This is a genomic window from Marinobacter sp. BSs20148, from assembly GCF_000283275.1.
GTDB lineage: Bacteria > Pseudomonadota > Gammaproteobacteria > Pseudomonadales > Oleiphilaceae > Marinobacter > Marinobacter psychrophilus.
In genome coordinates, this window is record NC_018268.1 from 3,909,474 (window position 1) to 3,967,144 (window position 57,671).

General features: G+C 50.5%; 56 protein-coding genes and 1 pseudogene (2 of these 57 cut by a window edge). 14 read left to right on the plus strand and 43 right to left on the minus strand.

Going from position 1 to position 57,671, the window contains the following annotated elements; genetic code table 11:
• Both MRBBS_RS17865 and ltaE read left to right on the plus strand, forming a co-directional pair.
• Positions 1–826, plus strand: partial view of a zinc-dependent peptidase gene (locus tag MRBBS_RS17865; RefSeq protein WP_014873014.1) — the 3' portion only. It extends 8 nt beyond the left edge of the window; 826 of the gene's 834 nt are visible here — the last part of the coding sequence; its start codon lies off the left edge, out of view; its stop codon occupies positions 824–826.
• A 74-nt stretch (positions 827–900) separates the two neighbouring features.
• Positions 901–1,911, plus strand: coding sequence for a low-specificity L-threonine aldolase (ltaE, locus tag MRBBS_RS17870; RefSeq protein WP_014873015.1), 1,011 nt, complete (start codon positions 901–903; stop codon positions 1,909–1,911).
• On the opposite strand, the gene MRBBS_RS17875 is transcribed toward ltaE, so the two are convergent.
• From MRBBS_RS17875 to MRBBS_RS17880, 3 genes are all read right to left on the minus strand, one after another.
• Positions 1,886–2,293, minus strand: coding sequence for a hypothetical protein (locus MRBBS_RS17875; protein WP_014873016.1), 408 nt, complete (start codon positions 2,291–2,293; stop codon positions 1,886–1,888). The genes ltaE and MRBBS_RS17875 overlap by 26 nt on opposite strands.
• Positions 2,294–2,486: 193 nt before the next feature.
• A complete protein-coding gene (locus tag MRBBS_RS19265; protein ID WP_014873017.1) occupies positions 2,487–2,678 on the minus strand; it encodes a hypothetical protein in 192 nt (63 codons plus the stop codon).
• 70 nt (positions 2,679–2,748) lie between these two features.
• Positions 2,749–3,069, minus strand: coding sequence for a HigA family addiction module antitoxin (locus MRBBS_RS17880; protein ID WP_014873018.1), 321 nt, complete (start codon positions 3,067–3,069; stop codon positions 2,749–2,751).
• Between the two features lie 272 nt (positions 3,070–3,341).
• Between MRBBS_RS17880 and rlmF the strand changes: the two genes are divergently transcribed.
• The gene (gene rlmF / locus MRBBS_RS17885; protein ID WP_014873019.1) at positions 3,342–4,295 is read left to right on the plus strand and encodes a 23S rRNA (adenine(1618)-N(6))-methyltransferase RlmF; all 954 of its coding nucleotides are present in this window, start codon (positions 3,342–3,344) and stop codon (positions 4,293–4,295) included.
• A gap of 25 nt (positions 4,296–4,320) precedes the next feature.
• Here the strand turns inward: rlmF and MRBBS_RS17890 are convergent, their stop codons facing one another.
• Both MRBBS_RS17890 and MRBBS_RS19270 read right to left on the minus strand, forming a co-directional pair.
• Positions 4,321–7,368: an EAL domain-containing protein gene (locus tag MRBBS_RS17890; protein WP_014873020.1), complete on the minus strand. Its 3,048-nt coding sequence runs from the start codon at positions 7,366–7,368 to the stop codon at positions 4,321–4,323.
• Between the two features lie 332 nt (positions 7,369–7,700).
• Positions 7,701–7,937 (minus strand): diguanylate cyclase domain-containing protein, encoded by a 237-nt coding sequence (locus MRBBS_RS19270; protein WP_014873021.1) that lies wholly within the window; start codon positions 7,935–7,937, stop codon positions 7,701–7,703.
• A gap of 421 nt (positions 7,938–8,358) precedes the next feature.
• On the opposite strand from MRBBS_RS19270, the gene MRBBS_RS17900 reads away from it, so the two are divergent.
• Together MRBBS_RS17900 and MRBBS_RS17905 are read left to right on the plus strand one after the other, a co-directional pair.
• Positions 8,359–9,462, plus strand: coding sequence for a histone deacetylase (locus tag MRBBS_RS17900; protein ID WP_014873024.1), 1,104 nt, complete (start codon positions 8,359–8,361; stop codon positions 9,460–9,462).
• 131 nt (positions 9,463–9,593) lie between these two features.
• Positions 9,594–10,073 carry an NADAR family protein gene (locus MRBBS_RS17905; protein ID WP_014873025.1) on the plus strand — a complete coding sequence of 160 codons (480 nt, stop codon included), beginning with the start codon at positions 9,594–9,596 and terminating at the stop codon, positions 10,071–10,073.
• On the opposite strand, the gene MRBBS_RS17910 is transcribed toward MRBBS_RS17905, so the two are convergent.
• Positions 10,070–11,275, minus strand: coding sequence for an MFS transporter (locus MRBBS_RS17910; RefSeq protein WP_014873026.1), 1,206 nt, complete (start codon positions 11,273–11,275; stop codon positions 10,070–10,072). The genes MRBBS_RS17905 and MRBBS_RS17910 overlap by 4 nt on opposite strands.
• Positions 11,276–11,635: 360 nt before the next feature.
• Here MRBBS_RS17910 and ggpS point away from each other — a divergent pair, with 360 nt between their 5' ends.
• The 3 genes from ggpS to MRBBS_RS17925 all read left to right on the plus strand — a co-directional run bounded on the left by ggpS (position 11,636) and on the right by MRBBS_RS17925 (position 17,283).
• Positions 11,636–13,909, plus strand: coding sequence for a glucosylglycerol-phosphate synthase (ggpS, locus tag MRBBS_RS17915; RefSeq protein WP_014873028.1), 2,274 nt, complete (start codon positions 11,636–11,638; stop codon positions 13,907–13,909).
• 32 nt (positions 13,910–13,941) lie between these two features.
• Positions 13,942–15,384, plus strand: a complete 1,443-nt coding sequence (gene gtfA / locus MRBBS_RS17920) for a sucrose phosphorylase (protein ID WP_014873029.1) — start codon at positions 13,942–13,944, stop codon at positions 15,382–15,384.
• 132 nt (positions 15,385–15,516) lie between these two features.
• Positions 15,517–17,283, plus strand: coding sequence for a diguanylate cyclase (locus MRBBS_RS17925; protein ID WP_041635371.1), 1,767 nt, complete (start codon positions 15,517–15,519; stop codon positions 17,281–17,283).
• 76 nt (positions 17,284–17,359) lie between these two features.
• On the opposite strand, the gene MRBBS_RS17930 is transcribed toward MRBBS_RS17925, so the two are convergent.
• The 3 genes from MRBBS_RS17930 to MRBBS_RS17940 form a co-directional block, all read right to left on the minus strand.
• Positions 17,360–17,638 (minus strand): hypothetical protein, encoded by a 279-nt coding sequence (locus tag MRBBS_RS17930; protein WP_041635372.1) that lies wholly within the window; start codon positions 17,636–17,638, stop codon positions 17,360–17,362.
• Positions 17,639–17,829: 191 nt separating this feature from the next.
• Positions 17,830–18,972, minus strand: a complete 1,143-nt coding sequence (locus MRBBS_RS17935; RefSeq protein WP_014873031.1) for an iron-containing alcohol dehydrogenase — start codon at positions 18,970–18,972, stop codon at positions 17,830–17,832.
• 235 nt (positions 18,973–19,207) lie between these two features.
• Positions 19,208–19,540 (minus strand): YnfA family protein, encoded by a 333-nt coding sequence (locus MRBBS_RS17940; RefSeq protein ID WP_014873032.1) that lies wholly within the window; start codon positions 19,538–19,540, stop codon positions 19,208–19,210.
• 408 nt (positions 19,541–19,948) lie between these two features.
• On the opposite strand from MRBBS_RS17940, the gene MRBBS_RS17945 reads away from it, so the two are divergent.
• Both MRBBS_RS17945 and MRBBS_RS17950 read left to right on the plus strand, forming a co-directional pair.
• Positions 19,949–20,398: a MarR family winged helix-turn-helix transcriptional regulator gene (locus tag MRBBS_RS17945; protein WP_014873033.1), complete on the plus strand. Its 450-nt coding sequence runs from the start codon at positions 19,949–19,951 to the stop codon at positions 20,396–20,398.
• 161 nt (positions 20,399–20,559) lie between these two features.
• Positions 20,560–20,988: an organic hydroperoxide resistance protein gene (locus tag MRBBS_RS17950; RefSeq protein WP_014873034.1), complete on the plus strand. Its 429-nt coding sequence runs from the start codon at positions 20,560–20,562 to the stop codon at positions 20,986–20,988.
• Between the two features lie 36 nt (positions 20,989–21,024).
• Here the strand turns inward: MRBBS_RS17950 and MRBBS_RS17955 are convergent, their stop codons facing one another.
• The 7 genes from MRBBS_RS17955 to MRBBS_RS17985 form a co-directional block, all read right to left on the minus strand.
• Positions 21,025–21,918 carry a dihydrodipicolinate synthase family protein gene (locus tag MRBBS_RS17955; protein ID WP_014873035.1) on the minus strand — a complete coding sequence of 298 codons (894 nt, stop codon included), beginning with the start codon at positions 21,916–21,918 and terminating at the stop codon, positions 21,025–21,027.
• 177 nt (positions 21,919–22,095) lie between these two features.
• Complete coding sequence (locus MRBBS_RS17960) at positions 22,096–22,644, minus strand: hypothetical protein (protein WP_014873036.1); 549 nt, start codon at positions 22,642–22,644, stop codon at positions 22,096–22,098.
• Between the two features lie 37 nt (positions 22,645–22,681).
• The gene (locus tag MRBBS_RS17965; RefSeq protein WP_041635373.1) at positions 22,682–22,894 is read right to left on the minus strand and encodes a hypothetical protein; all 213 of its coding nucleotides are present in this window, start codon (positions 22,892–22,894) and stop codon (positions 22,682–22,684) included.
• Positions 22,895–23,037: 143 nt separating this feature from the next.
• Positions 23,038–23,322, minus strand: a complete 285-nt coding sequence (locus tag MRBBS_RS17970) for a hypothetical protein (RefSeq protein WP_014873037.1) — start codon at positions 23,320–23,322, stop codon at positions 23,038–23,040.
• 36 nt (positions 23,323–23,358) lie between these two features.
• The gene (locus MRBBS_RS17975; RefSeq protein ID WP_014873038.1) at positions 23,359–23,907 is read right to left on the minus strand and encodes a hypothetical protein; all 549 of its coding nucleotides are present in this window, start codon (positions 23,905–23,907) and stop codon (positions 23,359–23,361) included.
• A gap of 489 nt (positions 23,908–24,396) precedes the next feature.
• Positions 24,397–25,035: an SGNH/GDSL hydrolase family protein gene (locus MRBBS_RS17980; RefSeq protein ID WP_014873039.1), complete on the minus strand. Its 639-nt coding sequence runs from the start codon at positions 25,033–25,035 to the stop codon at positions 24,397–24,399.
• 138 nt (positions 25,036–25,173) lie between these two features.
• A complete protein-coding gene (locus tag MRBBS_RS17985) occupies positions 25,174–26,892 on the minus strand; it encodes an aconitase family protein (protein ID WP_144012729.1) in 1,719 nt (572 codons plus the stop codon).
• Positions 26,893–27,287: 395 nt separating this feature from the next.
• Between MRBBS_RS17985 and MRBBS_RS17990 the strand changes: the two genes are divergently transcribed.
• Positions 27,288–28,445 (plus strand): Acg family FMN-binding oxidoreductase, encoded by a 1,158-nt coding sequence (locus tag MRBBS_RS17990; protein WP_014873041.1) that lies wholly within the window; start codon positions 27,288–27,290, stop codon positions 28,443–28,445.
• The gene (locus MRBBS_RS17995; protein WP_041635374.1) at positions 28,445–28,891 is read left to right on the plus strand and encodes a MarR family winged helix-turn-helix transcriptional regulator; all 447 of its coding nucleotides are present in this window, start codon (positions 28,445–28,447) and stop codon (positions 28,889–28,891) included. Before MRBBS_RS17990 ends, MRBBS_RS17995 begins: the two co-directional genes overlap by 1 nt.
• 237 nt (positions 28,892–29,128) lie before the next feature.
• Here the strand turns inward: MRBBS_RS17995 and MRBBS_RS18000 are convergent, their stop codons facing one another.
• From MRBBS_RS18000 to MRBBS_RS18050, 10 genes and pseudogenes are all read right to left on the minus strand, one after another.
• Positions 29,129–29,425 (minus strand): 4a-hydroxytetrahydrobiopterin dehydratase, encoded by a 297-nt coding sequence (locus MRBBS_RS18000; RefSeq protein WP_014873043.1) that lies wholly within the window; start codon positions 29,423–29,425, stop codon positions 29,129–29,131.
• Positions 29,426–29,561: 136 nt separating this feature from the next.
• On the minus strand, positions 29,562–30,734 hold the full coding sequence (locus tag MRBBS_RS18005; protein WP_227497543.1) for a pyridoxal phosphate-dependent decarboxylase family protein: 1,173 nt from the start codon (positions 30,732–30,734) through the stop codon (positions 29,562–29,564).
• A 176-nt stretch (positions 30,735–30,910) separates the two neighbouring features.
• Positions 30,911–31,372: a methyltransferase family protein gene (locus tag MRBBS_RS18010; RefSeq protein WP_041635375.1), complete on the minus strand. Its 462-nt coding sequence runs from the start codon at positions 31,370–31,372 to the stop codon at positions 30,911–30,913.
• Positions 31,373–31,494: 122 nt separating this feature from the next.
• Positions 31,495–31,956, minus strand: coding sequence for a DUF3291 domain-containing protein (locus MRBBS_RS18015; RefSeq protein WP_014873046.1), 462 nt, complete (start codon positions 31,954–31,956; stop codon positions 31,495–31,497).
• A 99-nt stretch (positions 31,957–32,055) separates the two neighbouring features.
• Positions 32,056–32,373, minus strand: a complete 318-nt coding sequence (locus tag MRBBS_RS18020; protein ID WP_041635376.1) for an antibiotic biosynthesis monooxygenase family protein — start codon at positions 32,371–32,373, stop codon at positions 32,056–32,058.
• Between the two features lie 416 nt (positions 32,374–32,789).
• Entirely contained in the window at positions 32,790–33,257 is a 468-nt protein-coding gene (locus MRBBS_RS18025; RefSeq protein WP_014873048.1) for a DM13 domain-containing protein, read from the minus strand.
• Between the two features lie 221 nt (positions 33,258–33,478).
• A pseudogene (locus MRBBS_RS18030) lies at positions 33,479–33,778 on the minus strand (transposase); the annotation flags it as partial.
• 718 nt (positions 33,779–34,496) lie between these two features.
• Entirely contained in the window at positions 34,497–34,697 is a 201-nt protein-coding gene (locus MRBBS_RS19800; protein WP_201764325.1) for a hypothetical protein, read from the minus strand.
• A 44-nt stretch (positions 34,698–34,741) separates the two neighbouring features.
• Positions 34,742–34,987 (minus strand): transposase, encoded by a 246-nt coding sequence (locus tag MRBBS_RS18045; protein WP_014873051.1) that lies wholly within the window; start codon positions 34,985–34,987, stop codon positions 34,742–34,744.
• 25 nt (positions 34,988–35,012) lie between these two features.
• A complete protein-coding gene (locus MRBBS_RS18050) occupies positions 35,013–35,660 on the minus strand; it encodes a TetR/AcrR family transcriptional regulator (RefSeq protein WP_014873052.1) in 648 nt (215 codons plus the stop codon).
• 1,060 nt (positions 35,661–36,720) lie between these two features.
• Here MRBBS_RS18050 and MRBBS_RS18060 point away from each other — a divergent pair.
• Positions 36,721–37,878: an efflux RND transporter periplasmic adaptor subunit gene (locus tag MRBBS_RS18060; RefSeq protein ID WP_014873054.1), complete on the plus strand. Its 1,158-nt coding sequence runs from the start codon at positions 36,721–36,723 to the stop codon at positions 37,876–37,878.
• An 18-nt stretch (positions 37,879–37,896) separates the two neighbouring features.
• Complete coding sequence (locus MRBBS_RS18065; RefSeq protein WP_014873055.1) at positions 37,897–40,992, plus strand: efflux RND transporter permease subunit; 3,096 nt, start codon at positions 37,897–37,899, stop codon at positions 40,990–40,992.
• On the opposite strand, the gene MRBBS_RS18070 is transcribed toward MRBBS_RS18065, so the two are convergent.
• From MRBBS_RS18070 to MRBBS_RS18150, 17 genes are all read right to left on the minus strand, one after another.
• Positions 40,931–41,878 carry a D-hexose-6-phosphate mutarotase gene (locus MRBBS_RS18070; RefSeq protein WP_041635380.1) on the minus strand — a complete coding sequence of 316 codons (948 nt, stop codon included), beginning with the start codon at positions 41,876–41,878 and terminating at the stop codon, positions 40,931–40,933. The genes MRBBS_RS18065 and MRBBS_RS18070 overlap by 62 nt on opposite strands.
• A 42-nt stretch (positions 41,879–41,920) precedes the next feature.
• A complete protein-coding gene (locus MRBBS_RS18075; protein WP_014873056.1) occupies positions 41,921–42,142 on the minus strand; it encodes a HigA family addiction module antitoxin in 222 nt (73 codons plus the stop codon).
• A 444-nt stretch (positions 42,143–42,586) separates the two neighbouring features.
• Positions 42,587–42,784, minus strand: a complete 198-nt coding sequence (locus MRBBS_RS19560) for a hypothetical protein (protein WP_014873058.1) — start codon at positions 42,782–42,784, stop codon at positions 42,587–42,589.
• A 98-nt stretch (positions 42,785–42,882) separates the two neighbouring features.
• Positions 42,883–43,605: an NAD(P)-dependent oxidoreductase gene (locus MRBBS_RS18085; protein ID WP_041635381.1), complete on the minus strand. Its 723-nt coding sequence runs from the start codon at positions 43,603–43,605 to the stop codon at positions 42,883–42,885.
• Positions 43,606–43,741: 136 nt separating this feature from the next.
• Positions 43,742–44,371 (minus strand): hypothetical protein, encoded by a 630-nt coding sequence (locus MRBBS_RS18090; RefSeq protein ID WP_014873060.1) that lies wholly within the window; start codon positions 44,369–44,371, stop codon positions 43,742–43,744.
• Positions 44,372–44,489: 118 nt separating this feature from the next.
• The gene (locus MRBBS_RS18095) at positions 44,490–44,945 is read right to left on the minus strand and encodes a DUF3237 family protein (RefSeq protein WP_014873061.1); all 456 of its coding nucleotides are present in this window, start codon (positions 44,943–44,945) and stop codon (positions 44,490–44,492) included.
• 99 nt (positions 44,946–45,044) lie between these two features.
• Positions 45,045–45,335 carry a DUF1330 domain-containing protein gene (locus tag MRBBS_RS18100; RefSeq protein WP_041635382.1) on the minus strand — a complete coding sequence of 97 codons (291 nt, stop codon included), beginning with the start codon at positions 45,333–45,335 and terminating at the stop codon, positions 45,045–45,047.
• 52 nt (positions 45,336–45,387) lie between these two features.
• Positions 45,388–46,302, minus strand: a complete 915-nt coding sequence (locus MRBBS_RS18105; protein ID WP_014873063.1) for an alpha/beta fold hydrolase — start codon at positions 46,300–46,302, stop codon at positions 45,388–45,390.
• Positions 46,303–46,370: 68 nt separating this feature from the next.
• On the minus strand, positions 46,371–46,916 hold the full coding sequence (locus MRBBS_RS19805) for a hypothetical protein (protein ID WP_201764326.1): 546 nt from the start codon (positions 46,914–46,916) through the stop codon (positions 46,371–46,373).
• 600 nt (positions 46,917–47,516) lie between these two features.
• Complete coding sequence (locus tag MRBBS_RS18115; protein WP_014873066.1) at positions 47,517–47,795, minus strand: YrhK family protein; 279 nt, start codon at positions 47,793–47,795, stop codon at positions 47,517–47,519.
• Between the two features lie 298 nt (positions 47,796–48,093).
• Entirely contained in the window at positions 48,094–48,540 is a 447-nt protein-coding gene (locus MRBBS_RS18120) for a hypothetical protein (protein ID WP_041635383.1), read from the minus strand.
• 235 nt (positions 48,541–48,775) lie between these two features.
• On the minus strand, positions 48,776–50,194 hold the full coding sequence (locus MRBBS_RS18720) for an FAD-binding oxidoreductase (RefSeq protein ID WP_014873070.1): 1,419 nt from the start codon (positions 50,192–50,194) through the stop codon (positions 48,776–48,778).
• Positions 50,195–50,492: 298 nt separating this feature from the next.
• Entirely contained in the window at positions 50,493–51,455 is a 963-nt protein-coding gene (locus MRBBS_RS18130) for a calcium/sodium antiporter (protein ID WP_014873071.1), read from the minus strand.
• Between the two features lie 145 nt (positions 51,456–51,600).
• On the minus strand, positions 51,601–51,798 hold the full coding sequence (gene tnpA, locus MRBBS_RS18135; protein ID WP_014873072.1) for an IS66 family insertion sequence element accessory protein TnpA: 198 nt from the start codon (positions 51,796–51,798) through the stop codon (positions 51,601–51,603).
• Between the two features lie 456 nt (positions 51,799–52,254).
• Complete coding sequence (locus MRBBS_RS18140; protein WP_014873073.1) at positions 52,255–53,631, minus strand: efflux transporter outer membrane subunit; 1,377 nt, start codon at positions 53,629–53,631, stop codon at positions 52,255–52,257.
• Positions 53,618–56,680 carry an efflux RND transporter permease subunit gene (locus tag MRBBS_RS18145; protein WP_014873074.1) on the minus strand — a complete coding sequence of 1,021 codons (3,063 nt, stop codon included), beginning with the start codon at positions 56,678–56,680 and terminating at the stop codon, positions 53,618–53,620. Before MRBBS_RS18145 ends, MRBBS_RS18140 begins: the two co-directional genes overlap by 14 nt.
• Positions 56,681–56,705: 25 nt before the next feature.
• Positions 56,706–57,671: the 3' portion of an efflux RND transporter periplasmic adaptor subunit gene (locus MRBBS_RS18150; RefSeq protein WP_014873075.1), read on the minus strand. It continues 117 nt past the right edge of the window; 966 of the gene's 1,083 nt are visible here — the last part of the coding sequence; its start codon lies off the right edge, out of view; the stop codon is at positions 56,706–56,708.

The window sequence follows — 57,671 nt, forward strand, 5'->3', positions numbered from 1 at the left end:
GCCATTTGTATTCGCCGTGTTTGCTCTGGCGCTTATCGCTTTCGCGATATTTTACCTGTTTTTCTACCGCAACTGGCGGCGACAACGTGAACTGCAACAGCCTTTTCCGAAAGCCTGGCGCAAGTTGCTGCGGGCCCATATGCCACTCTATCAAAAACTCCCCCCGCCCTTGAAAAAACAGCTGGAAAAATACGTTCAGCTTTTTCTTTCCGAAAAGGCCTTCTACGGCTGCGCCGACTTTCATGTGGACGAGCGGGTAAAAATTACCATTGCCGGCCACGCCTGCCTGCTTATTCTGGCCCGCCCCTACGCTTCTTATGACGATGTTCGCAGCATTCTGGTGTACCCGAATGCGTATCGCGTTCAAACAGCACAGAGTGATGGCATCGTGGTTAGTGTTCAAGATCAAGTTCGAGCGGGCGAAACGTCTAACCGGGGGCAAATCGTGTTGGCGTGGTCTGAATGCGAAGAAGGCGCGATGAATTCAGATGGCCCGCACAACGTTATTCTTCATGAGTTCGCCCACCAACTGGACTACCTGGACGGCACTGCAGACGGTGCGCCGCCACTAAGCGGCGAGCAAGCCCAAGTGTGGCAAAAAACGATGACCAAAGCGTATGAGAACCTGCGATCCAGCTTGCGGCATCATCAGAAAAGCTGGCTAGACCCTTACGGCGCCACCGAGCCTGCCGAATTTTTTGCGGTGCTTACAGAGGCTTTTTTTCAGCAGCCAAAACATCTGAAAGCCGAACAACCGGACGTTTACGAAGCACTGCGCGGTTTTTATCGACTGGACCCCATAGACTTCAGCCGCCACGAAGGTTGAATCGCCTCCTGCCTTTCACTGTAGAATGCCACAACGTATTTCACTCGTTAGCGATAATGCAAAAGAGCGTCACCATGATTGATTTTCGCAGTGACACTGTTACCCGCCCTACCCGGGAAATGCGCGAGGCCATGGCCTACGCGGAAGTTGGTGACGATGTTTACGGTGAAGACCCAACAGTGAACAACCTGCAAGCCAGCGCAGCCAAGCGGCTCGGCTTCGAATCTGCCCTGTTTACGGCCAGCGGCACCCAGGCCAACCTGCTGGCGATTATGAGCCACTGCGGTCGCGGCGACGAATACCTGTGCGGCCAGTCAGCGCACAACTACCGCTACGAAGGCGGTGGCGCTGCCGTGCTTGGAAGCGTGCAACCTCAGCCCATCGAGAATGAGCCCGACGGCAGCATCGACCTCGACAAGGCCCGCGCAGCGATAAAGCCCGGTGACTTTCATTTCGCCATAACGCGCCTGTTATCGCTAGAAAACACCATCGGCGGCAAGGTGCTATCACTGGACTACCAGCGCCAGGCTCGCGCCTTTTGCGATGACCACCGGTTGCAGCTTCATCTGGACGGAGCCCGGGTATTTAACGCAGCGGTAAAATCAGACTGTGATGTAACGGACATAACCAAACACTACGATTCCGTCAGCGTTTGCCTGTCGAAGGGATTGGGCGCCCCAGTGGGGTCACTGTTGTTGGGTTCAACGGCTTTTATTGAGCGTGCAACACGCCTGCGCAAAATGCTCGGCGGCGGCATGCGCCAGGCAGGAATACTGGCAGCGGCCGGGCGCATCGCCCTTGAGCAAGGGCCACTGCGACTGCAAAAAGACCATGAAAACGCCCGCTACCTGAGTACCGGGCTTGCCGCAATTTCAGAGCTGGAAATTGACCCGAGCCGCACCCAGACCAACATCGTTTACGCCCGCTGCCGCTCTGGCAAAGCCGCGGCGCTGCGCGATTATCTGGCGAGCCAAGGCATTCTTATCACCGCCGGTGAGCCTATTCGCTTCGTGACCCACCGAGACGTTGATAACAACGATGTAAAACAGCTAATAACTGCTATTCAGCGGTTTTATCGGCAGTAGCCTCAGCGGTCGACTGAGGGAGGTTGCCCCCCAACATATTTTCAACGACGGCCGCATTATAGAACGCTTCAATCTTTTGGATTTTGTCACCTAGAACACTAAACCAGACTGCCAGCCGGACATCGCCAATCGGTTCAAAATTGGTGCGGTAATCCAGGATTGCAAACACCTGCTCTTCCTCGGCGCTGAGCTGACGGAGAATCAGGGCTTTTTGAATGGCGACCATCCCGAATTGGTAGGCCATCAAATCATCCGGGTTCACGAAACGCATGTTTGGCCCAACATATTCAAATCCATCCGACACCAGCAAGGCCTTTGCCTCATCAAAACGCTGGGCTTGGATATCAGCAACGAACTGCGCCACGATGTCTTTTGGCTTCATCAATAGACTCCACTTCTAATACGGGAATGGTTTGAATGTCTAGGAACTTGGTAAGCTTTAACGCCACTATAAAAGGCGTTTTTTGTACATCAGGGCTTCGGGGTAAAGCGTAAAAGCCACCCCAAGGCGCATCAAAACAAGCAATGCTTTCTAATGAGTTTGACAAGAACTGCAGTGCCAACCAACGAACACATCAGTCCTCTTTCGGGGTAACCGGCTTCGGAGTAACCGGCTTCGGAGTAACCGGCTTCGGTCCTGCAGGAGCAATTTGCCCACTTTTGCCTTTAACGACATAATGAACCGCTCCGCCAGCCTTTAAAAAAGCCGCTGTTTGCTCTTCAATTGAGGCCGTTGTTACTGAATCTTTTGCGGGTTTTTTGCTCATAGTATTCTCTCGGTTAAATGTTGGTTTATCTGTTCATTTCAACAATGTCTAATCTTGCTGCACGATCTGGTTATGCGGCGTCTAACGGTGTGATTCGGTCAACTTCTTCCTTAACCGATAGCGCTGCAGTCCACAAATCAACAGCGCGCTGCGCATTCAGCCAAAACTCTGGAGAATTACCAAACAAACGCGCAAGCCGAAGTGCCATTTCAGGGCTGACCGCACGGCGCTCTCGCAGCAGTTCATTAACCGACTGGCGAGATACCCCCAAAGACTCAGCCAATCCAGCAACCGTTAGGTCGTAGTCTGGGATGAAGTCCTCTCTTAACATTTCACCAGGATGGGTCGGCTTGTGCTGCATGCTGCCAGTGTCAGGAATAGCCATCGTCATTACCTCTCCCAGTGGTCGTTGCATATGACCTTGTGCGTATTACCATCGTCAAAAAAAGCGATGACGCCACTGGTCATTTATCGAAAACGTTTGCTGCTCCTGCCTGCCAAGTTTCGATCGCGGGGAGCGAGTGTAATTTGTCACGTTACACATGTCAATTGATGGTTATACGACTGGGGCTGCAATAACCGGAGCGGTCGTGTCTTAAGGGTTTATAATGGCTCTGTGCGGCTTCGCTTCACTTTTAAATTCTAAACCTCGGATATATTGCTGTGAGCACACTCTACCGACGTGAAAACAACCAAACCGAGCCTAATCGCAAAGGCCTGCACCCTAGAAATCTACACAAGCAAGGCTATGATTTTCCATCGCTTATAAAAAGCTGTCCGCCACTAGCCCCCTATGTGGATAAAAACGCATACGGCAACCTGTCCATAGAATTCGCAGACCCACTGGCCGTAAAAGCCCTGAATACCGCGCTATTAAAGCGATACTACAGCGTCATTGATTGGGATATTCCAGAGGGCGCTCTTTGTCCGCCCATTCCGGGCAGGGCCGACTACATCCATTACATAGCCGAGTTGCTTGGCGTTGGCGAGCCTACGACGAACCAGGCTAATACCCAGCCCAGCATTTCGTTACTTGATATAGGAACGGGTGCGAATGGGATATACCCGCTATTAGCGTGCCAGATATACGGTTGGCAGTGTGTGGGAAGTGATATTAACCGTCAGTCACTTGAAAACGTAGCCTCGATTATCGCTAATAACCCCACGCTAAAAGACCGTTTCGCACTGCGCGCGCAGCGCGATAAAAATCACATTTTTGATGGAATCATTAAAACCGGAGAATTCTTTGATGTCAGCGTATGCAACCCGCCGTTTCATGCGTCGCACGAGGAAGCTCTAACCGCCAGCCAACGCAAAATTAGCAACCTTGCCCGTCATCGCGGTGAGCAAAAAACCACGTCTTCCACTCTTAATTTTGGCGGCTCGGGCGCCGAGCTATGGTGTAAAGGTGGCGAACGACTATTCCTTAAAAAACTCATAAAAGAAAGCCAGGCTTTTTCAACTCAGTGCCGCTGGTTTACAAGCCTGGTTTCGAAAATTGACAATGTGAAGCCTGCAAAAAAATTAATTCTTAAGCTTGGTGCCGTCGACGTACAGGAAATAGAAATGAAGCAGGGCAATAAGACCACGAGAATATTGGCTTGGACGTTTATCTAAACCTGGGGCTCCATTGTGGCGTCAATCATAACGTCGGGACGACGAACGTTTGGGCCGCGACTTCCAGAGCCTCCTGGCAGAGCAACGGACGTGCAATGAGATAGCCCTGAGCCTGGTCGCAGCCGTGTTCGCGCAGCATTGTAAGCTGCTCCTTGGTTTCCACGCCTTCGGCAATGACCTTAAGCCCCAGGCTGTGAGCCATAACGATGATGGTTTTGACAATCACATTGCTATCGGGGTCTGTCGTCACTTCGTCAATGAAAGATTTGTCGATCTTAAGCATGTCGATAGGAAAGCGCTTCAGGTAACTCAAGCTGGAGTAGCCGGTGCCAAAGTCGTCCAGTGAAACGCTCACACCCAAGTCGTTCAACTGCTCCATCGTGGCGATGGCCAGTTCAACATCGTAGATCAGAGCGCTTTCCGTGATTTCCAGCTCCAGGTTCGCAGGCGGCATACCGGTTTCATCCAATATTCGACGAATCATGGCCACCAGATCTTTCTGGTGAAACTGTCGGGCGGACAGGTTCACCGCCACTTTCAACCCGTGCTGATTAGCAACCTGGGCGCAAGCCTCGCGCAGCACCCATTCGCCGATGGGTATGATCAGTCCGGTCTTTTCGGCCAAAGGAATGAAGCGATTCGGGGCAATCATGCCTTGCGTAGGATGATGCCAGCGCAAGAGGGCCTCTAGCCCCAAAACCCGTCCGGAGACAATATCAATCTGGGGCTGGTAGTAAAGCTGGAACTGCTTCTGCCCCAGCGCCTGTCTCAATGATGTTTCCAGCTCCAACCCGTCATCAGATGCCTCGTCGCCTCCGGATACAAAATGCCGGTAATTATTGCCCCCCTGTTCCTTAATCACGGACATCGCACTTCTTGCACTATTAATAAGTGCATCTACATCACTGCTCTTATTAAGATACTCCGCAATGCCGATACTGCACGAGACAAACAATTCCCGGCTGCCACCCAGCACAATGAGCGAATGTAACGCCTCACTAATAGCGCTGGCGACCCCAGCGGCGTCGCTGGCACTTTGGCCTGGCAGCAGAACAATGAATTCGTCGCCACCCCAGCGGGATACTGTATCGGCCTTGCCTACACATTCACCAATTCGCTCAGCCACCCGTCGGAGCACCTCGTCGCCGCCGGCATGGCCAAAGCTGTCATTGACCTGCTTAAAACGGTCGAGGTCCATATACAAAATACTGACATTGCCCTGATAACTGTCGGCCTGAAGCATGGCCTGCTGGAGCCGGTCAGTAAGCAGCAGGCGGTTTGGTAGATCAGTGACCTTGTCGAAATGCGTCAGATACGCGAGCTCCTGGCTCTTATCCAGGTTAGCCATCGCGAATGAGATATCGCCAGCCACTTCCAATAAAAGCTTGAGTTCCGGCTCGTCAAAAAAAAACGACTCGCGCCCGCAGAGCAGCAAGGCCACTTCCGGTGAATGGTTATTTGAAGCCAGCGGGAACGCCGCCAAAGCACGTATACCAAGCTTGGCCAGATCCGCAGGGTCGTCGTCGCCAGGGTCCCCAGCCAAGTTATTACGCACCACAACGCAATTTTGCTGCACGCATTCGCGAATTGAGTCCACCTCAGGGCCAATCAACAGCCGAGTTTCAATCTGCTCTTCGGCGGCATGCCCGTGTAGAATTTCGCACTGCTGCAGATTACTGTCGTAATGCACTATTAACGCGGCAGGCAGCTCGCCGTCCTCCACTGCGATACGTGTCGACCCCTCGAAGAGCGAATCGCGAGTCTCGGTGCGAACAATGAGGGTGTTAATACCGCTTAACACTTTGTGCATGCGGTTAAGGCGCAGGATTTTCTGTTCGGCCGCCACACGGTCGGTAATGTCCACAACAGCTGCCATAACATAGCGACCATCGGCCGTCTGGACAGGGTTCAGCGCGATTTCGGCCTGGAATTCGGTGCCGTCCTGGCGCAGAGCGAACAGCTCACGCCCCACCCCCAATATTCGCTGCGTGGGGTTGCGCATGTACTCGCGGCGATAACCTTCATGGCTCTGACGGAGCGGCTCGGATAGCAATTGCTGGACAGACAACCCCACCAACCCATGATCCGGGTAACGAAAAACTGAATGTACCAGCCGGTTGGCAATCCGAATAATGCCACCCTGATCGATCATGACTGTTGCCACGGGAGAAGCATCGATGGTGGAGCGGAAGCGTTCTTCCTCACAGTTGAGCGCGTCGGCACCAAGCCAACTGACAAAGCCCAGCACCAGGATGCTGGACAGACTGCTCAGTGCGAAGCCGAATGCATCGGAATAGTGGCCAGCCAACACGCCCTGCATGCTCAACCAGCTCGCAAGAATTGGAGTCACTGCAATAAACGGAAGCAGGCGCCGCAGCGAACGGCCACCAATGTAACGACTGGTAGCAGAGCTCATCAGGCCTTCCCCGGGCCGCACGAGCAGCATGCCCAAACCGCAGAGAAACAATAATACAGCCGTGTGCAGTGCCATGGTCGAGAAAAGAGGCAACCTGAACTCCCTAACGCCAAACACATAGCCAATCAGCGCTGCAGCGCTGACAATAGTCACCGCCAGGGCGAAAAGCTGCAATATCAATGTGGAGTGACGCATCGGAATCATACTGATCAGCCACGCGGCGCCAATCATGCTGAAACACAATGCCGTGGCCCCGGACATCCGCCCAGGCCAGTTATCTGGAGCCGTTGCGGTGTCGAAAATGACCAGATTATCGATGCCTAACAACCAACCTGACCCATATTCGAATAGCGTAAAGCCTGATATCACGAATATGAACAATGCCAAAAACGCAGCGATAGGGTCGCTGGCTGACGCAGACGCGGGTGCTCTGCGCCACAGAACGAGGCCGCAGGCGACTAAGCAAAGTGCGGTATTAAACTTCATTGACTGAAAGCCGGGCAGTAGGCGTTTTCCTGCTTCAATATCCAACACCCAAGACGCCAAAACCAAAGAGCCAACGGCGATAACGGCCCAGGCGATGAGATTGACGATAACGCTGTGAGTTCTCTGGGAGCCCGGTGCTGCAGCTTTGTGTGTGTCGTTTACCCCTGACATAGCATTCTCCGTTTACCCACCTCCACCTACCTGGGGTGAGCCTGCCGTGTCTGCGTCGGTTTTACGGCCGATAGGTAACATTTCTATAACCTACGCCTAATAATCAGGAGATGAAAGATAAGTTAAAGAAAATCCTGTTTTCTAATCGGCTACACTATAGAAAACACTTCAGTTCTATTTCTATCTAGGCTTTTGGTTTGATATAAAGCGATATCAGATTTATCTACGACCTCTTCAAAAGACATTTTACCATCAAAGAAACTGACACCAATACTTAAGGTTAATGCCTCATCACCAATTAATATTTTATTTACTAGCTCATGTAATATTTTTTAAAAAGCCATTGTTTTCTCTAAGTTGCTGTAAGGTAATAAAATTAAAAATTTTTCCTCACCAAATCGGGAAATTAAATCACTTTTCCTGCCACATTCTGTTAACAATCGACCAAAATCTATTAATACCTTGTCTCCTTTTGAATGGCCATATCTATCATTAATTCTCTTAAAGAAGTCCATATCAATCATAAACATCGATAGTGCGTTTTTAGTTCTGGCAAACTGCGACAACATGGGTATCGATCGGGGTTTAATCTATCTTCTGTTTAAAAGGCCTGTTAACTCATCAATAGATGCTAGCTTTTTTAACTCTAGAGCTTGTAGCTCCAAATTCTCGCGAGCTTGAATAAGCTCTTCATACAGGGCGGTCTCCAAATGTTACCCGGGCTTGACGTCCAACCGGAATTTTCTCACGCTGCTATAACCACTCGAAAGGACAGAAAACCGGATGGCCGCAGCGCGGCTGCCAGCTTCTGGCAGTCGAACATGCGCTATACGGCAATTGATAGTCGGGAAATTGAAATGAAGCAGGAGAGCTTTGAATTGTTAGGCTAGAGTAAATGGGAGATACCGCCCCGATTGATCTTCAGCGAAGACTGTTCTGCGTCATTCAGTTCCAGGAGTCTTTTATGGCCAGAAAGAAGGAGAGTGTCTTGTGATCGGCGACCGAAGTGTCCATGTGTTTTATGATGAGATAATGCTGGGGCACAATCCCGAGGTGGACCTGCCGTTCATTCCTAGCCGGGTAGAAAAGCGAGTCAGGGCTATTCTCCAGGGATTGAACTTTAAATGGAGCTATCCTGAACATCCGGGCCGGTTGGCGGCGATCAAAGCGCATTTGGACAAACACCCCATACCCGGTGTCCAGTTCCAGTCAGGGGCGCCTGCTGCCACCTACGATCAGTTGGCACGCGTGCACATCACGTCCTATCTAGACCATCTTTTTTCACTGGATGGCAAGCGCGCCTGGCTCGACAGAGACACCACGGCGGTTTCCCCCGACAGCATCAAAGCGGCTACCGCGGCAGCCGGCAACGCTATTGCTGCCGTGGAAAGCGTTTGCAAGGGTGAGGCACAAAGCGCCTTCGCACTTGTGCGCCCGCCGGGGCATCACGCCGAGCCCGTGCGTGCGAGGGGCTTCTGCCTACTGAACAACGTTGCCGTAGCGGCCGCTCATGCCCAGGCAAAGCTGGGCTGTGAACGTGTCCTGATCATTGACTGGGATGCGCACCACGGCAATGGCACCCAGGATATTTTCTGGGCAGACCCGGATGTGCTGTTCTTCGACACCCATTGCGCCGCACCGTTTTATCCTGGATCTGGTCTGATTGAAGAGGTGGGTGTTGGCCTGGGTGAAGGTTACACCATCAACGTCCCCCTTCCGGAAACCGCCGGCGACATTGCATTCGAAAAAGCCTTCCGAGACATACTGATGCCCGCCGCCGAGCACTTCAAACCGGATCTGGTGCTGGTCTCAGCGGGGTTTGACCCCCACCGCAACGATATGGCGATGAACCTCACCTATGACGGTTTCAAAGTGCTGACCAGAATTGTTCAGGACATTGCTGACACGCACTGCGAGGGCAAGCTCGCGTTCGTTCTTGAGGGAGGGTACAACCTTTCCTCACTGGCCAAAGGTGTTCACGCGGTGCTTGAGGTGCTGACGGGTGGCGACGTACCCAAACTCTGGGAAGCGGGCGTCAAGGAAGCAGAAGAAGCCGCAGAATTCCACCGATCGGCTTTCAGCGACGACGAATAGCTGTTCAGCCTGGACGATTGAACATTTCGCTGTTGTTCTTCAATCGTCAAATAGCTGTTGTCATTGTCTGGCGTCGTTCCGGGAGTCGTCGGTATACTCATCTGACTCATTTTCTTACAGCGACGGCCATCATGTCCCTATTTCCATCAGACGACAGCGAAAGCAGTCTCTTTACCTCCCGTACCGATCCGCATAGCCCCTTTGGGACCTTCGCCCGCTACAGTTTCGAGCTAGAAGGCAAATTATGGCCGTCAGTGGAGCATTATTTTCAGGGTATGAAGTTTACAGATGACGTCCACAAGGAACAGGTGCGAAACGCCATATCACCGACTGAGGCCCGCAAACTCGGCCGCAAACGCCGGAAGAGTTTTCGCAGTGACTGGAAGCAGGTGCGTGAAACCGTTATGACCCGGGGCGTCTACACCCGCTGCCGCACTCACCCTGAGCTGACAGAAGCGCTTCTCAACACCGGCGACCAAAAGATTGTGGAAAACAGTAACTTCGATTATTTCTGGGGTTGCGGGCGGGATCGCCGGGGCGATAACAAGTACGGCATCGTGTTAATGAACGTTCGGGCCAAGCTGCAGGAAGAACGAGCGGGCAATCATTAACCCTCTTTTTCGATCATGCCCACAATCTCATGAGACGTCTGCACCATGGGCTCAAAGTGCGCATGCTCCCCTGCGGTCAGAACCGACACATGTCTGACCTGATAAACCGCATAGCCGGTCAGTAAAAAGAGGATGCCCGCCATATAAAGCGGCATACCCTGAGTGCCCACCAGAGTCATGATAACGCCCGCAAACAAAGGCGCCAGGGCAGAACCGGCGCCATGCAACACCAGCATATCAGTTGATCCCGAGACCACCTCATCCGGGTGCAATTGGTCAAGCAACTGCGCCACACCCAGCGGATAAAGAGAAAACGACAAGCCGCCCCAGACAAAGAACGTAATCATCAACATCCTCTGGCTTTGCGCCAGCGGCATTATCAAACACATCACAGCAGCCAGAGCTGCAACACAGATAAGAACCTTGCGGCGATCATGGGTGTCGGAAAAGCGGCCGATCGGGATCTGCAAAAGCGCACCCCCGACAATAGTGATACTCATCAGCAAGCCAACGTCTGAAAGACCAAAACCCAACTTGCTGGCGTAAAGCGGCGCCATCCCCCAAAAGGCTCCCATGGCCAAGCCAGAGAGCGCCGACGTCGCAACCGCAAGCGGCGCAAACTGCATCAACTTTTTCAGGCTGCTTTTCGCCCGGTCCGGAATCAGGGGCTGGCTGCGGCTGGTGATCGTTATTGGCAGAAGCGCCCAGCAGATCAATATGGCAGACAGGGAAAACAGCACAAACACTTCCCCGGAGTTTAGACGCAGAAGCTGCTGCGCCAGAGCGATAGCCCCGAGATTAACAACCATATAAAGCGCAAAAACGCGGCCGCGCTCTTCCCTGGCGGCCCGGGTATTGAGCCAGCTTTCAGTAACTGTCATCAGAGTGACAAAGGCGATGCCGTAGCAAAATCTCAACAGTAGCCAGACCCAGGGATTCATCCAAATGACGTGCAGGAGCGCGATGGTGGCGCAGAGTGCCGCGCAGAAGGCAAAAGTGCGGATATGCCCCATACGCCGGATCAAGCGACCGCTGACGAATATGCCGCAAGCAAAGCCGACGAAGAAGCCGGACATAATAAAACCAATCCAGATTGTTGAAAACTTCTGACCGTCGGCGGTCACAGCCAGCAACGTGTTGAGCAGACCACTGCCGAGTTGTAATAGTGCAACACTGCCCAGAATCGCACCAATGGGGCGCATAAGAGACCAGATAGGAACCTCCTGCCTTAGACTTGCGTTTGGGGCGTGTTGCCCGCGGCCCGCAAGCACTTGGGGATTATTCTTGCCTTTACGCTCCGCCGTCGTGATCACGTGCGAGCTGAGAATATTGCAAGAGCTAGGCCATGCACGGAAATATCTGTATCCCTATGATCAAACTAGGTATTTTCGAAATCTATGAACAGAATACCGGTGTTGCCGCCGACTTCCGGTATGAAAACTGCATTAATAGTTTATAGGGTCCCCTAGTTCAGCAAAGCTTTGCCCACGCTAGTGTTCCATCTCTACGCCATGTTTTGCTGAACTCCTGGACATAAGGAAAGACTTATACAGGAGTATAAAATGCTACTCGCCACCGACCTTGACGGTACTTTTCTCGCGGGTGATCCGGAAAATCGCCTCAAGCTTTATCGACTCATCGTTGCTCACCCCGAGATCGATTTAGTGTTTGTAACCGGTCGAGGGCTGGAAGCCGTACTACCCCTGCTGTCCGATCCGACGATTCCGCAGCCCGACTACATTATCTGCGATGTCGGCTGTACCGTGGTTCATGGCGCGTCACAACAAACCATCCAGCCACTGCAGGGCGAAATTGACGAGCTCTGGCCAGGTGAGCAAGTTGTGGAGAGCGCGCTGTCCTCATTTGAAGGCTTGCAGCGTCAGGAAGTCCCTCAGGAGCGCCGTGTCTCTTACTTCTGTGACAACGATCTGGTCAGCGAAGACATGCTGGCACGCGTCAGCGCATTATCTTGTGATGTATTGTTTTCCGCGGGCAAGTACCTGGACATACTTCCGCGGGGCGTCAACAAGGGACGCACCCTGTCCCGTCTGGTCAAACACCTGGGGGTAGACCCGGAGTCGGTCTTGGTTGCCGGTGACACCCTCAATGACCTGTCGATGTATCAACACGAATTCAAGGGTGTCTGTGTCGGTGAGTCCGAGGCCGGACTGCTGGCAGCAACCGAGCATCAGGCGCGAGTACTTCATGCCGGAGCATCGGGCTGCGGTGGCATTCTGGAGGCATTCGAACATTTTGGTTATCTCGGCCAGATGGGCATTGAAGCCGAAATTCCGGATTACATGAACAGGGGCAAATCCGATCTGGTGATTGTCTACCATCGCCTGCCCTATGAAGAAGTGATTGAGAATGGGGAGTTGATTCGACGTCGGCCCAAATCGCCCAATGGCATCATCCCCACACTGCTGAGCTTCTTCTCCGATGGCAAAGCAGGTTCGTGGGTCGCCTGGTCAGTTGACGATCCCGATCTCGGCCCCTTCCAAACCCACACCGAAGTGGATACCAGCCGCTACGAAAAACTGGTTGCGGCACGAGTAGCACTGAGCGAAGAAGACGTTGAGATCTTTTACAAACGATTCTCGAAAGAAGCCTTCTGGCCCACCCTGCACACCTTCTGGGAGCGGGCCACGTTTCGCGATGACCACTGGCAGGTGTACCTTAAGGTCAACAGGTTGTTTGCCGAGCGCGCCGCCGAGGAAGCGGCGGAAAACGCCGTGGTCTGGATTCACGATTACAATCTTTGGATGGTACCGGCCTATTTACGCGAGATGCGGCCAGACCTCACCATCGCCTTCTTCCATCACACCTACTTCCCGTCAGCCGACGTGTTCAACGTGCTGCCCTGGCGCCGCGAAATCATCGGCAGCCTGTTGCAGTGTGACCACATTGGTTTTCATATTCCCCGGCAGGCCGAGAACTTTGTGGATGTGGCAAGAGGTGTCACACCGCTTGAGGTCACCCAGAAAATGGGCTGTGCACCGCGCTTTCTGACCTATGGCTGCGCGGTGGGTCTTGATGAAATGAGCACCGAAATCACAGTGAATGACCGCAAGATCGGGCTGGGTGCACATCCGGTCGGGCTTGACCTGAATCGCGTTCGTACCGCCCTGTCTGACCAGAGTGTCATCGCGCAAATGGAAACACTGCGTGAAGAGTTCAAGGATGTCCGGCTGATTCTGTCGGTGGAGCGTCTCGACTTCACCAAAGGCATTATTGAAAAGCTACAGGCTTACGAGCGCATTCTGAACGAGCATCCTGAACTGAAAACCAAAGTCACCCTTATGTTGATCTGCGTGCCGGCGGCGGCCGGAATGACTATTTACGAGGAATTGCTGTCGCAGATCGAACAAACGGTGGGGCGCATTAACGGGCAGTTTGCACAGGTCGGGTGGACCCCGGTGCAGTTCTTCTTCCGCGCCCTGCCCTTTGAAGAGCTGGTGGCCTATTACACCATAGCCGATGTGATGTGGATTACGCCGCTGCGGGATGGCCTGAACCTGGTCGCAAAAGAATACATCGCAACCCAGGGCTTAACCCAAGGCAGTGGCGTACTGGTGCTGTCTGAATTTGCCGGCGCTGCGGCAGAACTGCGCGGCGCCATTCTTGCGAATCCGCACCACCCGCAGGACCTGGCCGATACCTGCTACTACGCGCTGGCAATCAGCCGAAGCGAAGCCCGGAATCGACTGAGCGAAGCCTTCGAAGTGGTTTGCCGTTATGACATCGAGTATTGGGGGCGGGAGTTTATCAATGAGGTTGAACGGCGACGCGCAACAAAATTAAACAAGATTTCGGCCATAGGTCATCGCGCAGCCTGATCTGACCTTCACCCAATCCAGGAGCCAGACACATGCTGTTAAAAAATGCCGTGCAGCTGATTTGCTACCCAAACCGAATTGGCAATAACCTGAAAGACCTCTACACAGTGGTCGACAAACACCTGTCAGAGGCCATTGGAGGGCTGCATATCTTGCCGTTTTTTCCGTCCAATGCCGATGGCGGGTTTTCGCCCTTGACTCACAAGGAAGTGGATCCGGATTTTGGTACCTGGGACGACATTGAAGCCTTCACGAAAAAGTACGACCTGTGTGTCGACCTGACGGTGAACCATATCTCTGACGAGTCTCCCGAGTTTAGGGATTTCATCGCCCATGGCTTCGATTCGGAGTATGCCGACCTGTTCGTTCATGTCGACAAGTTCGGCGAGATTTCTCCGGATGACATGGCCAAGATTCATATCCGCAAAGAGAAAGAACCCTTCCGGGAAGTGACGCTTGCGGATGGCACAAAAACCCGGGTCTGGTGCACATTCACCGACCAGCAGATTGATCTCAATTACGAGTCCGACCAGGCTTACCGCCTGATGGAAAGCTATATCGGCTTTCTCACTTCAAAAGGCGTAAACCTGTTGAGGCTCGATGCCTTTGGTTACACCACCAAACGTATCGGAACCAGCTGCTTTTTGGTGGAGCCCGAGGTCTATCGGATACTCGACTGGATTAACGAAGTGGCCCTGAAACACGGTGCGGAATGCCTGCCGGAAGTCCACGATCACACCAGTTATCAATACGCGATCGGCCGACGCAACATGCACCCCTACGGCTTTGCTCTGCCGCCCCTTTTGCTCTACTCGCTGCTGGACGCAAACAGCGTATACCTGAAAAACTGGCTGCGAATGTGCCCACGCAACATGGTGACCGTATTAGATACCCACGACGGCATCTGTATTCCGGATGTCGAAGGGGTGTTGCCAGATGAAAAAATTCGCGCGCTTATTGATAACATTGATGCCCGCAGTGCAGACCCGATCATGCGGCGCTCAGCGGCCAACATCCACAGCGTTGGTGCAATCTACCAGCTCACCTGCACCTTCTACGACGCGCTCATGCAGAACGATGACGCCTACATTGCCGCCCGGGCGATTCAGTTTTTCACACCCGGCATTCCGCAGGTCTACTACGTGGGGTTGTTGGCTGGATGCAACAACCACGAACTGATGAAACAAAGCGGCGAACTGCGGGATATCAATCGCCATTACTACACCCTGGATGACGTGGAACAACACATTCAGAAGCCCGTCGTGCAACGCTTACTGGCCCTGATGACGTTTCGTAGTAACTACCCTGCTTTTGATGGCCATTTTGAACTCAACTACTCTAACAATTCCAGCGTGGCCATGGCCTGGCGCCATGGAGACTATTACTGCCATCTGTTTGTCGACCTGAACTTTAATACCGTAAAAATCGGGTATTACGACCTCGACACCGCACAAATGGAAAAACTTGCGTGTTAACGTAGTCTGCGCTGACTTTCTGATAGGCCCCGACGTGTTGCTGGCAGACTTCGCACAGCGATGACGCCAGATATGACATGTCGGCAATTTAATTATATTCTACCAAAACGACATTAACGGATGAACAGTTAAGTGCAACCGCATTGGTCCCTCCTCTTTCTTCTGACCGTGGTAAACCTGACAACGTGCGCGCTGGCTGAATCAGCGACCGATGACGGATCAGTGCCGGTCATTGACGCTCGAACCGTGTTCCAGGGCGCAATGGTCAATCAGATGGCGTTTCTCGCCGAGCAAGACGAGGCGCTCTCCGTTGGCGCGGTTCAGTCCCTGATCCGCAGGAATCCCGTTGTCTTGACGTATCCTGAGTCCAGCGTGTTAACCAGAGGCATCAATTCCGGTGCGATCTGGCTGGTGGCAAATGTTCTCAATCCGACCGATAACCCCATTTTGCGCCGCGTGTCCGTCAGAACAGGCTGGTTGGAACAGGTCGACTTCTTTTTCATCGCAGAAGGCCAGCTGCCACAGCGCTTTATCGGTGGTGATCGTATTCCGTTGAATCAGCGCTCCTTCGCCAAACGCATACCCAGTGCCGACTATCCGTTTCCGCCCGGCGAGACACGTCTGTTGCTGCGGATTGAGACAGCGGACCCAATGGTGGTGCCACTGTATTTTTCCAGTATTGCGGCCAGCCACCGTCGAGAGCAGTCAGAAACGGCGTTCTACAGCTTCATCTACGGCGTCATGTTTGCACTTTTGGCCTGCAGCCTGATGCTGTTCGCCGGCCTTCGGCAGCGGCGTTATCTGTTCTACTCGCTCTACACCGGCAGTTTTGTCGCTATGACCGCGTCCTACAACGGCATCGGAATGGCCCTACTCTGGCCCGAGGCGGTGGGCTGGCAACAATGGGCGCCACCCCTGCTGATGTTGTGTTTCGCCAGCTCCGGCTTGGCGTTTGCGACGAATTTTCTGAGCACCAAACGTTGCCAACCGCGGCTCCACAAAACTTTCCAGACAATTGGCGTGGCTTATTTTGCGCTCTTTGTTGTCTTTTTCGCTTTGGGCGAACAGGGCCTGGCGCTGCGCCTGGCATTCCTGGTTGCGCCTTTGTTCAGTGTACTGATGCTCTACATGAGCGTGTCGAGCTGGGTGGCGGGTAACAAATTCGCACGCTATTTCATGCTGGGTACATTAGCCTCCGTTATTGGTGCTTCGATTACGGCCTCAACGGTAACCGGCATGATTCCTTATACCCAGCTTGGCTACTACGCCGTGGACATCGGCATGGTAGTGGATGCCATACTGTTGATGTTAGCGCTGGCCGATCTTGTTCGTAAAAACGAAGAAGCCCGGACGGCAGCCGAGCAAAATGCCCAGACTGACCTGCTGACAGGCCTGAGCAATCGGCGCGGTTTTCTGCCTGTCGCCGAATCACTCTGGAGCCTGGTCACACGCAAAAACAGAAACGTCTGTGTGGCTATGATCGATATTGACCGTTTCAAAGACATCAATGACCAGTATGGCCATGCCGTCGGCGACAAGGTCTTGAAGGTCATTGCTGACGAGCTTTATAGATCGCGGCGCCGCGGCGACCTTTTGGCCCGCTGGGGAGGTGAGGAATTCACTCTTTTGTTGCCGGAAACGAGCGAGGCCGAAGCTCTCAAAGTGGCCGAACGTTTCCGCCACAATGTTGAGCAGTTGGTGACCAATGACCGCGGCAAGGTGATTCAATGCACCATCAGCATTGGTGTCACCAGCCGTCATTCCGAACATGTCACCCTGGACCAAGCTATTGCCAAGGCCGATGAGGAGCTCTACCGGGCCAAGCTGCAAGGGCGCAATCAGGTCTCCTTTAGCCGCATGTCAGGCAAGTCCGTGGAAAACCCGCTGCCCGCCAACTGACAGTCCTTCCGGCTCCCTTGAGCCACGCGACGACTCGCGTATTGGGCAGAACGACCCCAATGGAGTCACAACGGTTCTATTTACTGCCCCAAATTTTTGCAACCGCGCGGTTACTCCCTAGTAACCCAACCACTTCACATACAAGCCCAATCATAAAAAAGACGAGAAAAGGAATAAGCCCACCCAGTTGTGATGAGATGACTGCTAATACCGCTGAGACTGTTGATAGGGCTAAAAACAACACACCCATAGCAATGAGTATCTTTCGGTGTGATGTCTCATAACGATACTCCCCGTCACCAGATTCAAATATGCGGAGTATGGGTTGGAATGTTCTTCTCACTATTTTTTCCATAAAGCGATGCTCATTAAGTTTTCCGTCAGAATTGCATACCGCAATGAAGCACAAGCAACGATGTCCGCATGCCACTGAGTGGTTTCTTGTCCAGTATGTGCAGCAGGGCAGGCCTTGAGTTCCATGCTCAATCCAAGCTATTTTTTGAGTCACTAACGTGCCGTTGCAAAGCCAATCCGCCATATTCAGAATCAAAAAGACTGGCGCATCACGTCTTCTATTGTCGCAGTAGACAACACCACAGGATTGGCCTTCATGGAGGAAGAGCCGGCCGCTGCTTGTGAGGCTGAAATAATGTGTTCCTCCGTCACTCCGATCGACGCCAGCCCGGGTAATCCACTCTGAATAATCCATTGCCGAAAACGCTGCAATGCTTGGCCTCTGGAGGTCTCAAATACCTCAGCAATCCAGTCAATCACCCGGTCGACACGAGCGATCTGGTCAACTTCAACCACGTTATCTCGGTTAGCGGCGATGCCGGCTGGTAACAATGCGCCGCATATCGCGCCGTGCGGCGCACCGCATAATCCGCCTAACGGGCCAGCAATACCGTGAACAACACCCAGTCCAGAGTTCGCGAGCGCAAGACCACCAAAGAGGCTAACCTGAGCCAGCGAGTCACGTGCTTCTTCGGATTCCCTGTCCATAAGTTGCTTTAGCGCCCGGAGCCCCTTAGGGATAGCCTCCCTACACAACATGTCCGTAAACAGATTTGAGCGCAACGATAAATAGGGCTCGATTACCTGAGTAACCGCGTCTAGCCCTGAGTATAAGCTGATCTGCCGGGGGCAGTTGTCGGTCAGCGCAGGGTCTATCAAAGCAAGATCCGGGAGTAACTGGTTATCCCTGAGACTCACCTTGCGCTGGGCTTCCGGAATATCAATAACAGCGTTTCGAGTGACTTCTGCACCGGTGCCAGAGGTGGTGGGAACCAGAATCAACGGTAGGCGTTTGGCTGACAGTGGCAACTCGCTTCCGACTACCTCCAGATGACTGATCAAATCTGTCTGACTGGGCAGCATAGCGGCAAGTACTTTAGCGGCATCCATGACAGAGCCACCGCCGATTCCGAGTACCAGATCTATTCCCAGCAGCTTACCTTGATCAATGGCCGCCATCAGCGTTTTCAGGTCTGGCTCTTTTTCGATGGACAGCGCTTGCACGATATCGATGCTCTTCAATGACTCGAAGACACCAGAGAGCCTGCCTGGATTTCTACCATGCACCACCAGCACTCGCGTACCCAGTTTTGCCGCCCGATCGTTTAGTTGGGCTATGTGCCCCCGCCCGAACAGTATCTCTGTCGGGGTTACCAGGTTAAAGGCGCCTATCATAGAAGGTATCGTCCTGAGTAGAAGAGAGATTCCCCTCGCGTTAGAACCTGGAGGAATACATAACAGAAATACTAAAAATCGCGCCCTGTAAAGCTGGGGGCGCTCGACGCTCTAAAGATTTCATGATGAATGCGTTCTGAGGCTTAACGCTGAAGCGAAGGAAGCGCTGCGCCCACTTGGTAAGCTCTTATCCTTCACCAACCAAACCTTGCAGATAACCCACTTAATTGACGTGTTACGTAGTGCGAGGCGCAAACATGATGATGGCCATGCCCAAAAGTGCCACCGCAGACCCCACTATGTCCCATGTTGTTGGACGAATTCCATTGACTGTCCACAGCCACAAAATCGCCATAAAAATATAAACACCGCCATAGGCTGCATACACCCTGCCCGCTGCAGCCGGGTGTAGCGACAACAACCAGACAAACGCCATCAAACTCAGAGCGCCAGGGACCAGAAGCCAGATTGTTTTGCCTTCCCGAAGCCAAAGATACGGCAAATAGCAGCCAAGAATTTCCGCTAATGCAGTGATGATAAAAAGGCCAAAAGTCTTCAATTCAGGCAAATCACTTACTCCTTGGCCGCGGCACACCTTACGCATCGGGCAATCTGGTTTTTTAATGAAAACAACATGAATAATATGACCTTCATACTGCTCAATTCCTTTATGCGCTGAACAATACGGTTACCCCATTCCGAAACAGATTCAGATTTTAGTTCTTTAGAACCGTCTCGTTCCGCGCGGCCAAGAGATGACGCGTTTGCTCGACAAGTATGCGTGCAAAGCAAGATTAGCCGGTCATTTACACCAATGGTAACCGGCGCCGGCACGTAGCGGAAGGAACCAAAAGCAGGAGAGCCATTTTAGTACTGCCAGTCATGTTCACTGGAAAAACCCCTAAAAAACGCCGTACACTTGGCGTTAAATACTTAGCGCGATGGCTTTTATCGCTCCCGACACAATGGATCTTTCATGCCTGACAACGACTCCTACTCCGAGCTTCTGCTCGATAACCAGCTGTGTTTTGCCCTCTACTCGACGTCTTTAATGATGACCAAAGCCTATAAGCCACTGCTAAAATCTCTGAATCTGACCTATCCGCAGTATCTGGCCATGCTGGTTTTGTGGGAGCAAGACGGGATAACCGTGAGCCATATCAGCAAGCGATTGCTGACAGACCCCGGCTCGCTCACGCCTCTGCTCAAGCGGCTCGAGTCGGACGGTATGCTGAACCGGCAACGCCGGAAAGACGATGAGCGCGTGGTTGAATTGCATCTCACAGAACAGGGCCGGACTCTTCAGGACCAAGCCAAGGATATACCGGGCTGCATTGTCAATGTCAGTGGCCAGTCAGTAGCCGACCTAATGGAACTGAAACAGCAGCTGATCAAACTGCGCAGCAATCTGAAAACACCCATCTGAACTCATTCACCTAGCGCGTGCGTATTACACTTCCGCCATTTGTCTTGCGCACAATCTATTTGTACGCTAAATTAGTTATTGAGAAGCGCTAATAATTTGCGCACTCATTAATCACGCAAACGAGGAGTCGTCAACCCGACTCGTCGAAAGGAGCAAACACTATGTCTGTTGCACAAATCTTGTATCGCGCATCCGCCGAAGCCACGGGTGGCCGTGACGGCCGCGCCATCTCATCAGACGGTATTCTGGATGTTGAGCTGACCACTCCGAAAGAGCTTGGCGGAGCCGGCGGCAAAGGAACAAACCCTGAGCAGCTCTTCGCTGCTGGCTACTCTGCCTGCTTTATTGGTGCCATGAAGTTCGTCGCCGGCCGCGACAAGCTGGCAATGCCGGAAGAAGCGTCCATCGAAGGCGAAGTTGGCATTGGTCAAATTCCGGGCGGTTTTGGTATCGAAGTTGAGCTGAAAATTTCATTGCCGGGCATGGACGACGCTCAGGCCGAAAAGCTGATCAACGAAGCGCACAAAGTGTGCCCCTACTCAAACGCGACCCGTGGCAATATCGACGTTACCCTAACCCGCGTCGAGTAATTCCCTCTTGGGGTGGTTAAGGGAGGGCTATTGGCGTCAGGATAAATCCAGATCGTCAATCAAGCCCCCTAGCTGTCGGCGCCCTTCTCCACTCAAAGCTTTAAGCGGCAGCGGCAAACATGGGTGTTCGACAAGTCCCTGCAGTTCTGCCGCAGCCGCAACAACGCGCAAACTACCTCCATACTCGCTGAACAACTGCCACAGCGGCTTCAATCGCTCCGACAAGCGTATCGCTTCCTTCGTATTCCCAGCCTGTGCTGCGCGAGTAATCGCAAGCGCGGTGACGGGAAACACCCCCCCGATCACCGAATACCAGGCATCACAGCCAGCGTTCAAACCGTTCGCAGCATAGCCATCGCCGCTGACGCCCAGAGTGACGTGCAAGGGGATCTGTGCTCGAAGTCGTTCCACTCTTGATCTTGCCGCGACAGGATCCTCAGGAACTCCCGGAATCTTGATGGATGCCACGTTCGGAAGTTGGGCTATCTTGCCATGAAGCTCGTCACTGAACACAAACTGCGTGGTGCCGGGATTATCGTAAACACACAGCGGCACCAACAGTGCATGCGTTACCGCTTCATAGAGCCCGAAAACTTCTTCTGGACGCAGTTTCTGATATGACATTGGCGCCATCAATACCCCGGAGACACCCGCAGCCTCTGCATCTTCGGCCAAGGCAAGCACATCGCGCGTGCGCAGTGCTCCAATACCCACCACCACCGGGATATTGCCTGCGTGTTCCACCGCAAGTCTTACTACCCTCGCACGCTCCGCCATGGTCAGATAAGCATAGCTCCCGGTCGAACCGAGTACGCCGATTGAGTCGACGTTGGCGGTGACAAGCCGCCCAATCAATCGAACAAACGCCGCTTCGTCCAAACCGCATTCATTCATCGGGGTTAAAGGAAATGCGCTCAGGCCGGAAAACATGCTGGATACTCCGATGTTATTGAAAGGACGAGTGTCTTACCGTTTTAAACTAAAATCCCGAAACGATGGTTGGTTAATGTATGGCGCCAATGTTCAGTGGTCAGTTTGGAGGCGCTCCGCGCTGGAAAACAAGTCCAGTGAAGTCCCGTCAGGGCCGGAACGTACTGGAATGACTTGTTATGCCTCTTTTAGGAGAGTAACCATTCTGTTAGCAAGTGAGACATATTCTTTTGCGGCGTCGGATTCTATGACTTTATTTGTAAGGTAGAAGGCCTCGTTTCGCATCTCGCACAATGACTGCAATAGGCTAAAGGCGCCTTTGCCTAACGCATTGTTCTTCCCAAGCCTCAGTTCCATCATGTGGATATCGGGATGCTTCAGTTCATCTCTTGGAATTTCGTATCTGGCTCCCAGCTCCGCAAGCGACGCCTCTACGTCAATCCAGGATTCTAGAATTGCTCCTCTAGGCGAATATCCAGCTAAGTCCAGTCGATGGGTTAACCCCTTTGATGGCAAATCAACCGAATCCGGAAGGGATGATTTTGCCTTTTTGCTCGCCTCTTGGAGGCGATGGCCGAAGTCAATTTGGATTTCTTTATGCTTGGTACTCTGAATCCGGCCGATGACGTCAACCCATTCCTGGCGTAAAAATACCACCGCAGCAACAAACGCTACTGGCCACGCGATTGCCTCAATGACGGATAATATGAAGATTAACCAATCCATAGTGACCCTTTCGGTATAACGCCTGCAGCCGCTACCCTTACCTGAATGAGTGGCCTGCACCAAGAGTAATGGCAAGCCAGCTAGTCTTTTTTGCTATCGTTATCTCAATAGATTTGCTATCACCAGCAAACCACTTCTGAACATACAGAGTGCCCACGATAGGAGCAGTTCCTGCACCAGGAACCTCCTTATAGCGAACGCTATTTTTTGTTTCCTTCTCGAATTCAAACATGACTACTTTCTTCGACATGACATTTTCCCCATAACTAACGTCGTAAACTTGGGCTGCTTACGCCTATATCTGGCGCGTTTTTTAGCGCTGACGTTCAAGCGTTGATTACCCTGTCGCCCAAGATACCCTTTTATGTGTTTATTTTTAGTGAATGCATTTCGTTATTGTTTGATTAATTGTAGCAAGTACTCATAGACTAAATCGAAATCATCATAGCCTGAAACTTTTAATTGAGACTGTACATCTTTATCTAGCTTTGAAAAAAGTTCTATTTTTTGAATAGTGGATATTTTTCTTTTTTCACTAAGGTTTGTTGCTATTTCCCATGTCTCCGTTGTGGGTGTTTCTACGGCTGACATACTGCACCCATCTATCAGTTCACCTGAAGTTATTTTGTGCAATATATCCTTGGCTTCTTTTTCAATATCAGAAATAGTTAAGTTCATATGGTATCCATCTTTTTCTGCACATAACGCTTAAGCTCAGCAGCGCTTGAGGCCCAGTCTTTCGTTTTCACGTTGGAAAATCTCACGAATCCTGGCGCCATCAGAAGGCTCTTCTTCACGTGTCTCTGAATTCCATTGGCTCCGCTGGGTATCAAAGAAATCACCGCCATAGATGTGAATACCACCCGTAAAACGCTGCAACGGATTGGTAACAGAATGTAGTGCGTCTTCAGGTAGCATTGCTGTGTCTTTTACAAACAAGGCATTTGCACCGCATGCCGTGATTCCGTCAGACGTCCTTTTCCAAAAAATGTTGTCCTCGCGGCCTGTGTAGATTCCGATGTTAGCCCACATTAGATGATTATGAGGCATGAGGTTCATCTGCGGAGTCCACGTGGCGGCAAATATCGTCAGCGTTGGTGAGCTTAGAAGTACATTTAGTCCTGCCTTAGTTGGATCGCCTAGCGCGGCCAATACAGCTGCGGGTGTAGAGACCGCTTGGGCAAGTACTTCGTTGACGGCGGCTTGTGCATCAGTCTCTTCGTTGGCAGCGATGCAATCAGCAATAAAGCGCTCAATCTCCATGCTCTTACTCCCGTTTGTGTAGGTAGTTTGGCACCCGCAAAGACGAATAGTGGAAACATTTCTCGCAGGTTCGCCAACGTCCGTTTTTGGTCATCAGTGGCCCTTCATAACTCTAACACTCCAAGGGCCGCATTGGCTCGAAAGCAGCCGTCTCCGGATAGCACTGCTGATTTTCGCCTAGCACTTTTGTTCACCGCTAGCCTTGGCCCTCTGCAAATCACTTTCAGGTCGTCTTCACTCGAGTACATCAGAATTATGTTGATGTAATCAGACCCTTGCTATGTGATAGTTTTGGCATTATTGGTTATCAGAATCAGCACCATGGCACGATCAAACCGGATGTTCTGAGGCGAGATCGTCAGTCAGCCGTCCGGTGTCGTCGTTGCGGTATTTCGGGTGAAACACCGACAGATCCAACTTGTGTTCGATCAAGTTTTGAACGGCGCAACTTTAAGAGCAGCCCCTGCCGGCACTTGTTATGCGGCAAATTTACGGGACTAACGGCTGTATTATTTTGGCAAGCGCGAGACCGAGTGTGCGATGTTGATCTTCATCTAGGTGAACACCGTCGACACGACTTGTCGGAGTCACCGAACCAGCATCAAAGTAATGGCATCCACACTCTTCCGCCACCACTTGAATTGCGCCAGCCAGACCGACCGCTTTGTCTTCGGCACTTTCAAATTTGGGCGCAATATTGCCTTTAGCTTTCTGCAATTCGGGAGGCGCCACAAGCACAATTGCCGGTACTGGCATTCCAGGTTCAACAGGAGCACGCCGTATCGCCCCGACCAGAGTTTTTAAGCCTTGTGCGGACTGCCATGCGGTCAAATTATGCACAGACTGAAAATCATTGGTCCCCAACAGCAGGATGACCAGTGACAATGGCGAGTTGATTTCGATGCGCTGCTCTAGCCCCTCAAGTCCGTTTCGGCCTGGCTTGTAGGGGTCATCCCACACGGTACGGCGTCCATTAAGACAGTCTTCAATAATCCGAACGGACTTACCCGAATTGAGCAGGGCAGTTTCCAAAACTCCCGGCCACCTTTGGTCAAATCGAAATCGACCACGGGTGTCAGGGATGATGCCCCAACTCAACGAATCTGCGTAGACCAAGATGTGGTGCATTGCCTGAACCTCCCTTACCGTAGAACGCCTCAATCCAGTATCTCTTGCTAACTGGCTCGTGTTCTTGGCGCGCGCGATGACGCCTAATGCGAGGACTATAAAGAACGGATCATATCCAGCCTACACAGTCCCTGCTGCTTAATTCTGAAGCCATTTTGGAAGACGTTCTGGTGCATGGCCGCTGATAGCTGTTTCAACGCAATCCTCAAGGCTGCCGATTCGGGAGTGCCTTCCCGACAAACCATGAGCGTAGTGGGCATATTTACCGGAGTTAGTGAATAAGCCTTCAGCGTCCGGTGGAAAAACAGGTTCTGTGATTGAGCACCAACAAAGATCGGGAATGAGCCGAACGCCTGCTCGTTCCAGACGGTCCACTATGCCCTCAGATCTTGCTGCCTGCAGTATTTCTCTTCCAATCGTTATAATCAATTGAGTCGATGGATTGCAGTGACGCTCTCCAAAGAGATCGGCAATGCGGCGAGCTTCATCTATGGACGCATGCGGGCTTCCGATAGCAACAAGATCGATTTTAAGATCTCCCCGATTGAGTTCGTTCCAGGCGCAGATGAATTCCGGGATTCCGATAGACCGATGTTCGGCATCTGCTGAAGGTAAAAAATGCGCCTCAGGTGTATGGCCGGCAATGTGCAACATAGGGACGCCTGAAGTGGTACCGAAAGCTGCGCATAGCGATTTCAGATCATCCGTCGATGGTTTCAGGTTTTCTAAGCCTGTTAAAAGCGGTATGTGATCGGGCGAAAACTTTCCAGCCAACCACCCCAAGAGTGGCCAAAAGAGTTCGTCATGATCTCCTGGCGTAAGAGGCGGCGTAACATTCAGGACCCTGCGAGCAACTCGGCCCTCTTGCGTATAAACGCCTGATGCCGGAGCGCGCCCTGTCATTGCGATAAACAGATCGAGATAATCAGGATGCTTGGGGGTGCGGGCACCGAGCACCGTATTGGCGAAGATAACCGCGTTTGATTCTGACCAGCCGATCACTTCGCCGAATTCTGGTGCGTCGTCCAGGAGGTAAGGGGCGCAGGTGAAAGTTGGGCGGGCACCCATCCTGACGTAGGCGTCAGCCAGTCTGCTCGCGCGGTTGCCAAAGTCATTAGGAACATGCTGAGAGCGCCAGTTTTCCCTATCAACCGAAATGGCATTAATAGTTGTAGGTATTGAAACTTTAGCACCGAGATCGGCCAGCTTTTCTGCAAAGATCAGATTTGCCGAATGAGCCAGGATACAACCGTCTATGTGCCCTCTTGTGACATCGGTGAGCTGACGGGTTCCTCCGACCGCAGCCATCAGGCAGATAATTTCCATCGCCATTCGCGCGGCCGGACCGGCCTCATTGTTCAAACGTGCTTTGTCTGCTTCACAGAGGTCTATGTCGCCAAGTCTGGTTGTTGCGAGTTCGAGATTGAGGTTATCAGCCTTAATCCTGTGTCCCGAGATCGATGCTGTTTTCGAGCGAGCCAGAGCCTCGTAGTCGACGGGCAATAACGAAATCGTTGGCAGGGGCCGGCCAAAAATACGATCGGATACCAGAGCACCCAGGGTTAAAACCTCCTCATGCTCCCGAAACACCAGAGCTGCCGGCGCAAGAGAATTCAGGGATAGTTCAAGAAGAACTCCGCTGCCACTGCAAGAGCCGCGAGAAGTCGGCATCATCAGAATTTTTCCAGAGACCGACCCGCCATAATTCGGATGATGCACATCGATGATGTTCCCGGAAGCGGGATCGACGCCACCCCAAAAGCTAAGACCTTCATCACAGACAAGGACTTCACCCGATGCCTCTCCTTCAATAAGGATAGAGTTCTGGTCTCTGGTGCTAGCCGATAATGTGTCCAAAGTGCCTCCGATGGTTTGATAAGCTGAGCTACAAGATATTCGAGGATGGCTCACGCTGCTATAGGCCCTGCACCTTTTGCCTACATGAGCCGCGCGGCCTAATATCCTGCCAATCATCGAGCAGGGCGTTTTGCTTGTCCCGTCCGTTCAATAGCCGGGGCATCACACGTCAGCATCCCGGGCCCGGAAGGTCTGTATACACTAGCCCCAGCAATGGGATTGGTCTTGGCAGAAGGCTCAGTGTCTGTCTATCCTCACAGCGCGGGCAAGGCCAGCAACGTTGAGACTCTCGACTCACTATTGTAGATGGTAAGTGCAAACGCGTATTTGTATAGTTTAACGTTTAATTATATTATGATTTAACGTTAAACCATATATCAAATTAGGTGGCTCCTATGAACAGAAGGAAATTTCTAAGAATAGCGGGCTCTGCAGGTGTTATTTTTGCCGCTACGGGGGCAGGAATTGGTGCATTTGTGACCACACGAAATCCAGAGGCCGCGCAGTTGCCCTGGACAAAGGCAGGTTCACACTACGCAGACCCGATGCGTAGCGCCTTGTCCTACGCAATCCTGGCGCCGAATCCCCACAACCGCCAACCTTGGGTAGTTGACCTGCAAAGTTCGACCGAAGCCGTGTTGACCTGCGATCTGCAGCGCTTATTGCCCGCTACCGATCCGTTCAGTCGTCAAATCATTATCGGTTTGGGGTGTTTTCTCGAACTTTTCGCACAGGCCGCGAGCCATAACGGCTATCGTGCACAGATCGTTTTATTTCCAGAAGGTGAACCAGGAGATCAACTGACGGCAATGCCGGTTGCAAAGTTAAAGCTCATTGAAGATCCACAGATACTTCCGGATCCTCTATTTGCGCACGCACTCCATCGCCGTACTAATCGCAATCGATACGACACGGCGCGAAGTCTTTCCAAGGGCGACCTGACCAAAATCACTAGCGTCACCGAACCCAGTGTTAGCAGCGTTGGTGTGGTACAGGGGCCGCAATTGCAGGACTTACGTGACCTTACTCGTGAAGCGCTACGTGATGAGCTTCTGGACCCTAAAGCCTACCAGGAGAGTATCGAACTGATGCGCATTGGACGTGCTGAAATCGAGGCAAATCCAGATGGAATATCCCTGGGGGGCGCATTTCTGGAAACGTTGAGCTTTGTTGGTGTGTTGAACCGCAAAGAACTGGCTGACCCCAACTCCAGTGCATTTCAGTTTGGCCTGGACATGGCTGACGATCAGGCATTGAGCTCAATGGGATTTGTGTGGATTAACACAATGGGAAATAGTCGACACGAGCAGATTTCGGCCGGTCGTAATTACCTCCGTATTGCCTTACGCGTCACCGGCCTAGGCCTATCCATGCAACCGATGAGCCAGGCCTTGCAGGAATACACGGCGATGCAGCCTCATTACCAGAAGGTTCATTCGATGTTGGCCAAAAACCCCGGAGAACGCGTACAGATGTTGGCTCGATTGGGTTATGCCGATATGACGGCCCCTTCACCACGATGGGCACTATCAACCAGAACAAGGTCTCGTTAATGATTGAAAAAGATCAGACGCCGATTATGTTCCAATTTTTTACTGAAATTGGAATCATCGAACAACTAATCCGCGCGAAACTGGAGCGTGCCTTACCCGATGGGATAAAAATCTCACAGTTTTCTGTGCTCCACCACCTAATACGCTTGCAGGGTAAATGGAGTCCGGCCAGACTTGCAAACGCATTTCAGGTGACCAAGGCTGCCATGACCAATACGCTGCAACGTCTCGAGTCTCGCGGTCTGATAAAGATAGAAGCTGACCCCAGTGATGGTCGAGGAAAGCTGGTAAGTCTAAGTCTGGCGGGGCGAAAAATGCACGAGAAATGCGTTAAGAACGTCGGCCCATTACTGATCAATATCGAACAGGAGTTTGATGGGCAGAAATTTTTAATCGCTCTACCATTTCTTGAAGAGCTGCGAAGCTATCTAGACGACAACCGTTAAGTTTCTGTGTTCTAAACCCGACGCCCTAACCTGCGAACTAATATTTGCTGCGGCACAGCCAGTTAACAGTATTGCCATGCCTGGAGTTATCACCTTCTTCATTTTTAATCTCCACGCTCAGAGGTTAATAAGTCAGGTTGTGAGCGTATTGCCAACCTGACGCTTCAATCAGAGGCGACAACTCCAAATTAATATCTGTTCTAACGCGTAGAATGGCACCCAAGTGGCATTACTTTGTTAGATTAATTTTGATATTTCCTGTGCTAAATCAAAATCTCTCTTCGATATACCACCGGCCTCATGGGTGGTTAAGTTTATAACCACCTTATTATAGACATTGAACCATTCCGGATGATGATTCGCCTTCTCCGCAAGCATTGCAACTTTGGTCATGAAACCAAAGGCTACAACAAAATTTTGAAACTTGAACTCTCTGTATAACTTGTCTTCCTTGATACGCCACAAACTTTCCGAGTCTTTATTCAGAATTACGAGTGAAGCATCTATAGCGCTTTGACTGTAACTTTCTATCATCCAAACCTCCAAACAATGACCAAATTGAAATCTAAATGAAATGTTTAAGTGTCTTTTAAAAAATGGCGCCTAATATATTTTAAAATCTAACGATGAAATTCACGGGCCACCGAAAGCGGTCCTGTGCGGTGAAGGATCAGGCGTCTTCACGACTGGCCGCGAGTATTCTCTCCACCACAAGATCCATATCCACTAACGGATTTGCCGCCACCGAACGTGCCCAAGTCTGGCCATCCAGCACGCATGTTGACAACATACCTGGCGGTAGCGCCTTCACAAGTTCAGCGGTCGAAGAGTATATGGGGCGAAACACATTAATGGCCGTCTGCGGTCTGCCCCACAATTCCAAACGATCAGACTTCTCGATGGCGTCTGCTAGCGAGTCCGCCATCTGCATGAGGTGGTCGAGCCGTTGGGCCATGCCCTCCCGACCCCAAGCAAGAAAGGTTGCCAGTAGAGAAATAGCAGCAGCCGATCGCGAGCCCTGAACACCAACATTGGGCTTTGATAGATAGTCACCGCCGAAGCTGATCGCTGCATTCGCTATGTCCAAGTCGCGGAACATTACCAGGGCCGAATCCTTGGGTTGAAAGAACCACTTGTGAGCAGATACAGCGACCGAGTCGGCGGCTTCAATGCCGTCGAGTATTCCGGAGTGGGATCGACTAAGTCGGAGAGGACCAGCCCATGCAGCATCGACGTGTGTCCACTTCGCTGCGCCGACCAAGTCCAACGGGTCGACCGCACCTGTCGCAGTGGCTCCCGCAGTGAGAACAAGGCACGCGTCATCAAGGTTCGGGAGTTGGTTGCAGTCCAAGCGTCCTTTCCGGTCAACGGCTACCTTCACAAAATCAAGGCCCAGCAGGCGGCACGCCTTCTCAACGCTTAAGTGTGCGGCCTGTGAGGCGACGACCTTTTTAATGCCTACAGCATCACGTGCGGCCCAAATTCCTGTCAGATTTGCAATTGTTGACCCCGCGCAAAAGTGCCCGCCCTCCATGCCAAAGTAAGGTACCAGCCAACTCAAGACCTGTGCCTCCGCCTGGGCGCCAAAAGGCGAGGTCATTTCATGGAGCATGTTCTGGTTGAGACTGGCATTCCATAGCGCCATGGCCCAAGTAATCCACGGGGTTGGAGGGTCCATATGCGCCAGCGAAGTGGGCGAACCAAGTCGGGCGGCCTTGCCTAAAACGTGACCTGAGAGCATTTCCAGCACACGCTTATCGCCCAAGCCAGACTCAGGAAGCGTGAAAGGCAGCTCAACAACGTCACAGCTTGGCGACGCAAGAAGCTCGAGTGCCTTGTTCAATCCGTCGTGTGGGGAAAAGCTGGGGTCGGGAATACGCATACAAGATCCTGTTCGAGTCAGGTTTGGTTGGTTAACTACTCGTGCGTCGACCAAAGACGCCTAACGCGAAGCGCACCGGTGCCCTTGACACAGCGAAGCACAAACAAGGGCATACGTGTGGCGCGTATCGTTAGGCCTCATACCCAGCGTCGCACCTGCGTCAGATATAACCGGTAACCGTCACCGAATTTCTGAAGCATGAATCTTTCTTCTGGCTGAATTTGAAAGCGATTCATGTAGCCAATGAAGAACGGAAGCAGGGCAAATGCGAAAACATGAGATAGATACAGCGCCCAACCCAACAACAGGAAAAAGATGCCCAAATACATTGGATTGCGACTGTATTGATAAACGCCACACACCACTAAGCTCGCAGAATCTTCTGGGGCACGCGGATCGACCGTCGTTTGAGCTTTCTTAAACTCGGCCACCCCTAAAGAAGCAACGATCATTCCCATAATCCCAAGACTAACGCCGAGCCAAGTCGAGCCCGGAACCAAAAACTGAAAAGTCGGAAATACGTTAGCTACCCCGTACATCACGATGCCCAGAATCGTGAATTGCAGAACTGGAGGAACTCGAAGCTCTAAAGATTTCATGATCTCACCGTTCTAAGGCCTAACGCGAAGCTAAGCGGAGCCCTGATAAAGGAATCCGGTGGACGGCCGCCAGGCCGTGAACATGCTTGAGCGATTGGTTAAATGGCTGGGCATTCACTACCTCAAGTGTCGGCTGGTGCACTAGGGACCGGGAATATTTTTTTGAATGTGAAAGCCTCTGCGGATGGGCCACGCTCTCGCAGAATGCTCAGCTTTTGGGCTGCCTCCTCAATTGACGGAATGTGACCGGCAGGCACCCACCAAAGCACCATGTAAGCCTCACCCATTTTGTGAAACCACTCTTTCTTACGGCGAATGATCTCAACGTGGGCAGACCGATAAACATAATTATGCAAAGCCTCGATCGAATCCCAGAGGGAAAGATTCACCGTCTTACCGGAGCAGAAATAATCAATGCCGGTGGCATCACCGTCTTTGGTTTGAAACCGCCAGACAAAACCCGGCGACTCCTCTGCCAACGCATTGATCCTATCCATATTCGCGACAAAATCCGAAAGCTGTGGCGAATCAATTGGAGCCAACAGCGTGGCAATGTTGAGTTGGGCAATATCATACTTAATCACAGTTTCCTCCCTGAAAACACTTAACACAAGGCTAAGCGGTGCCCGGACAAGGGCATTCGGTGGGCGGCCGGCAGGCCGGAAACGCACTTAAGCGACGGGTTAAAAGCCATAAGCCCGCTCTACCTTTGCGACTCGGACTTTAAACTCGGAGTACCAGGCTTCATGACCCAGACGCTGGGCTTCAAGATGTTCAGCGTTTTGCTTCCAATTCTTGATGGCTTCCTCGCTGGCCCAGTACGATACCGTAATACCAATATCCTCCCGCGCTGACTCTAAACCAAGAAACCCTTCCTGTTGCGCTGCCAGCTCCAGCATTCTGTCGGCCATTGCACCGTAGCCATAATCACCCTCGGTGCGAGCAGAACTAAAAATCACAGCGTAGTATGGCGGACTTGGAGTTTTAGCGATCCCTGACATAACGTCCTCTTGGCATTTAAACGCCCCGAATAACTGGCAAATAATAGTGGCCTGAACTTGAGCGAAGTGAAAATAGCCCGCTGTTATTCGTGGACTTCCCTCAATAAAGTGCACGAGCCCCCTCAGTCAATTTCTTCGAAATCTATCTGAGTCCGATGACCAAGGTCACTGTGCACCCGCAGCAAGGGATAACGCGAAGCCGATTACAACCAAGGCCAAACCCAATAGGACTAATTTGAATGGCGGGCTTGCTGGAGTATTTGCCGCCACAATGCGCATGGCGTAGAGAGAACCAGCTGAAAGCACCAAGCCTCCGGATGCTACAGCCCAGAATGAAATAAGGGCCACTAGCGGCATGCCGTTACGGGGCCGATTGAGCGAAGGATTGGGCCTCGCTCTCGCTGAAGCCCAGGCAGCTACTTGTACTGCGCCGCAGTGATGAATTGGCTGAAGGCTTCGCACCAAATGATCACCGTGTTGTAGCGTTCAACGTCGACTCCTGCTGGAACATCCACCATGAAGTTCTTGAACGTCTTGATGTCCGAGACCCTCACCATACCTGACCTGAACCGTTTGAAGTCGGCTTCAGTTTCAACGAACTCGGGTGAGAGGTACAGCTTGTAGTCCGGCCCCGGTGCAAGTTCCCCAACTAACCCAATGTTCTTCTCTCCCACCGAGACGGTGCCCTCTCCCCAATGGAGCGTATCGCTGTCCTTCAGATCTCGTCGAAACTGCCCTGTGTACTTTGCCGTTTCGGCTTGTGCTTGTACTTCCGCCACTGACGGCGCTTCAGGTGCAATGATGATGGGCAAGGCATAAACGCCCAGACCAAACCCCAGAACCAGCGCAATAATGTGTGATACGAGTAGAGCGAAGAGCTTCATTGTGATTTAGTCCTGTGGCGAGAGGAAACGTTTCTTTGCGTGGCCTAACGAGGCTGTAGAAAAATACGATCAAAAACCATGTTTGTCCACTCCCCAATAATTAATGACTTTTTTGACGGACGCTAATCGCTTTTCTGTATTATTCTTATGCTTTACTTTATACCCAGAACAATACCTTATCTCAGCAATATCGGCACCTATAAAGGCTTTCTTGTCTCATTCTATCCCCATTGAGAGGTTTCAGTGTTCTTCCAAAGCTTCTCAATATTATGCACCATGCAGTACATTAACCACTGGCCCGTGACTTTAGTTGTACCACGAAGACTTAAACGATTCAGTCTTTTGTTAGCACAAATATTACCGAAGACAGGTTCGATGACCCACATTCGTCGACTGTACAGCCACTTGCCTTTTTCGCTATCTATTTTTTTCTCCATTAAATCTAGATAACTGTCTTTACGTTTATCCTCAATTAAAAAAGATACTTGCCGACCTTTTCGTTTTACTTCGTGTTTCATGCATTGTGCATTGCAGTGGGCAGGCTCTACAGTCTTTTAGCATGCCTCTAAAACACATATGAGGACCGCTAGCTGTTTCAAAATTATCGCCCACATACAAAATCTGCTTTCCATTAGGACATACACAGACCTTTTCTTTAATATTAACAAGAAACTCATCACTGGAAAAAATAGTGCGTGTGGTTGCTTTATCTTTTCTTGTGGGCTTGCGCTTTTCTTTATGGTGACGGTACGTTTCTGAATCGCTACGGTGACACAGGTTATGCCTTTAGATGTCGTCATTTTGCAGGATTTATTATCAGTAATGTTGGTCTTGATTGTGATGACCGCTGTCATCGTCTTTGGTTGCATCGTTGCTGATGTGTTTGTCGACAATTCTCTCTGCCCGTGCACGCATCTTGTCTGATTTCTTTCTAAGTTATTTGTGTGTACCACTCTGTTCTTTGGATGCGTTAGTGGGCAACTTACAACCATCAATAGCAAAATGTTTCTTTCCGGCTAATCCACTTTCATCACAAATTAAGAGAATACGATGAAATAGATTTTTAAAACGTGTTATTGCCCAATACATCTAGATAATTGATATCTAAGGAACCTCTGCAGATGTAATAATTCGTGTTGTTCGATAAAGATCAGCATGTTTTTCGTTGTCAGCATACCCCACTGGCTCTCCAGCGCCTGCGTTTACGAACCATGAATTTTCCGATTTACGATCACCTAGTTATTTTTTAAATTTAGCCGGTTTAATACCTAGTGCTTCAGCTGCAGTATTGTAGGTACAGCGAGTCTTAACTTTGTTAACGTAGTCTCGTATTGAGGTGATTTTACCCTGAATTACAGAATCATCTTTCCTATCATCTTCTGAAGAATTGACACCGACTCCTCTAGCTACATCAAACCATTTTTCTGGATCTTTACTCATACTGCGTTCTTTGCCTATTAGTAAAGCGGCGGGTGTCCTATGTATTATCCTGCATAAAGCGCACCCAGATTTGGAAGTTCTTCCGTTGTTTTAAGTTTGTCATTCCCTTTTTTCACTTTTTCAATAGGTCGGTTGCGCTTCGGAACAATGAGTTGCCTCATCTTTGAGTTAGGTGAGAATACGCCATGATAGCGAACAAGATTGTGGCGGGGTTTGGGTACCAGCGCAGCTGGCTTGCTCAGGAATAACAACAGAGGAGCCAGTATCAGTCCCGCGAAGGAATAACCCATTATTTAGATCCAGCTGCCTTTAAAATCACGTGTTTCTACCCAGGGATTTGAATGTCATTTCCCAGATAGCCTGCTGCATCAACTTGGCTGTATCCATAGCCGACCGCCCTTCCTTCTCATCCATTTTCACAGCCGCCGCGACTGCTGCCGAGCCAAATAGAATAATCATCATGATGGCCAGTTTTACCTTGGTGCTCTGGCGGGGTTTGAACAGATGCTTGGTACGCTCGAAAATCAGATCCACGCTTCGCTGTGTATCATTGTCATCCACTGCGCGAAATTCCTTGTCCGTGGCCGAGCCCATCCAGATATCACGCACGACCGGATCCTCTCGATGCAGCTGGTAGTAGCCATCCAGTAACGCAAGGCTGATCTGCAATAGCTCATCAGTGGTGGCAGGCGGCACAGCCAACGCTTCTGCCACGCCCCGATGATTGGCCTCCAAATAGTGTTCACCGAGCCCTGCGATAATGGCGCTTTTGTTGGGGAAGTACTGGTAGATCGATCCGACCGTGATAGCAGCTTTCACCGCGATATCGGTCATTTTCAAACCGGCGCAGCCCTTCTCCAGAATCAACTGTTTGGCAGCCTCCAAGATGAGTTCAACCCGCTGTTGACTTCGTGCTTGCTGAGGTGCTCGGATCGAATCCTGACGCTTGGAGCTTGATTTCATAAATCATTACCTGGATTTTATTCAGTGATAGTCTGTAATTAGTACAAAATCAGCAGTAGGTATAAAGCATGTGCGGCATCTTACCAACCCATGGTTCAGCGCAGAAGTGAACTTCTACGCGCCGCTGCGATGGGTTCAGTGTGTCTGCGAGCTGGCCGTCAATCGACACAAGCACACAGCCTGATGGTGCTGTTCCAGCTCGTGCGCAGCATGGTCCTGGCCAACTCCAAGGCCACTTGCCTCTGATCATCATCAAGCGTTTTGACCCTTTCAACCGCCACTGCGCTCCAGTGCATGCTCAGCAAGATGACCTGCTTAACAGGCTCGTATTGTCCGTGATCGAATAGGTGTTTGACTCTATCAAAGACGAACTCGACATGCTCCTGCACATACTGCGTGCCCATCGCACGTAGCTGCACACCCGTTCTGACGAATTAGTGTTGTGGCTGAATGGAGTCTCCGGCCAACGGTGATGTGGCTGCGCACTTGTTGAGGCGTTCGAAGTGGCACCTGACCCTCTAGAATGCCTTCATAACTTATACTATCTGACTAATGTTCAGTTATAAGGCATTGTGCGCTTCCGGTCAATCTATCCGTGTTTAATTAATTGATTCACGATAGATTGTCGTCAAATGTCGAGATTTTCGGGTTCGTTTATTCAGGCATAAATATCGACTAAGTTTATGTTATCAAATTTTAAAATTACAATAAAGTACTGTATTACATACGTTATATTGACTTTAACGTTCCGATTCTGTCAGCACTTAACACTGCTCTATATCACTATCTTAAACAGCAATCACGCCTAAAATCTCTATGGCTTACCGTGCTGACACACCGCAAAACGGTCATCGCTTACCGGCAATCAGCATACATTGCATTGAATCCATATCTGAATAATAATCATTTTTTGCTTGACAGAGCGATATCGTTCAGTAAAAATCTGACAAAGATTCAGATATGGTGATGGGCCAACATGAATCACCGAGAGCTACCGAACGCGAAATTGCAGAACCTATCGCACACGCCAACACTATTTGACGAGGCCAAAGAGCAAAACATGATTAGTCTCAAGTACATACAGGCGCCGCTGCCAGACCTGGTTGGCCTGTCACCGATCAAGGTAAACCTTTGTTCAGCGCGAACAATTGTGGGCAGGTGTACGAACCGCGCATTGTGCCGACAATTGATGTCAGCCCTTCTAGTAGGCATTTTGACCACGTTCTCGTTGCCGCTATTGGCTGACGCGGCGGCAAAGCCTGTCAAGTTAATGAGCATCAAGGCTGGCGAGGACGGGGTTAAGCGCGCGTTCTTTGGTCGAGTCACGGCACGGCAAACGGTGGACCTGGCCTTCCAGGTGCCAGGCCAATTGGTCAAGTTTCCAGCCATCGAAGGCGAATTGATTGCCAAGGGTGCGATGGTTGCGCAGCTGGATTTGAGGCCGTTTCAGTTAGCACTGGACCGGGCAAAAGCCTCCGAAGAAAAAACCATTCGCACGCTCAACCGTCTGGAGCAATTACAGGGCTACAGCCCCAGTCGCGCCTCGGTTGACGATGCACGGACCGCGTCGGTGATCGCAAGCGTCGCTACACGTGATGCAGAGTACGCTCTGGAGAGAGCCATATTGACCGCTCCCTTCGATGCGATTGTTGCGACGCGATCTTTGGCAAACTTCTCAACCATCGGTGCCGGTACGCCGATCGTGCGTCTTCACGACATGTCTGAGCTCCAGATAGAGATCGATGTCCCCGAGATACTGTTTCAGAGAACGGGGGATAACCCGAATCTTGAGTTGTCGGCGCGCTTTCCAGCCAGCGCCACCTTGTACCCGCTGGAGTATCGCGAGGTCGATGCCGAAGCCTCACGGATTGGACAGACGTTCCGCGTCACGCTAGGTATGAGACCACCAGAGGATCTACTGCTACTGCCCGGTGCCTCCGTCACGGTTTTCGCCACGATTCTAGATGCTCCGTCGGGCATCACGGTTCCAGCCTCGGCCATTCACAAAGGCCTGGACGGGGTTGTCTCGGTGCTGCGCTACGTGGCAGAGGATGATCAGGAGAGCGGCACGTTAGCGCTTACACCTGTGGAAATCCGTATCGGCGAAGCAGGCGATATCCAGCTACTCAGCGGAATATCCGAGGGTGACCAGATCGTGGCCTCGGGTGTCGATGTGCTAGCCGATCAGCAGCGTGTTCGTCCCTTTACAAGCTTTTAGAACATTGGAGCGAACAGCATGAACATCGCACGCAGTAGTATCGAAAAACCATTGACCACCTGGTTGTTGATTCTCACCTGCCTGTTGGGTGGAATCTGGAGCTTCTTCTCACTGGGTCGTCTGGAAGATCCAGCCTTTACGATCAAGACGGCCGTGATCGTTACGCAATACCCCGGAGCCTCAGCCGAACAGGTAGCACGGGAAGTCTCGGAACCGTTGGAGAGTGCGATTCAGAAAATCGCTGAAGTCGATCAGATCGTTTCGATCAACACGCCGGGACAATCCTTGATCGAAGTGGAGATTAAGCCGAGCATAAAAAATGATGAACTGCCGGGCATCTGGACCCTACTTCGAGCCCGTGTCTCGGATGCCACAAGCTCTCTGCCACAGGGTGTCTTGCCACCGTACGTGAACGACAGTTTCGGCGATGTGTTCGGTTTGTACTTTGCGGTCATGGCTGAGGGCTTCGATGATAGTGAAGTGCATGAGCTTGCCACCTACTTGCGGCGTGAGCTGCTCAGTGTGCCGGGCGTGGCCGATGTGGATCTGTCCGGTCTGCCCGAAGAGGCTATCTATGTGGAACCCTATCTGGCCTTGTTGTATAACCAAAATATTCCACCACTGGCGATCGTCGGTGCGATCGCGCAGTCCAATTCGGTGGTACCCGCAGGGGCGATCAACGATGTTCGTGTGCAAGCCCCGTACGGCTCGGACAGTGTCAGCGATATCGCAAGCCTGTCCCTCGGCGTGGGCGGTCAGGTGATCAGCCTGGCAGACATCGCCTCTGTTACACGCTCTCGAGTTAACGATCCCTCACTGATGATTCGGCATAACGGTGCTGAGGCTTTCACCTTGGGTGTGGCAGGTTTGCAAAACGAAAATATCGTCGAGGTCGGCAAACGTGTCGAACAACGATTGACTGAGTTAGAAGCCTCCCTGCCCTACGGTGTTGAGGTCCAACCGATCTATCAGCAGCATAAAGTAGTTGAAACAGCCTCCAACGATTTTCTGGTCAATCTGGCGATGTCGGTGGCGATTGTCGTGGTGGTGTTGGCCCTGTTCATGGGTTGGCGGGCAGCAGTAGTCGTGGGCAGTACTTTGCTGCTGACGGTGGTGGGCACGCTGTTATTCATGAAGCTGTTCTCCATCGAGATGGAACGGATTTCCCTGGGAGCATTGATCATTGCCATGGGCATGCTTGTGGACAACGCCATCGTGGTGGCCGAAGGCATGCAGACCGCTATGAAGCGGGGTCGTGCATCGCGAGAAGCGGCTCAGGAGTCGGCCTCGAAAACCCAGACCCCCCTACTCGGTGCGACCGTGATCGGCATCATGGCCTTTGCCGCCATTGGTCTGAGCCCGGATGAAACCGGTGAGTTTCTATTCTCGCTGTTTGCCGTGATCGGCATCTCCTTGCTCCTGTCGTGGTTGCTGGCCATCACTGTCACGCCACTCTTTGGGCACTACTTCTTTCAGCAATCACTGACAGACAATGATGATGCTTATGACGGTCCGGTGTTTCGAGGCTATGGCGCTTTGTTACGAATGGCGCTATCAGCACGATGGTCTGTGGTGGCAGGCCTTATCGTTCTTACTGTCGTCTCGTTCGCAGGCTTTACACAGGTGAAGGATCAGTTCTTTCCGGATTCGAATACACCGTTGTTTTTCGTGAACTATAAGCTACCGCAAGGCAGCGACATTCACCGAACTTCAAGCGATCTTCAACAAATTGAAGACTGGTTGATCGAAAGAGACGATGTAGTCTCTGTGACCAGCTTTATCGGTGATGGTGCAGCACGCTTCATGCTGACGTACCCCACCCAACGTCCTAATCCCAGCTATGGGCATCTGATCGTTCGCACCCAGAGCACCGATGATATCGCACCACTGCAACAGGCACTTGAGGTCTACGGTCAATCGCAGCTCGTGGACGGTGAATTTCGGACCAAACGACTGCTGTTCGGGCCCGGTGGCGGGGATCCGATCCAGCTTCGCATCTCCGGACCAGATGCCACCACATTACGTGCGTTGGGCGATGAGGCCACCGCGCGTATGCAAGCCGCTTCCGATAAATTTGTCGGTATGCGCACCAACTGGCATGAACAGGAATTGGTGATTGTGCCAGCCTATGTGAAAGCCCGCGGCGAGACCGCAGGGCTGACACGCGATGAGGTAGCGGAGACCTTGCGCTTTGCCACCGACGGTGTTGAGGCGGGCGTGTACCGTGACAACGAGCGTCAGGTGCCGATTATTGTTCGCGCTTCTTCTTCCGATGAATTCGGACTCATCGATCAGATGGCCTATTCCGAATCTGCACAGTCCATGGTCCCCATCGGTCAAGTGATCGATGGTTTTGACTATGAGATACAAGACACGCTGATTCATCGCCGCGATCGTGTGCCCACACTCACTGTGTCCGCTGATATCTCACGTGATGCGACCGCAGCCTCTGTACATAATGCAATCCGCGCATCGGTTGAAGCGATGGCGTTACCTTCTGGCTACCAGATCGCCTGGGGAGGAGAGTATGAGGACTCCGGAGAGGCTCAACAATCACTGGCCAACCAGCTTCCCCTGGCGCTACTGATCATGATCATCATCTCAATCCTGTTGTTCAACGCTCTGCGACAGCCGTTGATCATCTGGTTGCTGGTCCCGATGTCGGTAAATGGCGTGGTCATCGGGCTGCTCGGCACCGGGCTGCCGTTCAGCTTTACCGCACTATTGGGGCTGCTGAGCTTGTCAGGCATGCTGATCAAAAACGGTATCGTACTGGTGGAAGAGATCGATCTAGTACGCGCCGAGGGGTTGGCCTTGAAAGAGGCTATCGTTGCCGCCTCCACCTCACGGCTTCGTCCTGTGGTATTGGCGGCGGCGACCACTATCCTAGGCATGATCCCCTTGTTGGGTGATGCCTTTTTTGTCTCCATGGCGGTCACCATCATGGCAGGGCTTGCGTTTGCCTCGGTGCTGACCCTGATCGCCACGCCAGTTTTCTACTACCTGTTTTTTATACGCGATGAATGCCCGCGTAATGGGCGCGAGCCTCGACTCAAATTTTCACAATCCGATAACAGACCGACAAACAATGCTCCGCACCCGCAGCAATGCTGACACGATCGTCGCCAATATTGCCGGTTTCAATACACAGCATGTTCAAATAACCGCCCTCCCCCATATCGCCCAGCCGGGCTGATTTGTCAATCCAGGGGTTCCAGACCACCGTTGAGCGGCTGTTGTTGGTTTCAATGTTGATACGACGTTGCCAACCTTTGTCTTCGAGTGAACAGACGGGCTTGGTATTTTGATAAATGCGATCAATTTCGGCATCAATGCAAATCGGCGTAATTTCGACTTTACGCTGCCAATCATCCAGGGCATCAATGAACTGGCAACCGTCCAGACCCTTAACCGTCACATCCTTGATATCACTCACGGCAAAATAACTGTGTAACGCCTGACTGATGGTGACGGTTTCTGATCCATGATTGCGCGTAATCAAGTTCAGCTCAAGGGTTGCGCCGACGCTGACGTGTAGCTCTAGCTCGGTGTTGTGTGACCATAAGGCTAGGGGCACTTGCGTTTGCGGCAGGCGAAATACTACGTTCGTTTGCCCGGCAGCCGTCGTGCTGGTTTCAACCACGTCCCAAACAGCGGCTCTGACAAAACCATGGGCAGGATAATCCTCACGATCAGGATGCGCGCCAAACCAGGGCCAACACACTGGAATGCCGCCGCGAATGGTTTTACCCGCGATAAACGTCGCTTCGTCTGAAAGCCAGATCAGCGGTTGTTGCTCGTTGGCACCTCTTTCGGCACCCCTTTTATCTTCTCTTTTAACAACCCAAGACAGCACCTGTGCGCCCTGCAAGGCAATGCTTACCATGGCGTGCTGGTTAGTGATGTCAGCCACAATCAAATCGTCAGTCGCGTTGAATTGCAGCTGCCCTTCTATTGCGAACTGTTCGTTGAGTGTGGCAAGTTTTTGCTGGCTGGGCATTTGCTTGAAACCTGTGTTTAGCCGAGAAATTTATGCTGCTGGTTATGCCCTGTGCCCCATCTCTGGCCCGGAGTTCCAAGGGCGAATATTCTTCAACTGATCCTCAAGGGCATCTTCTGCAATCTCAGTGTCATAGGCTATCTGAACCCGCAGCCAGTAGCCGTTGGATAAACCAAGAAAGCGACAAAGCCGCAGATCGGTGTCTGCAGTTATTGAACGCTTACCCACGATAATCTGGCCGATTCGCTGAGCCGGAACCCCCATTTCTTATGCAAGACGGTATTGAGAAATACCCATGGGCTCCATAAATTCCTCTTTCAGCAACTCGCCGGGCGTTACAGCATCAATGTTGCGTATGATTTAGCTCCTAGTGGTAATCAATAATTTCAACGTCTTCCGCACCAGCTTTGGTCCAGCGGAAGCACACCCGAAGCTGCTTGTTGATTCGAATGCTATGCTGACCTCGGCGACCACCTGCCAGCTTCTCGGTATCCTTACACTTGAACAATATGATCATGCATAGAAAATGACGCGATACGTTAATAACGTCAAGCGTTAATGCTGGAGCGATCAGGCTTTACGAAAAGGCATAACGCCTAGCTCATCGGCGAAGTAAACTGGCGCGACTTTTGGAACAAAAGACGAGATAGTTTACGGAGTCTGGTGCAACCACTTGTTATTTTTTTCATTGAAAAATAATACTGAAAATCAATCAAATACGGAATCTGACATTAAAGCTAATGCAATTCCTAATACCAAAATCCCTCCTAAAATAGAGAAGCCAAGAGGAATGCTGTAGTACCAACACACAATAGCTCCGGCTCCCGTTCCTACCCCAAAAAAAATCGCAATTTTTAGTATTGCGCCTAAACACATTTTTAATAGATCTTTCAAAAAATCGATCATATGAAATTTCTCATCGTTTTTATGTACTAACGAACAATTGCAACTAAGGAAACATAACGCTAATCGATGTAGCGCGGCTTGTCCGAATGAGATTCTTGTTATGCAACATTGTAGATCACCGGCGTCTTTCCCTTCCACGCACTCCATACCGCGTCGTCTGTCATCAGCTCAGCCATGAAGTGGCCCACGTTGATTCGACTGGTCTTGCCCGAATTGAATATGGCACTTCTGGTCGGTGAAGGATGTATCTCATATTTCGAGACGACGTCATCATCGATCAGGCTGTCAGGGCGAACAGCAACCCATTCGACGCACGCGTCGTCCGAACCAACTTGGCTAAGCAAGTACTTAGCCGCATGCTCGTTGTCCGAATGCGGCGGAACCAACAACCGGATCAAACCGACAACACATCTTTCCATCAACGATACCGATTCCGCCAGATCGTGATTACGGCAACCTGTCGAGTTCATGAGCACAAATTTCACAGGGCTCTTCGGTGCGTTCGCTTTGATTGCCTTACACAAACGCCGCGTGGCATCGGTCACCAGCCGTCGAGGCTTTCCATAGACCCCCTTGAAGCTCAACGTGTGGCCCAAACATGAGATAACAGCCTCGCACTCGTCCACATGCTGAACAAGTTCCGTATCGCTCAGGTCAAGGACCGCAGCGTGCACCACTGACAAACGTTCGTGCGCCCCCAGAGCTTCGATTAATCTCTCGGGAGACCTCACGATCGCACGGACTGACAGTCCACGATCCAGCAACTGCCGCACGAGCAACCGCCCTGTCGCACCGCTTCCTCCAACAACCAAGACTCTCATGTTCTTAGGCCCTCACCTTTTTGAGTACACATAACGCCAACAGAACGCGCGGCTGCGAAATGAAGGCGATGCCGCAATGTAGTAGCCGTCGCCGTGACTGGTCTAGTCTGGTCTAGTCTGGTCTGGTCTGGTCTGGTTATGTTTTGATGCTACGCAGAAACTCTCTATAGAGACCCTCATGTCTTCCATTGTGGTTTTCCGCTCCTGGCTTTGTCAGGGTTCCTTTCGGTGGAACGTAGCTTTTGATCCATTTCTCAGGTTTCGGACTCCAACAAACATTTACCGCTGCTAATTTGGGAAAGAAATATAGTGACGAGTACTTCGGGACATTGTCATGAATCCACCATGCTAGCGCTTGCCAGTCACCTGTCTTGTCGTAGTAGTCAATAAACGAATTAACGACAATACAAGCAGTTGCGCCAATCTCGCCATTCTTATCTCGATAGTCCCAGATGTGATCAGCGTAGCTCGACTCATTGCTGGAGCAGTTATATTGATTTTCATTTTCGGCCCCTTTTGCGTTTACAGCGGGCGAGCGGTACCCGGACCTGATCGAAATGCGACCCAAGGCTGATTGAATTGGCTCAAGAACCTTTTGACACAGGCCGCGTCCTGCTTCAATTGCGATATCAGGGTATTCTGGAAGATTCGGGATGCGCTCGATTTGAGAAATTTCCGAGTACAAAAAATCTCTCATGAAAAATGAATCAGATAAGCGCACACGGCCCAACTGTTCAAGCGCCTTCACGGATTGTGGTGATCGCATACAGCCTCCTTAAAACATAACGCCTGAGCTAAGGGGCGGCCAGCGAAGCTGGGCGTGCCTGCTTGAGCGATTTGTTGGGCGCCTCCTGAACCATGGCACGGATCAATTGCGACAGGGCTTATGCGGCGTGGCAGGAAACCTCGATGGTTCCCTCTGCGAGATTAACCACGCCAATGCCCCACACCTGCAAGGGATTGACCCATTTGTAGTCTTCCAGCGACGTAAACAACGTCATATTGACGCGAATGTCCAAAATTTCGCCCTCTGGTCGAGGAATACCAACGCCATCGCCTTGGGCATCGATGTTCTTCCCGTCAGTTGTGGTGATGGTCTCGTGAATGTGTAACTCCATCCGGCCATCTCCACGCACCCGCATGTAGTCAACGCCAGAAACCGTTCCGTTTAGCTTGGCCCCAGTAGCCTGGCCCTCGAACGCGGCGTCAAACCTAGCGCCTTCTGCCGGGGGAGAAATGCTCCCGGACGTAAGATCAGAAAAACTGACCCCGTACTCGGTCATGCCAGTAAGGTTCAGCTTGATGGTGTACAGATGTTCCCCGACTTCGATGGTGCTCATTGTTACCCCCTTAGAATTCTGCAAAAAGACGCCCAACGACGCCAGCATTGGCGCGACGGCGTCGGCTGGAGCGCCTTGTTACGTGCGCAATACATGCTGTTAACCTCCATCAACGATAAATAACGTGCATTCGGCATTATTTAAACGCTTAGGTTTTACAGGGGCATACTCATCTGAATCTACAAATGCCTGCGCGCTTTTAACATCAGGAAATTCAATAATCACAATCCTGGTAGGCGTCCAAAGTTCAGTTTCCCTGACATCCATTGCGCCGCCTCTAACTCGATAAACACCTCCATATTTTTTAGCGATGGGCTTCGCAAGCTTTTTATACTCTTCATACGCCTCTGGATTTTTGATCTTCGTGTCAACAACAAGATATGCGCTCATACGGAATCCTCAGTTTTATTTGCCACATATCGGGCCAAATCAGCCGCGCAGTTTACTGCGTCGGCTGTATTTGATTGTTAGGCGTACTTGCTAAAAACTCCAGCACTGCGGTTGTGAATTCTTCCGGCGCATCCTGCTGTACCCAATGGGAAGCGCCGTGGATCGCATTGAACTTCGCGTCGCGAATCTCACGAGCAAGTTGCACCCCATCTTCCGATCTCTGCCAAGGATCATCCATCCCCCACAGAACCATTGCCGGAGCAGAGATGGCGCCATGACGGTCGACGAGTGCCATGGTCTGGTTGGCGTTTAGCGCGGAAGCATTTCGAAGCAAGCTCAACTTCCCCTCTTCGCTGGCCCACGGAGCGATGATGCCGCGCCTGAAATCGGGCGTTAGTCGGCTGTGGTCTGAGAGACCTGCCGCTAGGCTCTCTTCAAGTGCCTCGACCAAATCCGCGACCGGTCGAGGTTTCCAGCGCAAAGGATGGCCGAAATCGAGCATGTCATCGTCAAATCGGTCATAGCAAACAGCGTTACATATGACCAGTCGATTAACTCGTTCCCGATGCTCGATAGCAAGTATAAGAGCGACTGCACCTCCCGTATCATGCCCTACCACGTCCACATTCTTCACCCGAAGGGCGTCCAGAAGGACAGTAATCATACGGGCCTGGTCTTGGAAGGAACGGTCGAACCTGTCTCGGCGATCCGACCAACCATGGCCCAAAAAGTCTGGTGCAATCACCCGATAACCCGACTGCACAAGTGGCGGGATAATCGCGTGATAGAGGTATCCCCATGTTGGGATACCGTGCATCAGCAGAATGGTGCCGCGCTGCGCCTTTCCGACATCGATGTAGCGAATAGTGACGGCGATATGGGCTGCCGAGCCCGCGGGCAGAACAATTTCTTGCTGCGCAGCTCGGAACTCCTCCCACGTGCCCCATCCATCCAGATCTGATTTCATTGTCTACTCCGGTAAAGTTATTGCCTAACGCCAGCAGCAGGAGCGTCCCTTGCCTGCATTTGTTAGATTCAATCATTCGTGACCTTCCTGGCGAATTTACGAATAAGGTGCTTGTCGTTAACATCAGAAAATAATCGTTTTATTGCCTCATCATCAGGCTCGGAAAATTTCATAAATTTCTTTCCGTAAACGCCATACTGACAATCCTTTTGTTTATTCTCAAGATCTCGTAGTATTAAACGCACTTTCTCACATGCCTCAACATATCTGAGAGCAATACTAGGCAAGTCACGGGTCTTTATGTCAGATATGATATACCTGTGTACCACGCGATTTCTTAACTTATACAACGAATTTAGCTTTTTGTGGTCATTGTCTTTAATTACGTTATATTTAAGAGCGTCATCGTATATTTTTCGCTCCATCAAGCCTCGTTCATCTTTTGCTTGAAAAAGATATTTTAGTGGGACCTCGTCCGTCTGATTCTTAAGTTGGATGGCGATGACTATGCTCAACCTGAGAAGTGCATCGATCTGATTGGCAGAAACGGCAATCACTTCGATAAAGGAATCAGATTCTATCGCATTATCCAGAAGATCATATGATGCAGCCAACGCCCCTTAGAATTGATCAAACTTTTCCATATCAGAGGCGAACTTTCGGTCTCTAGGAGGGACAATAACCAAGGATTTTAAAATATTATCAACTAAGCAAAGTTCTTCATTTATTCGTTCATCGTTATCAACGATTTGCATCATGGATATATTTACCGATCAAAACCTGATCTGCTGAAGCCCCAAAAAAAATGTGAATACAGAACTCTGAATCATCCATCCTGGAAGGTCGCCATGTAAGCTCTGGCACGCCATTCGGATAGTCGTCTGTAAGTTTAGGCGCTAGTTCCTCTAGTGGATAACAGCTAATCTGAAAACACCCGTTAGCGGCTTCATAAGGATGAAAGCTGTATGGGGACTTTTCCTCTTCGCCTTCCGCAACAGGGTTGAGGTATTGCCACGCTGTCGGAATTTGAATCAGGAATATCCCGTTGGGCTATGTCCAATGCTTCATTCAGCTTTCCTGCGAAAAATCTAACGTCGAGTTCAGCCGATGCTTTAGCGGTCGGCTGGAGAAATTTTTATGCCTTGCAAAATAAGACAGTTCGCATGTCATGCAGGCACAACACAAATGTAAAAGTGAAATGGCGTCTTTTATTGTCACAATTCCCAACGGCTACCTGGCACTCGTCGTATATGAAGATGGGCCAAGAGACGTATTGTTGGTCGGATCAAAAATTGAGCGCTGCCAATGATAAACAGCCAGATAGCTACTTTTTCCATCGACGGATAAAGAAAAAACACACTCCCCGACAGGAACCAGCCCGCTATGAAAAAATCATTAATAATACTAATAATTTCATAGCTACGACGAATAACTAACTGTTCATCGCCGACGGTAAGGGTCAGTGGGTTATCGATACTATTCTTGTCGCTCATAGAAAAACCTTTGATCTATATTAGTGAAAACTGCTCAACACGCGCATAGCGCCGCCATAAAAGGCGAGCAGCTTGTTGCGAGGCCAGCGCTGAAAGCGCGATTTTTGATGGCATTGTTATACCCTTTCCCAAACCAGACCATTTTCCATATAGTTAGCCACTTCATGGTGGTTTAATAATGTACTCAATGAAGTATTCAACAGAGAAAACTTTGCATTTGGATTGTGTAAAATCACAGCCTCTTTAGCGTAATCATGTATTATAACAATAGCACTGATATATTTTTTACCATTCCTGGTTAGCAATGCATTTTTCTCGATATTTCTTTGATTACACCATTATTGCTTGCCATAAATTCAGCATCACCCAGCATTGCTGCCTTTATTTCTGGATAGAAGAGCAAGTCTTTAGTTGAAAATGGCCTAGCGTCGTAAACAACGATTACGCATGGTGAATCCGTTACCCTATAATTCTTAAACTGTTCACAAGCAGATTTTATGCTATTCCGTATTCGTTGAGAATTTACGCTATATGTTTCACTTACGCCCATATCTACGGGGTTTGAAATAGCTTCTTCATCCTCATTTGAATCTCGTTCCTTTACTTCCCAGTAACTCATTTCATCGCCTATAGGTACTAGGTAATCAGGAGTTTTTTCGTGCGGCGTAGAAGATTCTGGAATTCGCTCGAACGCGGTTCCAAATTTTTCGAAAATCTCCTCTAGTAAATTCTCGGACTCAGTCATGATTATGTATAACGCCAACGCTCAGCGGCAAGCGCCAGCGTCATGATACGCGCCGTCGATGATCAGCTCGCCGGTGCCTGTCCGCCGCAGCGTTTTGTTCGGCACCGCAAGTTTCATGACTCCGCCCTGCTTTCGATTCGTACGGAACCAAATCTTCTCCATTTGCTCCACGACGGTTGCACAGCGTGCCAGCCGTGGTGAGGCTCAGGCCCTTTAAGGTATCGCGGTCTTAGCCTCAGGTGTTGGCCTCGTACTGCCACGCTCCCGTCTTGAACATGTCCTCGGGGTCGTGCTTCTTCTTGAGCACCCGCAGACGCTTCATGGTTTCTTCCGGAAAGACGCGCCGCATTTCATTTTCGTTCTCGGGCATGGCGTTGTTGAGATACGTCGTCACTTGAAACGGCGCTAGCGCTTCGGCGAAACTGTCGCACCACTTCTTGCTGGCGGCGCGTTTGCCGTCGTCGTCGTCGGACCAGCCGGTGAGGGCCGTGCACCAAAGGCGTCCGCCGCGAGCGCCAAATGAGGTCGAGGCCGAATCAGCCTCGGCCACGGCGCCATTGACCCCCATGAAGAGCAGAAACGTACACGACTTGGATGCGAATTCCGGCTTGTTGCTCCAGGTCCTGACAGCGATGTCGACGATGGCCTGGGCTGCCTTGTCGTCACTGGGATCCCAATCGACAAAGACACCTTTGTCCCAGTAGTTTGCGTTGTACGGGAAGGCCTCGTCCAGCGCCGCCTGCATCGCTGTATACGGCAGTTGGGTGTCCTGACGCACCAGCGCCCCGCCGCCATACGCCGCCAGTTCGTCACAAGTCGCCAAGGCCGCTTTCTCGGTCTCGCCGACGATGAGGGGAATGACGCCACAGAGCGGGTGACCATCCGGGGAGTGGAGGAACGCAAACTGAAGCGTCTCTGTTTTCTTGCGTCCGGGCCTGGCAATGCGCCCCATCCACGACGACATGACTTCGTTCGCCTTGTCGGCACCCCACAGTATGGGAGCTGCACGGATAACCCCGGCGTTGGGCATGTCGCGAAGCCTCAATACGAACTCTGTAACGATGCCAAAGCTCGCTCCGTTGCCGCGCATTCCCCAGAACAGTTCCGGGTCCTCGGATTCGTTCACACGGACAACCTTTCCTTCGGCGGTGACCATCTCGTAGCTGACGATGCTGTCGACCACCGCCCCGAGCCAACGACTCAGGTGGCCGATGCCTCCTCCGAGCGCCACGCCCGCGAAGCCGGTGTGTGAGACCGAGCCGGTTAGACAGATCAGATTGTGAAGTGCTGTCTCGTGATCCACATCGCCTCCGTCGGCACCGGCCTGGACATAAACCAACTTGTTCTCCGGATCGACGCGGACGGCGGTCATCTTCACGAGGTCGATTACGACAGCGTCGTTCGCCATCCCGGAGGGTGAGTGGGCGCCCTTGCCGCGCACCGTGATGGCTATGTTGTTGGAACGACAATACTTCACGGTGGTCGCGACATCCCGTGGACCAGACGCGACCACGAATCCCAGGGGGGTCACGCGCGTATTCAGGTCGCGGTTCCAGCCCCGGAAGCGAGCGGCGTCAAACGCCTCTTTGTTCTTGCGCGTGACCAACTCTCCGCGTAGCGCTAGCCGGAGGCCATCAAGTCGATTCTCGGTCATGGTATTTGGTCCTTTCCTTTATCGGAATGGTGCTCAGGCAGCAACCGAGGTGCCTCTCGGCCAGCATCGCCAAATACATTGTTTGATTCACCAAGCTCCACAACCGCTGAGAGGTCAACCTAAAGGCGGTCACCGCAGGGCGCCAGCGGCTTCGTTGCAGACTTCGTTCTGCGGAGCAGTTGTGACGCATTGCTCATGCCGAACGCCGCCAACACGCGCAGCTTTGTAGTGGAGGCGAAGCCGAAACGGAAAAGCTGTCGCCGTGCTTGGCCTGGTTAGGCGCTTTCACTCCCGGAGCTTAAGTGCCGAGTACCGTGAAACTCAGGCTTATATACACGCCGTAGCCGAGCAGGAGCAATCCGCCTTCGAGCCTGCTAAGACGACTGCCCGTGTACAAAAAGAACAATAGAATCAGCGACGTTCCCAACATGACCCACTGATCAAACTGCAAGATTCGCTCATGGACTGGAAGCGGCTGTAGCAACGAGGAAATTCCGAGTATTCCCAGGAGATTGAAAATATTGCTCCCCAGGATATTACCAATAGCAACATCGGCATGTCGCCGAAATGCCGCGATTACAGAGATCGAAAGTTCGGGCAAAGAAGTGCCAACCGCCACGAGGGTCAACCCTATTACGGCTTCTGAGACGCCAAACGACTCGGCTATACCCACGGCACCCTTTAACAGTACTTGTGAACCGGCGATCAATAGGGCCAAACCCAGAACAACCGCCATGACTATCCATAGAGTTGTTTTTGGCAGAAAAGTAACTTCCTGCCCTTCAGCTATGTGTAACCCTGCGGAAGGCGCTTCACCGGAGCGCTCGGTCCAATAAGCCCAGACCAGATAAGCGGCGAGCGCCAGCAGGAATATGGCAGCGTCAGACCTTACCAAAGCATCCCCGCCAACAAGGACAAGAAACAAGATGCTCGCAGCGACAACCGTGACACCATCACGCCGCAATACGAGCGGCTTGACAGCAAGAGGCGTTATCAGTGCGCATAAGCCTAGAATCAGCAGTATGTTGCCGATATTACTCCCCACAACGTTACCGATTGCGATGTCGGGCCGCTCACTAAGAGCAGCCTCAATTGAGACCACCAGCTCTGGCGCAGACGTACCGAAACCGACAATTAACAAGCCGCTGAGCAGGGGAGAAATGCCCAGTCGATTTGCAGCTGCCAAAGATCCTCTGATAAGTGCCTCACCGCCACCAGTCAGAAGCAACACTCCGATAGCGATGAACAGCAGGTTCAACATAATTTTGAGGTTCCGGTTGCGGACTTAATAAAAAATGGCTGCATCAGCTTGGACTGCCTAACATCGTATTAGACCGCGTTCGGCGATGTCACAGAAATGTGCGTTCCACATAACTCCGCATTTTCTCGAACCTTCGAGGTCTATTTTAGCGTTGCCGCGTGTTGCTACTCGCTGCCGGTGCCTGCTTCAGATTATTTTTAACAGAGGTCAGCCTTTGACGCCAGTAAACGAATTGATAATAATTCAAAGACTGTTGCTTACAGTGAGCGTTGCCAACCAGGCTCATCGCTTCCCAATCATCAATATGTTGTTGCCAGAAGTGTACTTTTTCGGTGGTCGTCATGCTGATTCCTCGTGGAATGGGTGAGGAGTTCAGTGTGTACAATTGAAGGACTGGGGTGTAAGCGCTGATTTATTGGTGCTTACGGCGTAACTAGTGGTGCGGATGAAGGTTTCGCGTAATGGTTTGGGCGCTGCCGCTAGGCCGCTCACTACAGAACTTTCGTAGTGCTCCACATGGCTGTCGTGACGGATCTCTGCGCAGACAATGCTGTCTTTGATACTAAAGGTGACTGATCTTCTTCCGACAAACTCATTCTCCTTAACAACACCTAACGACATAGATAAGGGTCCGCCGCTTTTTGGCGGTCCCAGCGGCCAACAGGAGTGGACTTGACCTGCTCGTTAGCACTCCTAATTGATATACTAAGCTTAAATTGGTTGTAGATTTTAATTTTGCAACGTTAACTAACTCTTTGCTATCAATAGTGTCGCTTATTATTCTTTCATCCCAATCATTCTACCAACTGCCACCCAGAGACAAATATAAATTGATACGCTGTTCCAGTTGAAGGCGCTTGATAGAGAGTAATTCACTCTCGGCTGCAATGTTCTGTTGCTGGATTTGCAGGGTGTCTAACAAACCAATTTCGCCTTCTTTATACCTTAATTCGGCAATGCGATAGGCTTTATTGCTTTCTCTAAGAACATCACTTAAGGCTCTCATGCGATTGGCTAAAGTATGACCTTGATCCAAGTTGTTTTCCACTTCTGAAAAAGCAGCTAAGGCTATTTGAGCATAGTTTGCTATGGCTTGCTTCTGCTCTATCTTCGAAATTTCAACGTCCAATTTTCGCTTTCCACCATCGAACAGTGGTGCCAATAAATTAGCTCCGAACTGCCAGGCGACATTAGTAGGATTGAGTACATTTGATAAAGAACCGGAGGCACCACCAATCGAACTTGTTAATGAAAATCTTGGTAACTGTGCTGCTTTGGCTTGATCTGTGCCATTAAACGCTGACGCAATTCTTCTTTCAGCTGAAACAATGTCAGGTCGGCGCTCCAATATTTCAGAGGGAAGGCCCGCTGGAGGAGGAGGAGGCAAATCGAGTAAAGTGTTCTCTATCTCTAACGTAGCATTGGGGTAACGACCTAGTAATAGCTCTAATGCCCTTAGTGCATCACGTCGGGAGCCTTCAATTGTAATTAGCTGTTCTTGAGCTGATGCCAAATTTGCACGATTCAGCGCAATATCCTGACCCGAAGACAGGCCGTTGTCATACTTCACTTGAGTAATGCGCATCGTATTTTTAAGAATCAATAGATTCTTGCGACTTATATCAGACTGTTGTTTGGCCTCAATTACTTTTAGATAGGTTTTTGCAATATTAGCGCTTAAGGAATGCTGCGCAAAAATATAATCAGCTTTTGCTGCTTGAGCACTGGCCTCAGCCTTGCTAACACCCGCACGTATGCGCCCCCAAACATCCGGTTCCCAGCTGACAGTTAGACCAACATTAATATTTGCATTAGAAGATCCGCCATTCCCACTACCCGAATCAGCTCTGCCCATTGAAAAATCGGCAGTCGGCTTAAGTGACGCGCCCGATTGCTTGGCCAATAGCCAGGCCTTATCCATGTTACCTGCGGCTATTTGTAAGTCGATATTGTTTTCCTTACCTTCTCTTATTAGTTTGAGCATCATCGGGTCATTGAAGTTTTCTAACCATTTATCCGATACATTCGCGTACTCCGCTGTTTTAGTGGCCCATGTTTCTGGCGCTTCAATTGCCTTTTTGACAGCCTTTTGATGTCCATTTTGGGGGTTGCTGTTCACACAGGATAGAACCATCAATGCAATAACATGCAGAACGAAAAGTTTAATTGCTCGCATAACTGGTTTCCTTGGAACTCACATTCATAAACATGGCATATAACACGGGTACGATAAGAAGTGTTAATAAGGTGGCAAAACTTAGGCCAAAGACTAATACTACCGCCATTGATTGGAAGAACGCATCAAAAAACAACGGGATCACACCGAGTGCAGTTGTAAACGAACCCAGAACAACAGGTCGAACACGACTTGTCGCCGAGTCAATAATTGCATCATATCTTGGCTTACCTTCATCTATCTCCAGATCCATTCGGTCTACCAAAATAATACCGTTTTGGATTAATAGTCCCGATAATGAAAGAAGCCCTAGGATCCCCATAAACTCAAGAGGTATTCCTGTTACCACTAATCCAAACACCACACCGATTAATGCCAGTGGCACGACCATCCAAATCACCAAAGGCTGTCTAATTTTTCCGAACAGGACGACTACAACCAATACCATCGCAAGAAAACCCATCGGTATAGTTGACATTAAATTACCATTGGATTCATTGGAAGCACCTTCTTCGCCACCCCATTCCAGACTATAACCATCCGTAAGCTCAATAGCTTCGATATATGGGCGAATGCGCTTGAGAAAATCAGCCGCCAGTTCATCTGGATAAGGATCAGTTTGTACTTTAATTCTAAATACTCGGTTTTCACTGCGGATCTGTCCATCTCTCCAAATGGTTCTAAAGCCATCTGTCACTTGAGCGATTGGTATCATTTCACCAGTGACAGCACTTAAAACCTGGATGTTTTTGATGTCATCTATCGTTGCGTTCTTGGTACCAGGCATACGTGCAATAATTGGAATTAAATCTTCATCTTCTCTAAATTCGCCAACATTCTTTCCTGAATAGAAGTTTAACAATGCGTCAGCGAGATCTTTTCTGGAAACACCAGCTCGACGTCCCTTTGCATCAGAGTAAACAGGTTCAATAACGCTAACGGGTTGACGCCAATTGTCTTTTATAGAAAGCGCACCACCATCGGCACTCATAATAGTCTTAGCTTCATTTGCAAGGCGACGGAGAGTTTTTGGATCCGGTCCACTAAATTCCGCCTCAATTTTAGAGCCACCACCCGGCCCTAAAACAAAACGCCAGACTTTTACCCTTGCTTCCGGGTAATTTTGCTCAATATAAGTCTGGACCTCTGGCATCATGCTATTAATATTTCGATAATCATCGACACGCACAAGAAATTGCCCATAAGAGCTATTGGTTGATTCTGAGTTATAAGTCAACATATAACGAATACCCCCGCCGCCAACCAATGTTTGCACTGCATTGACACCGTTCATTTGACGTAAAAAAGGTTCAATTTCTTTCATGTCTTTTTCAGTGCGTTCAATCCTGGTTCCTTCAGGCAACCAATAATCTACAACCATTTGTGGAGTAGTTGATTGTGGGAAAAAACCTTTTGACATGTATTGCGCACCCCAAAGAGAGACAGCAAATAAGCTAAGTACTATTCCAACAACAAGCCAACGAAATCGTAACGCCCAATGCATAAGTTGTTTGTATTTATCGTAAAATACACTTTCTTTAGCAGCAGTAGTTTTTTGAACCTTTTCGGGAAATGACCAATAGCAGGCTAGAGGGGTAATGGTCATGGCAAAAAGCCAACTGAATAACAGTGCTATCATGACGACCCAAAAAAGATCCCCCGTATACTCAGCCGTTGATCCTGGCGCAAAGCCAATGGGCGCAAAAGCAATAACACCCACCAAGGTACCGGCAAGTAGAGGCCATTTGGTTTGAGAAACAATCTCTTTTGCAATATCAAGCTTCTTAATACCCTTCTGTACCCCGACTAGGATTGCCTCTGTTATAACCACAGCATTATCCACCATCATTCCTAGGGAAATGATCAACGCGCCTAACGAAATACGATGAATAGGAATGCCGATAATTTGCATCGTAGCGAGTGTTGCCGCAACCGTTACAAGAAGAATAAATGCTAGGACAAAGGCAGAATGCCGTCCCATGAAAATGAACAAAGAGACAATAACAATAATTAAAGCTGCGATTACATTGATAAGAAAATTATCGACTGATTCTTCGACTATCTTGCCTTGATGGTAATACTCATAAACCTCCATTCCCAGTGGTCTGCGACTTTCAGATTCCTGGATCTTTTTATCAACCGCTTCACCAACCACAACAACATTACCACCAGCAATATTAGCCACACCTAAGGCAATAGCAGGTTTTCCGTTGTATCTAATAATTTTCGTTTCAGGTGATTTGTAACCTCGATAAACGTTGGCGATATCTTTTAGATGAATTATCTTGCCTTCAGCAGCGATTGATACTAGTAGGTTTTTTATAGAATCGACAGAATCAATAGCACCGGATGGATCAATTAAAATGCGTTGATCACCTATAGCAACACTTCCTGCTGAAACGACTGAATTTTGTTGGCCAAGAATATCGTAGATGTTCTGAATAGAAACACCTAAATTTGCAGAGTTCTCACGTGATATTTCAACAAAAATTGCTTCTTCACTTTCCCCCAACAACTGTACCTTTGCTACACCTTTTACTTGCAAAATATCTTTTTGTAACTGTTTGGCATATGCCCTTAACTCATCTGGACTATAGTCATCACCTGTTATGAAATAAGACAGACCATATACATCACCGAAATCATCATTAACGACAGTTGGATGCGCCTCTTTCGGCAAAGATTGCTCTGCATCTTTAACTTTATTGCGCAGCTTGGCCCAGATAATCTGAAGATCTTCTTTTGATTTTGAGAAGTCGTATTTAATATCTACCGTAATTTCAGATAGACCAGCAGAAGATTTTGTATGTATATCCTTAACTTCCTGCATCTGTTGCAGTGCTGTTTCCAACGGCTCAGAGATTTCCCTGGCTACTTCTTCGGGGCTGGCACCTGGGTATTGGGTGAAGATTAACGCACTTCTTATAGTAAATTCCGGGTCTTCGAACCTTGGCATTTCTTGATAGGCATTCCAACCACCAACTAGTGCTAATAAAATTACGAGAACACTTATGACCTGATTCTTAATAGAAACTTCTGCGAGATTCATAGTTTAATCCTTAGGTTTATATGATCTATTTAACCCAAGGACGAACTTTCATCCCCTCGAACAGATAAGAAATACCTGCAGCAACAATCATTTCTTCTGGTTCAAGTCCAGATGTAATCTTCAGGTTAGCACCAACACCCTCTTCAACCACGACATCCCTTTTTGACACAGTCATTGTGTTTTTATCCAAAACCCAGACATATTTTTGATTTCCATCTGTCGCGATTGCAGTCAATGGAATAGCTATCTTGCTGGTTATCGTACTTGCTTTTCCAGGATCTCTAAACCAGGCGATGGCATTCATCCCCGGTAATATAACCAGATCATCAGGGGCATCAAAAGCAAAAGTCACTTCATAGGTCTGTGAAGTGACGTCTGCCTCCAAAGAAGCTTCTTTGAAAACGGCAGGAATACGGCGTTCTGGAGCTGCACTCAACACAATATAGGCGTCCCTTTTCACATCTTTTTGACTTCTGGCATTTGCCATAATACTGGAAGGCAGGTTGAATTTAGCTACCAGTCCCTTTTTACCGAGGAGGGTAATTGCCGGCTCGCCTGGTTGAATGATTTTCCTTTTTTCAATTGATACTTTTGCTATGGCGCCGGAATATGGAGCAATAAGCACTGTATCCTTTAAAGATTTTTCCGAAGTATCAAGTTGAGATTTTTTCACATCGCGTTGTGATTTTCGCTTTTCAAGCTCACTTCTGGATATGGCATCTTGCTTAATCAAACGCAATGCACGTTGATATTCTGCATCGGCATTTTCAAATTCTGCACGTGCTGATTTTAATTTTGTAAGAAAATCTTGTTGATCCAGTCTTGCAAGAACTTCACCTTTTATCACACGTTGCGCTTCTACTGCCATTAACTCATTCAACATTCCGCCCACTTCAAAACTCAATACCGAAAGTTGTTCAGATTTAATAACCGCAGGATAATTCAAAAAGGCATTACTGTTTTCCTGACCAATTTCTAATAATTTTGCCGG

Bases quoted from the DNA above. Each gene is read 5' to 3' on its own strand.
- MRBBS_RS17960 (WP_014873036.1), bottom strand. From the start codon at position 22,644: ATGGATTGGTTAATCTTCATATTATCCGTCATTGAGGCAATCGCGTGG.
- MRBBS_RS18050 (WP_014873052.1), bottom strand. From the start codon at position 35,660: ATGAAATCAAGCTCCAAGCGTCAGGATTCGATCCGAGCACCTCAGCAA.
- MRBBS_RS19270 (WP_014873021.1), bottom strand. From the start codon at position 7,937: ATGTTGTCGCAGTTTGCCAGAACTAAAAACGCACTATCGATGTTTATG.
- MRBBS_RS18105 (WP_014873063.1), bottom strand. From the start codon at position 46,302: ATGAAATCAGATCTGGATGGATGGGGCACGTGGGAGGAGTTCCGAGCT.
- MRBBS_RS18065 (WP_014873055.1), top strand. From the start codon at position 37,897: ATGAACATCGCACGCAGTAGTATCGAAAAACCATTGACCACCTGGTTG.
- MRBBS_RS18145 (WP_014873074.1), bottom strand. From the start codon at position 56,680: ATGAATCTCGCAGAAGTTTCTATTAAGAATCAGGTCATAAGTGTTCTC.
- MRBBS_RS17950 (WP_014873034.1), top strand. From the start codon at position 20,560: ATGTCTGTTGCACAAATCTTGTATCGCGCATCCGCCGAAGCCACGGGT.
- MRBBS_RS18130 (WP_014873071.1), bottom strand. From the start codon at position 51,455: ATGTTGAACCTGCTGTTCATCGCTATCGGAGTGTTGCTTCTGACTGGT.
- MRBBS_RS17975 (WP_014873038.1), bottom strand. From the start codon at position 23,907: ATGGAGATTGAGCGCTTTATTGCTGATTGCATCGCTGCCAACGAAGAG.
- ggpS (WP_014873028.1), top strand. From the start codon at position 11,636: ATGCTACTCGCCACCGACCTTGACGGTACTTTTCTCGCGGGTGATCCG.
- MRBBS_RS17910 (WP_014873026.1), bottom strand. From the start codon at position 11,275: ATGCGCCCCATTGGTGCGATTCTGGGCAGTGTTGCACTATTACAACTC.
- MRBBS_RS17965 (WP_041635373.1), bottom strand. From the start codon at position 22,894: ATGTCGAAGAAAGTAGTCATGTTTGAATTCGAGAAGGAAACAAAAAAT.
- MRBBS_RS19800 (WP_201764325.1), bottom strand. From the start codon at position 34,697: ATGAGTAAAGATCCAGAAAAATGGTTTGATGTAGCTAGAGGAGTCGGT.
- MRBBS_RS17935 (WP_014873031.1), bottom strand. From the start codon at position 18,972: ATGATAGGCGCCTTTAACCTGGTAACCCCGACAGAGATACTGTTCGGG.
- MRBBS_RS18120 (WP_041635383.1), bottom strand. From the start codon at position 48,540: ATGACTGAGTCCGAGAATTTACTAGAGGAGATTTTCGAAAAATTTGGA.
- MRBBS_RS18140 (WP_014873073.1), bottom strand. From the start codon at position 53,631: ATGCGAGCAATTAAACTTTTCGTTCTGCATGTTATTGCATTGATGGTT.
- MRBBS_RS17930 (WP_041635372.1), bottom strand. From the start codon at position 17,638: ATGGAAAAAATAGTGAGAAGAACATTCCAACCCATACTCCGCATATTT.
- MRBBS_RS17995 (WP_041635374.1), top strand. From the start codon at position 28,445: ATGATTGAAAAAGATCAGACGCCGATTATGTTCCAATTTTTTACTGAA.
- MRBBS_RS18000 (WP_014873043.1), bottom strand. From the start codon at position 29,425: ATGATAGAAAGTTACAGTCAAAGCGCTATAGATGCTTCACTCGTAATT.
- MRBBS_RS18090 (WP_014873060.1), bottom strand. From the start codon at position 44,371: ATGCGATCACCACAATCCGTGAAGGCGCTTGAACAGTTGGGCCGTGTG.
- MRBBS_RS17990 (WP_014873041.1), top strand. From the start codon at position 27,288: ATGAACAGAAGGAAATTTCTAAGAATAGCGGGCTCTGCAGGTGTTATT.
- ltaE (WP_014873015.1), top strand. From the start codon at position 901: ATGATTGATTTTCGCAGTGACACTGTTACCCGCCCTACCCGGGAAATG.
- MRBBS_RS18020 (WP_041635376.1), bottom strand. From the start codon at position 32,373: ATGTCAGGGATCGCTAAAACTCCAAGTCCGCCATACTACGCTGTGATT.
- MRBBS_RS18720 (WP_014873070.1), bottom strand. From the start codon at position 50,194: ATGACCGAGAATCGACTTGATGGCCTCCGGCTAGCGCTACGCGGAGAG.
- MRBBS_RS17880 (WP_014873018.1), bottom strand. From the start codon at position 3,069: ATGACGATGGCTATTCCTGACACTGGCAGCATGCAGCACAAGCCGACC.
- MRBBS_RS17905 (WP_014873025.1), top strand. From the start codon at position 9,594: ATGTCCCTATTTCCATCAGACGACAGCGAAAGCAGTCTCTTTACCTCC.
- gtfA (WP_014873029.1), top strand. From the start codon at position 13,942: ATGCTGTTAAAAAATGCCGTGCAGCTGATTTGCTACCCAAACCGAATT.
- MRBBS_RS18060 (WP_014873054.1), top strand. From the start codon at position 36,721: ATGATTAGTCTCAAGTACATACAGGCGCCGCTGCCAGACCTGGTTGGC.
- MRBBS_RS17890 (WP_014873020.1), bottom strand. From the start codon at position 7,368: ATGTCAGGGGTAAACGACACACACAAAGCTGCAGCACCGGGCTCCCAG.
- MRBBS_RS17875 (WP_014873016.1), bottom strand. From the start codon at position 2,293: ATGAAGCCAAAAGACATCGTGGCGCAGTTCGTTGCTGATATCCAAGCC.
- MRBBS_RS18070 (WP_041635380.1), bottom strand. From the start codon at position 41,878: ATGCCCAGCCAGCAAAAACTTGCCACACTCAACGAACAGTTCGCAATA.
- MRBBS_RS18115 (WP_014873066.1), bottom strand. From the start codon at position 47,795: ATGAGCGACAAGAATAGTATCGATAACCCACTGACCCTTACCGTCGGC.
- MRBBS_RS19560 (WP_014873058.1), bottom strand. From the start codon at position 42,784: ATGATCGATTTTTTGAAAGATCTATTAAAAATGTGTTTAGGCGCAATA.
- MRBBS_RS19265 (WP_014873017.1), bottom strand. From the start codon at position 2,678: ATGAGCAAAAAACCCGCAAAAGATTCAGTAACAACGGCCTCAATTGAA.
- MRBBS_RS17980 (WP_014873039.1), bottom strand. From the start codon at position 25,035: ATGCACCACATCTTGGTCTACGCAGATTCGTTGAGTTGGGGCATCATC.
- MRBBS_RS17945 (WP_014873033.1), top strand. From the start codon at position 19,949: ATGCCTGACAACGACTCCTACTCCGAGCTTCTGCTCGATAACCAGCTG.
- MRBBS_RS18100 (WP_041635382.1), bottom strand. From the start codon at position 45,335: ATGAGCGCATATCTTGTTGTTGACACGAAGATCAAAAATCCAGAGGCG.
- MRBBS_RS17970 (WP_014873037.1), bottom strand. From the start codon at position 23,322: ATGAACTTAACTATTTCTGATATTGAAAAAGAAGCCAAGGATATATTG.
- MRBBS_RS18085 (WP_041635381.1), bottom strand. From the start codon at position 43,605: ATGAGAGTCTTGGTTGTTGGAGGAAGCGGTGCGACAGGGCGGTTGCTC.
- MRBBS_RS18095 (WP_014873061.1), bottom strand. From the start codon at position 44,945: ATGAGCACCATCGAAGTCGGGGAACATCTGTACACCATCAAGCTGAAC.
- MRBBS_RS18010 (WP_041635375.1), bottom strand. From the start codon at position 31,372: ATGAAATCTTTAGAGCTTCGAGTTCCTCCAGTTCTGCAATTCACGATT.
- tnpA (WP_014873072.1), bottom strand. From the start codon at position 51,798: ATGACGACCACCGAAAAAGTACACTTCTGGCAACAACATATTGATGAT.
- MRBBS_RS18025 (WP_014873048.1), bottom strand. From the start codon at position 33,257: ATGAAGCTCTTCGCTCTACTCGTATCACACATTATTGCGCTGGTTCTG.
- MRBBS_RS18075 (WP_014873056.1), bottom strand. From the start codon at position 42,142: ATGGGGGTTCCGGCTCAGCGAATCGGCCAGATTATCGTGGGTAAGCGT.
- MRBBS_RS17955 (WP_014873035.1), bottom strand. From the start codon at position 21,918: ATGTTTTCCGGCCTGAGCGCATTTCCTTTAACCCCGATGAATGAATGC.
- MRBBS_RS18045 (WP_014873051.1), bottom strand. From the start codon at position 34,987: ATGGGTTATTCCTTCGCGGGACTGATACTGGCTCCTCTGTTGTTATTC.